Source organism: Rhodobacter flavimaris, assembly GCF_021378075.1.
Lineage (GTDB): Bacteria > Pseudomonadota > Alphaproteobacteria > Rhodobacterales > Rhodobacteraceae > Rhodobacter > Rhodobacter flavimaris.
Map to the genome: position 1 here is coordinate 1 of NZ_JAJUOS010000006.1, position 55,278 is coordinate 55,278.

A 55,278-nucleotide genomic window follows, 5' to 3' on the forward strand; every position below is an offset into this window, starting at 1 on the left:
TCGAGTTGATCACCAGGTCCGAGTTCAGATGCCCCGGCAGCGGCAGCTGCACGAGGATACCATGCACCGCCGGGCTCTTGTTCAGCCGGTCGATCAGCGCCAGCAGCTCTTCTTCCGAGGTCTCGGCCGGCAGCTTGTGCTCGAAGCTGTTCATGCCGACCTCGACGGTCTGCTTGCCCTTGTTGCGCACATAGACCTCGGAGGCCGGGTCTTCACCTACCAGCACCACCGCCAGACCCGGCGTGATCCCATGCACTTCCTTCAGCCGCGCAACCTGCTCGGCAACCTGCGCGCGCACACCCGCCGCAAAGGCCTTCCCGTCGATGATCATGGCGGTCATTGCCCGTCCCCTTTTCCCAGAACCTGTTCTTCCTGCGCGATGAAGTGCTCAATCATGTCGCGCCAGAGCCGTTCCGCCAGCCCGTCGTCGACACCAGCCTCGGCAGCGCGCGCCCGCACCTTGGCCACAACGTCCTCGACCCGCTCCGGGATTCGCGCAGGCAGACCCACCACCTGCTTGATCTCGGCCGCGCGGGCCACAAGCCGTGTGCGATGGGCCAGCAACGCGATCAGTTGCCGGTCCAGCGCGTCGATCTCGACGCGCAGTTCTTCCATCGTGCTGAGTGTTGCGGGCTCTTTCATGGGTGCCTCCGCTTGGGTCTCTTGCTCCCTAGCGCAGCACGCCGCCCGCCTCAACCCCGTGCCTCAGAAGAGGCCTTCGATCTCACCTTCCGCATTCAGCCGGATGTTCTCTGCCGCCGGATGGCGCGGCAGGCCCGGCATGGTCATGATCTCGCCGCAGATCACCACCACAAAGCCCGCGCCTGCCGACAGGCGCACCTCGCGGATGGGCAGCGTATGCCCCGAGGGAGCGCCACGCAGAGCCGGGTCCGAGCTGAACGAATATTGCGTCTTGGCCATGCAGATCGGCAGGTTCCCGTGCCCCGCCGCCTCCCATTGGCGCAGCTGATCGCGCACGGCCTTGTCGGCGATCACATCGCCCGCGTGGTAGATGCGACGCGCGATCGTGTCGATCTTGTCCCACAGGCTCATATCATCGGGGTAAAGCGGTGCGAAGGCGCTGCCACCCTCGGCCATCTGCACGACCTTACGCGCCAGATCCTCGGCGCCGGCGCCGCCCTCGGCCCAGTGGCGACACTCGATCGCCTCGCAGCCCTGCCCCGCGACATAGGCGCGCACGGCCTCGACCTCGGCGGCGGTATCCGTCGCGAAATGGTTGATCGCGACGACGACCGGCACGCCGAAGCCCTTGGTATTGGCGATATGGCGGCCGAGGTTGGCACAGCCTTTCGTCACGGCCGCGACGTTCTCCGGGCCAAGGTTGTCCTTGGTCACGCCGCCATTCATCTTCAGCGCGCGGATCGTGGCGACGATGACAGCCGCTGCGGGTTTCAGCCCGGCCTTGCGGCACTTGATGTCAAAGAACTTCTCGGCCCCCAAGTCGGCGCCAAAGCCCGCCTCGGTCACCACGTAATCGGCCAGCCGCAGCGCCGTCGTCGTCGCCATGACCGAGTTACAGCCATGCGCGATATTGGCGAACGGACCGCCATGTACGAAGGCGGGTGTGTGTTCGAGCGTCTGCACAAGGTTGGGCTGCATCGCCTCCTTGAGCAGCACCACCATCGCCCCATCCGCACCAATATCGCGGCAAGTGATCGGGCTGCGGTCGCGGCGATAGGCCACGACCATGCGGCCAAGTCGCTCTTGCAGGTCTTCGAGATCGCGCGAGAGGCACAGGCAGGCCATGACCTCGGAGGCCACGGTGATGTCAAAGCCCGTCTGGCGCAGGAAGCCGTTCGAGACGCCGCCAAGCCCCACGACGACATCGCGCAGCGCACGGTCGTTCATGTCCATGACGCGCTTCCAAGTGACGCGGCGCTCGTCGATCTCGAGGCCGTTACCCCAGTAAATATGGTTGTCGATCATCGCCGCCAGCAGGTTATGCGCGGCGGTGATCGCGTGGAAATCGCCCGTGAAATGGAGGTTCATATCCTCCATCGGCACGATCTGCGCATAGCCGCCACCCGCAGCCCCGCCTTTCATGCCGAAGTTCGGGCCAAGCGAGGCCTCGCGAATGCAGATCGCTGCGCGCTGGCCGATCCGCGAAAGCGCATCGCCCAGGCCGACGGTCGTCGTGGTCTTGCCCTCACCCGCAGGCGTCGGGTTGATCGCGGTCACAAGGATCAGCTTGCCCATCGGGCGATCAGAGAGGCCTGCGATGAATGCCTCGTCCACCTTGGCCTTGTCGCGGCCATAGGGGATCAGCGCCTCGGCTGGGATCCCCAGCTTCGCACCGATCTCGGGGATCGGGCGTTTCTGCGCGGCGCGCGCAATCTCGATATCGCTCAGCATGGCTCCTCCTCTTCCCGCGTCAGCTTAACTGCGGAAAAATTTGGCAAAAGCCCAGAATCGACATTCCTTCGGTCGGAATGGACGCGGTCGAATGTTTCGGCCTTGATCAGAGATTGTGCTCTTCCGACCAGCGCCTTTGCGCGGGCACGAAAAGGCGCAGCGTATCGCCCAGAGCCAGAACGCCCGGGCGCTCGACCCAGGCCACGATGCCGCGCCGCCCGCTGGCCGCGGGCTTGTAGCGCGCGCCCTTGCCGGGGTGGTGGTGCTCTAGCACCTTGCCGGGAAGCACGCAGGCAAGGTTTTCCATGTCTACGACCAACGTCGCCCCATCCGGCCCTTGCAGGCGCGACGAGGGCGGCAGATGCGTCAGGTCAGGCAGCCCGCGCAACACGATAGACGCACCCACCCATTCGGGCGCGAGGCGCGGGATATGCAGCGCAAATGCCGTCTCGGCCAGTTCCTCATCCGACAGGATGGTCAGCTGGCGGGTATTCGCGATCTCGGTGCCCTTGGGGTGCAGGTCCAGCACGCGCGAGCAGCTTGGCCGCGTCAGGCCCGAATGCGTCTCTCCCTCGGCGCCGTCGAAGCCCAGAACCAGTCTCTCAACCGGCTTCGAGGCCAGCCCGTGACCGGGCTCAACCTGACCAAGAAAGACAATCTCACCGCTGAAATGGGTCGGGCGTAGCGCGGGCATCAGGAGGTTCTCAACGTCAGGAAGACCCGCCGGAACGGGAACAGGACCGAGCCGTCGGGCTCGGCGGGATAGGCCGCTTCCAGCGCGGCCTCGTAGCGCAGGGTGAAGGCCGCCAGTTCGGCCTCGGACAGCTTCTCGAGATAGGGGCGCATCGCGGTCGCCTCGGTGAAGCGGCGCACCGGGTGGGCATCGGGCTGCGGATCAAGGCGATGGATATAATCCGTCTGCCAGACATCGACCGCGCCCAGAGGCGCCAGCAGCCGCGCGTAATGCGCAGGCTCTGCCACGGGGGCGGTCCAGCCGGTAAAGTCGAAGCGGTCGGGGAACATCTCCTGCGCGAACTCCCGCAGGAAGCGATGCGAGGGCGCCCCGTATTGCCGCGGCATCTGCACCGCCAGAACCCCGCCCGGCGCGAGGAATCCGGCCAGGCGCGGGAACAGCGTGTCATGATCGGGCAGCCAGTGCAGAAGCGCGTTCGAAAAGATCAGCGCGGCGGGCTTCTTGGGTGCCCATTGCGCGACATCGGCCAAGTCGCAACGCTTGTAGGCGCCCGTCGCCGCAGCCTCGGACAGCATCGCGGGCGAGCTGTCCACGCCGACGATCTTGCGATCTGCAAAACGCGCCGCCAGCGCGGGGCCAACCGCACCCGCACCGCAACCAAGGTCGATCACCTTGCCCTTGGGCAGATCGCCCACATGCGCCAGCAGATCAAGCGCGGGGCGCAACCGCAGCCCGCGATAGCGCGCGTAGAACTCGGGGTTCCAGTCCCCACCCGTCCGGCCTGCGGTTGCCTTGGCCATTACTGCCCCCAGAAACGTAAGCGCCGGGGCCGCGCCTTGCGCCCCCGGCCTGTGCCGCCCTCAGACCGAGGGCTCAGGCGCCGTATCACCGCCCTTGGCGGGCTTGGTCTTGGGAACGGCCGTCACCGAAGGCAGGCTGCCCGTCGGCGTGTCGTCGTTGTCGTCGCCGTGGATCGCGTCGCCCGCCATGACCTTCTTGATCTCGTCGCCGGTCAGGGTCTCGTATTCCAGCAGGCCTTGGGCCAGACGCTCCCACTCGTCGATGTTTTCTTCAAGGATGCGGCGCGCCTCCTGGTAGCCCTCTTCGATCAGGCCGCGCACTTCGTCCTCGATCAACTCCTTGGTCTTGGTCGAGACCGAGAAGCCACCGGTGTTACCCGAATAGCCCTCATGCGCCTCGGAGTAGTCGATATTGCCGACCTTGTCGGACATGCCCCACCGCATCACCATGGCGCGGGCAATGGCCGAGGCCTGCATGATATCGCCCGCCGGACCGTTGGACACGTGATCCTCGCCCCATTTCAGGATCTCGGCCGCCTTGCCCGCCATGGTCATGGCGATCTTCTGCTTGGCCTCGTCCTTGTGGTAGTTGAGCTTGTCCATCTCGGGCAGCGAGACGACCATGCCAAGTGCCTGACCGCGCGGGATGATGGTGGCCTTGTAGACCGGATCGCACTTCGGCAGCTTCATGCCGACCACGGCGTGACCGGCCTCGTGATAGGCGGTCATTTCCTTCTGCTCGGGCGTCAGCACCATCGAGCGCCGCTCGACCCCCAGCATCACCTTGTCCTTGGCGTTCTCGAAATCTTCCATCGTCACGAAGCGGCGACCCACGCGGGCGGCCATCAGCGCAGCCTCGTTCACGAGGTTCGCAAGATCGGCACCCGAGAAGCCCGGCGTGCCGCGCGCGATCACGCGCAGATCGACGTCCGGCCCGGTCGGCACCTTGCGGGCGTGAACCGAGAGGATCTTTTCGCGGCCCTTGATGTCGGGGTTCGGCACGTGGATTTGACGGTCGAAACGGCCCGGACGCAGCAGCGCGGGGTCAAGCACATCGCGGCGGTTGGTGGCCGCAACGATGATGATGCCCTCGTTGGCCTCGAAACCGTCCATCTCGACCAGAAGCTGGTTCAGCGTCTGCTCGCGCTCGTCATTGCCGCCGCCGATGCCAACACCACGGGCGCGGCCCACGGCGTCGATCTCGTCGATGAAGACGATACAAGGCGCGTTTTTCTTGGCCTGCTCGAACATGTCGCGCACGCGGCTAGCACCGACACCTACGAACATCTCGACGAAATCAGACCCCGAGATGGTGAAGAAAGGCACACCAGCCTCGCCCGCGATGGCGCGTGCAAGCAGCGTCTTACCCGTGCCGGGCGGGCCAACCAGCAGCGCGCCTTTCGGGATCTTGCCACCAAGGCGGCTGAATTTCTGCGGATTGCGCAGGAACTCGACGATTTCCTCAAGCTCTTCCTTAGCCTCGTCGATGCCCGCCACGTCGTCAAAGGTCACGCGGCCCTGCTTTTCGGTCAGCAGTTTCGCCTTGGACTTGCCAAAGCCCATCGCGCCGCCCTTGCCGCCGCCCTGCATGCGGTTCATGAAGAACACCCACACGCCGATCAGCACGATGAAGGGCAGCCACACGCCCAGAAGCGACATGAAGCCAGACTGCTCTTGCTTGATGACGCGCACCTGGATGCCCTTGTCGATCAGGCGCTCGGCGATCTCGTCCGAGAAGGGCTTGACGGTGGTATAGGCCGAGCCATCGCCGATCTGGTAGCGCACGTCCTCGCCGTCGATCTGAACGCTCTTCACATCGCCCTTATCGACTTGCGCAATGAAGTCGGAATAGGCGACCTGCTTCGAGTTCATCGTGCTCTGGCCATCGCCAAACAGGTTGAACAGTGCCAGGATCAGCAGGAACAGCACTGCCCAGAAGGCGAGATTGCGCGCGTTGCCCAAGGGGGGACCTCCAAAGTTATTCAGGCCGCGGGCAAGCCCGTAGCCGTTGCGATGAAAATAGGGATTACGCGGGCAGGTTCAACGCCTGAATAGCGAAGAGTGAAAAGAGCCGCAGACAATCCGCGCTTTCCAGCCACTCTCAAGCCCAGCAACGGGCGCCGAAACCAGCGTATCGCCCTGCCAGACAGCGGGCGAGGCCAGCAACGAGGCGCGCGGCAGCCCGCTTTCGCGCCAGTTCGGGCAGAGTTGCAGCCCCTGCGCACCAAGGGCGGCAATTTCCTGCCCCTCGACAGCCGGTCCTTCCAGCTGCCAGCGGTCCCAAGACTTACCCACAGACACGCGCAGCCCGGCCACGGCCCGCGCCTCGCGCGCGATGCGGATTTCGGTATCGCTGACCCGGATGCGGCAACCGTGCAGGGTGCGGTCAGGGCGCGCGCGCCAGCCTAGCAGGAAATCCGCGACCTTCCGGGCGCGTGGCGCGTAATCCGCGCCCGCAACCCACCGCAGCGCCGCCACGATCAGGCGCCGCTGCACCTCGTGCGGGGCGCGCTGGAAAGGCTCCGCCTCGATCAGCAGATCGCCACTGACCTCGGCCACATGGTCATTCGCGAAGTCATGCACCGCAAGAACCAGGGCACTTTCGGCCACTGCGAGGTGGCTAACGACATGGCTCAATTTCTCGGAGGTGATTCCCAGAGGGCGCAGCGCACGTAGCGCCTTGCGCGCCTTCACCCTGTCGAAACGATCGTTCTCGTTGCTCGGGTCCTCGATCCAGCCGATCCCCTGGCGCGACAGATAGCCCCGCAGCTCATCCCGACCGACCATCAGGAACGGGCGCAGCCAAAGGACGCCCTCGGCCTCAAACCGCGCGCGCATCCCCGAGAGCCCCTCCAACCCCGCCTCGCGTGCAAGCCGCATCAGGAAGGTTTCGGCCTGATCGTCGCGCGTGTGACCAAGCGCCACCTGCGCGATGCCGCGCGCTTGCGCCCATGCGCCAATCAACTCAAGCCGGGCGCGCCTTGCCTGATCCATCAGGTTTCCGCGGTCTTCCGGCCCTTGCCAGTGCAGGATCGTATGGGGGATGCCCCTCTCCGCACAGAGCTGCGCAACAAAGCGGGCCTCATCCGCCGCCTCGGGGCGCAATCCGTGATCGACGGTGACCGCTTCGACCGGATGCGCGTCCGCGAGCAGCATCAGCGTCGCCATCGAATCCGAACCGCCCGAGACCGCGACCCCGATCCTTTCGGAAGAAAAACGCGGATGCGGCGTGATCGCCGCATCCGCCCATTGGTAAAGCCAAGCATCTTCGGGCGTCATCTTCCCTGCCTCAACATCCGCGAGACGTTGGGATGCGCGCTCCTCAAACTCGCTCACTGACACCCGAAACCGGTCATCGCCGAGACCGCCTGCGCCGCAGCAGGGCTACCGGGGAAGCGGATCGGCACCTCGGCCAGCGTGGCGCAGGCCTCGACGTTCTGGCCCAACTCGCCAAGCGAGACACCCAGACCCAGCAGGTTGTCGCCCGCACGGGGCCCGTTCGGCGCCGCCGAGAAGCCGTCAAGCCAAGCGCGCGCCGCCCCCGCCGTATCGCCCGCCTGTTTCAGCGCATCGCCGCGCAGATACATGGCGTCGGCGGTCAGCGGCCCACCCGGGTAGGATTCGGCAAAGGTCGCGAAGAGGTCAGCGGCGCCGCGAAAGTCACCCTGACCGAGCACCCCCTTGGCCCGGTCGAAATCCGCCTGTTCGTTCATCGCCAGCGAAGCACCCGCAGGCGCCGGAGTGCCCGAGGGCGCCGGTGCGGTCACCGGGTTGGCCGTAGCCCCCGCCCCGCCAAGCGGCTGCGTCTGGCCAAGCGCCGAGATATCGCAACCCGCCTCCAGTTCGCACAGCCGGAATTCCAGATCGCCGACGCGGTTCGTACCGTCGGTAACAACCCGGTTGATGCGGTTCTCCAGCTCTTCCGTGCGCGAGGTCAGCTGCGAGAGCTGCGCCTCCATCGCGTTCATGCGTTCCAGCGCGCTGGCGCCGCCCGCCTGCTGGATCCCCTGCGCGCCACCCGACACAAGCTGCGCGCGCAGCCCCTGCAGATCGCCCGACAGCTGCGCCAGTTGGGCGCGGATATCGGCCAGGGTTTGCGCATCCTGCGCATGGGCGGGCGCCATCAGCGCCAGCGCCATAGCGCCTGCCATCAGCACCCGCCGCATCTATCAGCTCCCCGCGCCGAGCGAGATCACGGTGACCGCGCGACGGTTCTGAGCGTAGCAATCCTCGGTCGAGCAGACGGCCAGCGGACGCTCCTTGCCGTAGGAGACGGTGCGCAGGCGGTTGCCGGCAACGCCTTGCGAAATCAGGAACTCCTGCACTGCGCTGGCGCGACGCGCACCCAGTGCGAGGTTGTATTCGCGGGTGCCCTGCTCGTCGGCGTGGCCTTCGATGATCGCGGCATATTGCGGGTGGTTCACCAGCCACTGTGCCTGACCGGACAGGATGGTGCGAGCCTCGGGGTTGATCGTCGACTGATCGACCTGGAATAGAATCTTGTCGCCGATCGCCTGGTTGAAATAGGCGGGCGAGTTCGGATCGTTGATCGACCCCTGCGAGATGCCGTTGTCGCCGTACATGCCGCCCGGATCGACGACGCCGTTGCCCGCGCCGTATTTGTCGGGGTTATTACAGGCCGCGAGGCCCAGAACTGCCAGAAGAAGCACTGCCTTGGGTGCGAAAGTCATATGTTACCGCCTTTGGTTTGCCCGTTTCGGGCGATGTTATCAGGTTCGTTGAGCCTTGTGAATCAGGGCAGAAGGGGCGACCAGGCCGGGTCCGATGCTGCGCCGACGCCGTCGACCTTCTTGAGGTTCCGCCCCGAGATATCCACCGAGAAAAGCTGCGCGCCACCCGCGGCGCCGGGGCTTTCGCGGGTGAACATGATCACGCGGCCATTGGGCGACCAGGTCGGGCCCTCGTCGAGGAACGAGGCCGTGAGCAGTCGCTCTTCCGAGCCGTCGGTGCGCATCACGCCGATGTGGAAGCGGCCCGCGTGCTGCTTGGTAAACGCGATCAGATCGCCGCGCGGGCTCCAGACCGGGGTGCCATAGCGCCCCTCGCCGAACGAGATCCGCGTGGGCTCACCGCCGCCTGCCGACATGATGTAAAGCTGCTGCGTGCCCGAACGGTCACTCTCAAACACGATGCGCGAACCATCGGGGCTATAGGAGGGCGCGGTCTCGATCGCGGGGCTATTGGTCAGTCGCGAGGGCGATCCGCCGCTGACGCCCATGGTCCACAGGTCGGTATTACCGCCCTGCTCCATCGAATAGACGATCGAACCGCCATCGGGCGAGAAACGCGGCGCGAAGGTCATCGTGCCGGGGATCTCGGGCAGCAGCGTGGCCGCGACGTTGCGGGTGTCGAGCATCTTGATGCGCGGGAAGCCGGTCTCGAAAGTGGTATACAGCACGCGTCCGCCATCGGGCGAGAAGCGCGGCGCGAGCACGATGGTGCTCGAATCCGTCAGGTATTGGATATTCGCGCCATCGTAATCGGCCACGGCCAGCCGCTTTTGGCGCGCATCCTTGGGGCCGGTTTCCGAAACGAACACGACGCGGCTATCGAAATAGCCGCTCTCGCCGGTCACGCGGCTGTAGATCACGTCGGCGACCTTATGCGCCAGGCGCCGCCAGCTGGCGGGCGAGGCCGCCAGTTGCTGGCCATCGCCCAGTTGCTGGCCGGAATAGATATCGAACAGGCGGAACTTGACCACGACCTTGCCGCCCTGCATCGACACGCCGCCGACGATCAGCGCCTGCGCGTTGATCGCCTGCCAGTCGGGGTAGCTCACCGGCATGTCGAAGGCACCGAAACGCTGGATATGCGCGCTCTCGGGGATTTCGCGGAACAGACCCGTGCCGCTCAGGTCGGCGGCGATCACGCGCGTGATGTCATTGGCCATCTGGCCCGCGTCGCCGGTCTCGGCGACGAAGGTCGGCAGCGCATAGGGCAGCGGCTCGATCACGCCATCGGTGATCTCGATCCGCAGCGGCCCCTGCTGGGCCTGCGCCATCGCGGGGCCGATCATCAGCGCGGCCAGCGCCGCAAGTGCAATCCGCATCATACTCGCCATTCCTCGTTCGGGCCTTGGCCCCTTGTAACCTGTTTCTGCATCGCGGCGCATCACATCCGCCTGAGCGGCCGCGAAAATCTGCCCAAAAGACGCTGTGATCATTTCATCCTCATCTTCTCGGGGTTGAAGACGATTTCGATCTCGCGCCAGTGATCGTATTTCTCCGCAGGCAGCGGGAACCCGTCCGAGCCGCAGCGCACGATGGCGCGCCGTCCGGCCTCGTAGGCCTGCCGCGCGGCTGCGTCCGAGCCGCCCTCGTAGCCCACCATCTCGATCGAGCCGATATCCGGCTTGCCGTCGGGATTCATCGCGACGCGCAGGGTGACGGTGGTGCGCAGCGCCTCGCTGCTCAGCGCGCCGACGTTCCAGCAGGCCTTCACATCGACGATCAGCGCCTCTTTCTCGCCTGCGGTGACCGGCGGGCCAGAGGCCGCGCGGCCAGTGCCACCCGTGCCCTGGGCCTCCTCGGCCATGGCTTCGGCCAGCGCGTCATTGACCGCATCGGTCGCGGGCTTCGCCTCGGCTGGTTTGGTGGCAGCCGCGGGCTTGGCCGCAGCGGTTTCCGTCGGCGCAGGCGCCGGTTTCGCGGGTTTCGTGCGCGGGCGCGCCGAGCTTGCGGGCGCCGAGGTCTTGGCCACTTCCTCGGTCTCGGTCGCCTCGGTCACGATCTCGGTCGTGGCCTCGGGGGGCGCGGCCTCTTCTTTCGGTTCCTCGATGACCTGCTCGGGCTCGGCCGATTCCTCCGGCCGCGTCTCGGGTTCGGCCAGTTCCGACACCTTGGCATCGGGCGCAGGCGCCTCGGCGGGCTTGGGCGCGACGCGCGGCGCGGGCTTGGGCACCGGGCGCGCCGAGAAATCGGGCGTCGTCGTGTCCTGCGGCACCTCGACGGGCGGCATCATGCTCGGCGGCACCTCGGTAACCTCGGCGGGCTCCACCGGCTCCAGGTCCGACATATCGGGCTGCGGCTCGGGCTCGGCCACGGGCTCGGGCATGGGCTGGGGCTGGGGTTCAGGCACGGGCGCCTCTTCGGGGGCGGGCTGCTCGACCGGCTGCGGCTGCGGCTGCGCGGGCATCTCGGCCACCGGCGTCTCCGACGCCTTCGGCGCGGCCGCGACCATGGCAGAGAACTCGGCCTCGGAAATCACCGAGACCTCCTGCATCACGATCGGCTCCGAGGGTTTGGGCTTGAACCACGAACCGCCCAAAAGCACCCAGGCGATGACTCCGAGGTGGAGCACCGCCGAAACGCCCGTGCCGATCTTGTCTGCCCTATCCATGCGCATCCGCGCTACCCCGGCCTCAGTTTCCGGCCTGCTCCCCGGTCAGTCCCGGGCCGCCCGTATCCGTCACGAGCACGATATTGTTGAAACCGCCCGCATTGAGCGCCCCCATGACCTGCACCACGCGGGAATATTCGATGCCCCCGTCGGCGCGCAGGAAGACCTTGTCGCTGTCCCGCTCCTGCGCGACAGCGCGCAGTCGGTCCACCAGCTCGGCCTCGGGCACGGGCGAGTTCATCATCGACACCGTGCCGTCGAGTTGCAGCGAAATGGTCAGCGGCTCTTCCTGCTCGGTCGGCACCGCCTTGGCAGCGGTCTTGGGCAGCTCAAGCGGCACACCCACCGTCATCATCGGCGCGGCGACCATGAAGATGATCAAGAGAACCAGCATCACGTCCACCATCGGCGTGACGTTGATCTCGCTCATCGCGGCGTGTTTCGATTGGTTGCCGCGGCGCTTGCGCCCGCCACCGCCACGTTTCATGACCCCCGCGCCCATGGCTCAGGCGTCCAACTGGCGCGACAGGATGGTAGCGAATTCGTCTGCGAAGGCCCCGTAGCCAGAGGCGATCTTGTCGGCGTCCGACGACAGCTTGTTGTAGAAGATCACCGCCGGGATAGCGGCCAGAAGGCCAAGCGCGGTGGCGACCAGCGCCTCCGATATCCCCGGCGCCACGACCGCAAGCGAGGTGTTCTGCGAGATCGCGATTTCCTCGAAGGCCACCTTGATGCCCCAGACCGTGCCGAAGAGACCCACGAAAGGCGCGGTCGAGCCCACGGTCGCGAGGAACGGCAGGCCCGCGTTCAGCGCCTCGGTCTCCTTGGCGATCGCGACATCCATCGAACGGTCGATGCGCGCCTGCGCGCCCGCGATCAACTCACCATCCTGACGGTGGCTGCGGCGCCACTCCAGCATACCGGCGGCGAAGATGCGCTGGCTCGGACCATCCGGCGCCGGTCCGATCTGGTCGAAAAGCTCGTCAAGCGGCTCGCCCGACCAGAAGGCACGATCGAACGCATCCGCTTCCTGCCGCGAGGCACGGTAGGTGATGAACTTGCGAATGATGATCGACCAGGACCAGAAACTGGCGACCGTCAGCATCATCATCACCAGCTTCACGGTCAGCGATGCACGGGCGAAAAGCGCCAGCAGGGAAAAATCCATCTGCTGCGCCATATTGAGGGCTTCGGTTTCCATCTGTCACTGCTCGCCGGTTGTGGCCACGTTTTGCGGCTCTGTTAGCAGCGATTCTAACCGAGGTTCAGGGGGGGCGCCATAACAAGCGCGTTATTTCTCTGTAGCAATTGGCAGATCAGTGCACCGCAGGGGCAAACTTTCGCCGGATATCGGGCGGCAAACGCTGTGGCGCGCCAGTTTCACCCAGACAGACGATGGTCACCGTAGCGGTGAACAGCTTCTCCTCGCCGCGCCAGACGGCCTGCTCAACCACGATCCGCGCCCCGGTTTCCGCGACCAGATCGGTTGTCACAACAAGCTCATCATCGAATTTCGCGGGGCGCAGGTAATCGGCCTCAACCCGGCGCACGGCGAACACGATCCCATGCTCGCGCTTCAGTGCAACCTGATCGACGCCAAGCGCACGCACCCACTCGGTCCGCCCGCGCTCGATAAAGCGCAGGTAGTTGGCGTAATAGACGATCCCGGCAAGGTCGGTGTCCTCGTAATAGACCCGCAGGGGGAACTCGAAGCTCATGCGCCGCCCTCCGCCGCACCCACCCGCGCGGCCAGCCGCAGCGCGTGGCTTGCGTCTTGCGCAACGGCAGGCATCACGGAATCGTAGGCGGCGCGGATCACCGCAGCGATATCAGGTCGCAGCACCGTCACCCCCCGCGCCACGGCCAGAGGCGAGCGCTCGGCAAAGGCCTGATCAGACCAGAGCAGAACCATCTGCACCGCTTGGCTCAGCGCAATCGTCTCGGCCGGAACCTCGTCAAGCGCCGCGTCCATCCGTACGAAGCTGAAACAGGCCCGGATCGCACCGTCGGGATCAAAACGAAACACGCGATACTGGTTCGCCCCCTGATCGTCCAGCCGCGCCACCAGGTCCTGCAACCCGTCGATCATGTGATCGAGATTGGGCACCTCGAGCAATTCCTGCCAATCGCGGAAGAAGAACACCATCAGGTTGGCGCCAAGTTCGGGATCGGTCTCGGCCATCTTGTGCCCAGCCAGCACCACCACCGCCTCGACCGCGCCCTTTACCGTCGCCAAGGTCGCGGCATCGACCCCGAACACGACCGGCACGATTGGCCGCCCCCAACGCGCAAACAGATACTCGCCTGTCGAACGGGTAAAAAGTGCCGCGACTTCATCGGCGCCAAGCATGGAAGGCTGGTCGGTCATCTTCTCCCCCAGAGTAATGTTGCCCCACCCTATGCCATCGCCGCGCCGGGGTGAAGGGCCGGGACAAGGGGCCAGCCCCCCTCGCCCGTTCCCGGCTCACCCCCGGGATATTTGTGCAAAGCCAAAAGGGCCTCCGTTTCTTCTTGGTCCAAATACCTCGCGGGTGAGCGGCCCCGGCCGCGAGGGGGCAGCGCCCCCTTTCCCCGCTTGCCGCGCGTGCGAGGCAAGCCTATAAGGCCGCCATGACCCGGCTCTTGCACATCCATCGAATTACCGGCCCGGCGCTCTGACGCGTCAGGGTGGCCGGGAGATGTGAGCAAAGCCCAGGGGCGCGGGCCGCGCGCCCAATCCTTAAGCCAGGGACTACCGATCTATGTGCGCCGATACGCCCGAGAATACCGTCGATTACCGCGACACCGTCTTTCTGCCCGAAACCGATTTCCCGATGCGCGCGGGCCTGCCGCAGCGCGAACCCGAATGGCTGGAGCGTTGGGCCCGGATCGGCATCTACGACACGCTGCGCGCCAAGGCAGGCGATCGCCCGCCCTTCGTGCTGCATGACGGCCCGCCCTATGCCAACGGCCATCTGCATATCGGCCACGCGCTGAACAAGATCCTCAAGGATTTCATCGTCCGCTCGCAGCAGATGATGGGCAAGGACTCGCGCTATGTTCCGGGCTGGGACTGCCACGGCCTGCCGATCGAATGGAAGATCGAGGAGCAGTATCGCGCCAAGGGTCTCGACAAGGACGCCGTCGATGTCGTCGATTTCCGCCAGGAGTGCCGCAAGTTCGCCGAGGGCTGGATCGACATCCAGCGCGACGAATTCAAGCGCCTCGGCATCACCGGCAAGTGGGACAAGCCCTATCTGACGATGGATTACCACGCCGAGGCCGTGATCGCGGATGAGTTCATGAAACTCCTCATGAACGGCGCGCTCTATCAGGGCTCGAAACCCGTCATGTGGTCGCCGGTCGAAAAGACCGCGCTGGCCGAGGCCGAGGTCGAGTATCACGACCACACCAGCCACACGATCTGGGTGCGGTTCAAGCTGCAAAATGGAGCGGCGTTCGTCGGCAAGTCCCTAGGGCAGGTCACGCTCCAAGCAATCGACCTCACCGATGCATCCATCGTGATCTGGACCACCACCCCCTGGACCATCCCGCAAAACCGCGCGGTAGCCTACGGCCCTAGCATCGCCTACGGCCTTTACGAGGTCACCGGCCGCCCCGAGCAATCGACCGCCGTCATCGGCGAATACCTCGTGCTGGCCGATGCGCTGGCCGAGCAGGTCATGGCTGCGGCCAAGCTCGACGGCTCGATGTATCGCCGCATCCGCGACGTGAACGTGAGCGAGTTCGAGGGCGTCATCCTTCAGCACCCCTATCACGGGGCCGAGGGCGGCAATGGCGAGTGGGATTACGATGTCCCAATGCTGCCGGGCGATCACGTGACCGACGATGCGGGCACGGGTTTCGTGCATACCGCACCCTCGCATGGTGACGACGACTATCAGCTTGGCCTCAAGTTCGGCCTGCCGATGACCTATAACGTCGAACCCGATGGCTCTTACCGCAAGGATCTGCCGATCTTCGCCGGTCAGGCCATCGTGCTGCCCGACGGCAAGGAAGGCCCGGCGAACGTCTCAAACATCAAGCAGCTGGCCTATGCCCGCGCGCTTCTGGCCAAGGGCAAGCTCAAGCATTCCTACCCGCATTCGTGGCGCTCGAAGGCGCCGCTGATCTATCGCAACACGCCGCAATGGTTCGCCGCCATCGACTACAAGCTCGACGACGGCATGGGCGAATATGGCGACACGATCCGCACCCGCGCGCTGACCTCGATCGACCAACTGGTGAAATGGACCCCGCCGACGGGCCGCAACCGCCTTTACTCGATGATCGAGGCGCGGCCCGACTGGGTTCTGTCGCGCCAGCGCGCCTGGGGCGTGCCACTGACCTGCTTTACCAAGAAGGGCGCGCGCCCGACCGACCCGGACTTCCTGCTGCGCAACGACGACGTCAATGCGCGCATCAAGGCCGCCTTCGAGGCCGAGGGCGCGGATGTCTGGTACAAGCCCGGCTTCAAGGAGCAGGTGCTGGGCAATGTCGTGAATGCCGAAGAGTATGAGCAGGTCTTCGACGTGCTCGACGTGTGGTTCGACAGCGGCTCGACCCATGCCTTCGTGCTGCGCGACCGCGAGGACGGCACCGCGGACGGCATCGCCGACCTCTACCTTGAGGGCACCGACCAGCACCGCGGCTGGTTCCATTCCTCCATGCTGCAAGCCTGCGCCACCAAGGGCCGCGCGCCCTATCGCGGCGTGCTGACCCACGGCTTCACGCTGGACGAGAAGGGCATGAAGATGTCCAAATCGCTCGGCAATACCGTGGCGCCCGCCGATGTCATCAAGGAATACGGCGCCGACATCCTGCGCCTCTGGGTCGCGCAATCCGACTACACGGTCGATCTGCGCATCGGCAAAGAGATCCTCAAGGGCGTGGCCGACAGCTACCGTCGCCTGCGCAACACGCTGCGCTTCATGCTGGGCAACCTTGACGGCTTCACCGAGGCCGAGCGTCTGCCGGTTGAGGAAATGCCCGAGCTGGAACGCTGGGTGCTGCACCGCCTGGCCGAGCTCGATCACACCGTGCGCAAGGGTTATGACGCCTATGACTTCTCGGGCGTGTTCCAGGCGTTGTTCAACTTCTGCACGGTAGACCTTTCGGCGCTCTACTTCGACATCCGCAAGGATGCGCTTTATTGCGACCCGCATTGGGCGACCCGCCGCCGCGCGGCGCGCACGGTGCTGGACCTGTTGTTCCATCGCCTGACCCGCTGGCTTGCGCCCATGCTGCCCTTCACCATGGAGGATGTGTGGCTTTCGCGCTTCCCGGGCGAGGACAGCTCGATCCACCTCGAGGATTTCGCAGTCACCCCGGCCGACTGGCGCGACGAACCGCTGGCCGCGAAATGGGAGGGCATCCGCCGCGCCCGCCGGGCGGTGACCGCCGCGCTCGAGGTTCAGCGCACCGCAAAGGTCATCGGCGCCTCGCTTGAGGCAGCCCCCGTTGTCCATGTCGAGGATGCTGCCCTGGCCGCCGCGCTAAAATCGGTGAACTTCGCCGATCTGTGCATCACCTCGGGGCTTGAGATCACCACCGATCCCGCCCCGAACGAGGCCTTCCGCCTGCCCGAGGTTCCGGGCTTCGCGGTCGTCTTCGAGCAGGCCGAGGGCGAGAAGTGCCAGCGTTGCTGGAAGATCCTGCCTGACGTGGGCAGCCACAGCCACGCGCATACCTGCAAGCGCTGCGACGAGGCGCTTGGCTGAACGCCGTAACACCCGAAACGAAAGGGCGCCTTCGGGCGCCCTTTCCCATTGTGGCCCGCACAATTCGCCGCTTGCCGTGCGGATGCCCCGCAGATAGCCATGTGACAGTTTCATGACAGCCGCACGGTCCCCCCGCGATGAGCCTGCCTATCCTCTTCGCGGTGCTCGCCGCAGCCTTCCTCCATGCGCTCTGGAATGCGCTGATCCGCCTAGGCGGCTCGAAGATCCATGCGATGGTGCTGCTGTCGCTGGCCGAAGTCGTCGTGGGCGTCATCGTTGTCATCATGCGCCCCCTGCCCATCCCGGCCGCATGGCCCTGGATCATCGGCGCGGGCTTCGTGCATTTCGCCTACAAGTTCTTCCTCGCCCATGCCTATGAGCAGGGCGACCTGAGCCGTGTCTATCCGATCGCGCGGGGAACGGCGCCGATGCTGGTTGCCATCGTTTCGGCGGCCGTCGCGCTCGACCATATCGAGGCCACAGGCTACGCGGGCATCGCCATTCTGGGGGCGGGTATCCTGCTGATGGCGCGCGGCGTCTTTACTGATGGCGAGAGCCGGCGCCTTCTGCCCTTCGCGCTCGGCTCGGCCTGCGCAACGGCGACCTATACGCTGGTCGATGGTATGGGCGCGCGGGTCGCGGGCGATGCGGTGGGCTATACCGGCTGGCTGATGATCGGCGGCGGGCTGGGGTTTGCCGCACTCATGCTCTCGCGCCGGGGCTTGCGCGATTTGAACGTGCCCGCGCGGGACTGGATGCGGGCGGGCCTGGGGGCGGTTGCCTCTTACGGCGCCTACGCGATTTCGATCTGGGCGATGACGGTGGCGCCCATCGCGCTCGTGGCGGTGCTGCGCGAGACCTCGATCCTGTTTGCCATGCTCATGGGGTGGCTGATCTTCGGCGAGAAGATGAATGCCAAGAAGGGCATGGCGGCGGGCCTGATCGTCGCCGGAGTGATGCTTACCCGGCTTTGACCGGGCGTGCAGGGATGATCTGCTGAGCGATGCCGACCACGAGCAGGTAAACCGAGGTCGCGACTAGCCCCCAATGCGCCCAGCTTTGCGGATGGAAATCGACCCAAGCAGCCCAACCCGCAAAGATCGTCCAGGCTAGCGCCATCGGCAGCGAGAGGGCGCGCCAACGCTCGGTCCGGGTCGGATGGATGAACTTCAGCGGGAAGAACATCGCCACTGCCAGCGCCAGAACCACGCCGAGCGTGATCCAGTAACCGGGCTTGAGCGCGAAGAGCACCAGCACCACCATATTCCAGCAGGAGGGGAAGCCGGAGAAGGAATTATCCTTCGTCTTCATACGCGTATCGGCGAAGTAGATGACGCTTGTATAGGTGATGGCGATGATCGCAAGCCACCCCGTCCAACCCGGCAGCAGGCCTGATTTAAAGAGCGCATAGGCCGGGATAAAGACATAGGTGAGGTAGTCGACAATCAGGTCCATCAGCACGCCGTCATAGATCGGCCAGTTGCGCTTGACGTCGTAGCGGCGCGCCAGCGGCCCATCGATCCCGTCCACGAACAGCGCCACGACGAGCCACAGGAACATCAGGCTCCACTTCTCCTCGACCGCGGCCAGCATGGCCAGCATCGACAGAACCGCGCCAGTGGCGGTCAGAAGGTGCACTGAAAGGGCTTTGACGCGAATATCCATGTGCCTCTCTAGCCAGAAAGCGCCACCGACCTCAACCGCAGATCACGCGCGCGGATGCGCTGCGCGGTAAACCTCCATGATCCGCGTGGCATCGACGGCGGTATAGATCTGGGTGGTCGAGAGGCTTGCATGGCCCAGAAGTTCCTGAATCGCGCGCAGATCCCCCCCGGCCGAGAGCAGATGCGTCGCGAAGGAATGGCGCAGCGCATGCGGCGTGGCGGTCGCGGGCAGCCCCAGCGACATGCGCGCACGCTCCATCGCGCGGGCGATCAGGCGGCGGCTGAGCGGCCCGCCGCGTGCGCCGCGAAACAGTGCCTCGCCCGGCGTGGGCGGATAGGGGCAACTGGCGACATAGGCCGCGACCGCCGCCCGCGCGGCGGGAAGCACGGGCACCAGACGCTCCTTGTCGCCCTTGCCACGAATACGCAGAACCTCGGGCAGAGGATGGGCCTCGCCGGTCAGGCCAAGCGCCTCGGACACCCGCAGCCCGCAGCCGTAAAGCAGCGTGACCACGGCGGCGTCGCGCGCGGCGATCCAGGGCTCGCTTGCCTGCAAATCGACCTGCTCGATCACCGCCCGCGCGGCCTCTTCGGTCAGGGGGCGGGGGAGCTTGCGGGTGTATTTCGGCGCTCGCGCGGCCAGCACATGGGTCGGGTCGAAGCCCTCGCGCTCGGCCAGCCAGCGCATGAAGCTTTTGACCGAGGAAAGCGCGCGCGCCAGCGACCGCGCCGAGAGGCCCCGGCCCCGCTCATGCGCCATCCAGGCGCGCATGTCGGGTTGGGTGATCGCTGCCAGCCGCGCCAGCCCATGGCTTTCGCCGTGATGTTCGTGCAAGAAGCTCAGAAACCCCGCGACATCGCTGCGATAGGCGCTCAGTGTATTGGCTGAGGCGCCGTCGAGCGCGCGCAGATAATCAAGCCACGCCAGCAGCGCATCGCCCGCCGCCGGAGAAAAGCCGATACCCATCAGGCCAGCCAGCGGCGCATTGCCCGCTCGAACGCGCCTGCGAAAAAGCCCAGAAGGTCGGTCCCCTGCGAAGGTTTGAACTGCTGCGGATCCTGCGCGCCCATGACCAAAAGCCCCGGCAGCCGCCCCGGCCCGAAGTCGAGCCGCATTAGCGCCTCCGAACGGATCCACTCGGCGGCCTCTCCATAGACCGTCGCGGCCTCGGGCAGGGTCTGGCGCAGCACCACAGGGCGCAACTGCCCGCCGCGCCCGGCCGTCATGTAGGCGTCGATGAAACCCGGCTCGGCCACACGCAATACCTCGCCAAGGCTGCGCAGAACGGGGTCGTGCTGGGTCTGCATCGTCTCCAGCACTAGCCGGATAGAATCGAGCCGCAAGATCTCGGCCACATCGCTGTGCAGTACGTTCAGGAAGGCTTCGAAATCGGTCGGATCGAGCAGTTTCAGCACCGCGCGGTGGATCTGCGTGGTCCCCGCAAGGTTCTCATACGCCGCCGCGATGACCGAGCGGTGGGTGTCTTCAAGCCGATCGAGCCGCTCTTCGAGGCGCTGCATCGCGATACCGCGCAGGTCCACGATATTGGCGCCCATCGCCCGCTCGTTCGCGGCGATCAGGGCGCGCATCAGATCCCGGTCCTCAAGGATGACCTCGGGATCCGAGATGATCTTTTCGCGCAATGCATCGGCCAGTGCCGGGTCGCTCATGCCTGCCCCTTTGTTTTCCAAGGTTCTCGTTTTTTGCCACCTTACACGAGCGGAGCGGAAAATCAGGTGGAAAATGCCCCCGGAAACGAAAACGGCCCGCTGGTGTGGCGGGCCGTCCTGTCTGGATCAGACGATTTTCTGACCGGTCTTGGCCCAGTCCTTTAGGAACTGGTCAAGACCCTTGTCCGTCAACACATGGTTAGCCATGGCCTTGATAACCGCGGGCGGCGCGGTGATCACGTCGGCACCGATCTTGGCGCAATCCGAGATATGGTTGACCGAACGGATTGAGGCCGCGAGGATCTCTGTCTTGAAGTCGTAGTTGTCGTAGATCGTGCGGATGTCCTCGATCAGTTCCAGCCCGTCGAGGTTGATATCGTCCAGACGCCCGATGAAGGGCGAGATGAAGGTCGCGCCCGCCTTGGCGGCCAGGATCGCCTGCGCCGCCGAGAAGCACAGCGTGACGTTGACCATATGGCCTTCGGATGCGAAAGCCTTGCAGGCGGTCAGACCATCCCAGGTCAGCGGAACCTTGATCGCGATATTGGAGGCGATCTTGGCCAGTTTCAGACCTTCGACGATCATGTCCTTGGCTTCGGTCGCCACGACCTCGGCCGAAACCGGCCCCGAGACCATGTCGCAGATCTCCTTGGTCACCTCGAGGATGTCGCGGCCCGACTTCAGGATCAGCGACGGGTTGGTGGTCACGCCATCCACCATGCCAAGGTCATTGAGTTCCTTGATGGCGGCGACATCGGCAGTATCGACGAAGAATTTCATTATGGCCTCCAGAGCAGCATTTGCGCGCCTGATAGCGCAAACCCGCGCCCTTGCCCAGAGCGGAATCGGCAACGGACAAACGGCGCAAGGGGGGCGCTGCCCCCCTGAGGCCTCGCGGCCTCTCCCCCCGGGATATTTCGACCACATTGAAGAGGGGGCGGCGGCGCATACACTTCAATGTGGTGAAAATATCCCCGCCGGAGGCAAGAAAATTGAAGGCGTGACACATGCCGGATGAATGCTGGTTCGCCGAAGGGGCGCGGGTCTCTGTGCTGACCGCCGAGCCGATCGGGCGGCCGCTCGATTACCTCGCACCCGAGGGAGGATGTTTCCTTGGCGCCTTTGTCGAGGTTCCGCTGGGGCCGCGACGGGTCGTTGGTGTCGTTTGGGGGGCGGGTGACGGGCGCTTCGACGCGGCCAAGCTGCGGCCCGTTGCGCGGGTTCTTGATGTGCCCCCGATGCGCGATGAGTTGCGGAGCTTTCTGCTGCGGATGGGGGAATACACCATGACCTCGCGCCCGGCGATGCTGCGGCTGGCGACCCGCACTACGGGGCTGTTCGATCCGCCCGGATCGCGCCGCATCTACCGGATTGGCTCGGGCGCACCGGAGCGCGAGACGGAGGCCCGTGCCAAGGTGCTCAAGGTCTTGCACGATCACGGTGGTGCCGGGTTCTACCTGAGCGAGCTTGCGCAGTTGGCCGGCGTCACGCCGCAGGTGGTAAAGGGCCTCGCCAAAAGCGGCGCCGTCGAAGAGGCCGAGCAACCCCGCGACCTGCCCTTCCCCCGTCTTGACGCAGATTTGCCCGGCAAGACTCTGTCCGAGGATCAGGGCCGTGCCGCTGCCCAACTCTGCGCCGGTACAGGCGCTTTCGGCGTCACGCTTCTCAAGGGGGTTACAGGGTCGGGCAAGACCGAGGTGTATCTTGAAGCCGTCGCGGAATGCTTGCGACGGGGGCGGCAGGCCCTGGTTCTGCTTCCCGAAATTGCGCTCAGTGCCGAATTCCTCGCCCGCGTCGAGGCGCGCTTTGGCGCGCGGCCGGGCGAGTGGCACTCGGGCGTGACGCAGGCCGAGCGGCGGCGGCTCTGGCGTATGGCGGCGCAGGGCGATGTGCAGCTGGTCGTCGGCGCGCGGTCGGCGCTGTTCCTGCCGTTTCGCAACCTCGGGCTGATCGTTGTCGATGAAGAGCACGACACCTCTTACAAGCAAGAAGAGGGCGTTCTTTACAATGCGCGCGACATGGCGGTGCTGCGTGCCTCGTTTTGCGATGCGCAGGTGGTGCTGGCCTCGGCCACGCCCTCGCTTGAAAGCTGGGCCAATGCCGCGGCGGGCAAATATGCCCGGATTGATCTGCACGCGCGCTTCGGGGCTTCGGAGCTGCCGCAGATGCATGCCATCGACATGCGCGAAGAACGCATCGAGTCGGTTCACTGGATCTCGCCCACACTGGTGGGGGCAGTGCTTGACCGGATCTCGCGCGGGGAGCAGGCGATGCTGTTCCTCAACCGGCGCGGCTATGCGCCGGTCACGATCTGCCGCGCCTGCGGCCATCAGATCGGCTGCGATCATTGCGATGCGCGCATGGTCGAGCACCGCTTCCTGAACCGCCTCGTGTGCCACCAATGCGGCGAGAGCAAGCCGATCCCCGCCGGCTGTCCCTCTTGCGGGGTCGAGGGCAAGCTGGCCCCCATCGGGCCGGGCGTCGAGCGGCTGGCCGAGGAAGTGGCCGAGCGTTTCCCCAACGCCCGCGTCGCAGTTCTGTCCTCGGACCTGTTCGGCACCGCAAGGGCGCTGAAGGAAACCATCGCCGAGATCGCCGAGGGCGGTGCCGATATCATTATCGGCACGCAGATCGTGGCCAAGGGGCACAACTTCCCCAAGCTCACACTGGTAGGCGTGATCGACGCGGACCTTGGCCTGCAAGGTTCGGACCTGCGCGCGGCCGAGCGCACGTTCCAATTGATGCGGCAGGTGGCCGGGCGCGCGGGCCGCGCCGAACGGCCGGGCGTGGCGCTGTTGCAAAGCTACCAGCCCGAACATCCGGTCATCCGCGCGATCCTGTCGGGCGACGAGGAGGCCTTCTGGAAAGCCGAAGCCGCCGAGCGGCGGGCACAGAATGTTCCGCCTTACGGGCGCATGGCGGGGATCATCCTGTCTGGGCCAGAGCTACAGCCGCTCTTCGAGATCGGCAACGAATTGGCGCGGCGCACCGAGCCCTTGCGCCGGATCGGGGCGCAGCTGTTCGGCCCGGCCCCGGCGCCCATTGCGCGGGTGCGGGGTCGCCACAGGGTGCGGATGCTGGTCAAGGCCGACAAGGGCGCGCCGCTTCAGGCCGCGCTGCGGGCGTGGGTGCGCCAGGTCAAGGTGCCGAACGCCGTGCGCCTTGCCATCGACATTGACCCGCAGAGCTTCCTCTAGGCGGTCTGCGCCGCCGGTGCGCGCTGATCGAGCAGGAAATCGGTCACGATGGCCCCGATCCACATACAGAACAGCGCCAGCCACGCGGTGCCCGCAAAGACCGACCCGCCCGTGACGCCATTACCGATGGCGCAGCCACCCGCCAGCATCGCGCCGAACCCCATCAGAACCGCACCGATCATCGAGCGGCGCATCACCGGGACGCTGTCAAACGCCTGCCAGCTGAACTCGCGCGCCAGGACCGAGCTGATCAGCGCGCCAAGCACAACACCCGGCACAAGACCCACGTCGAACTCGAACACGGCGTTGCGGTCGAGGAAGAACATCAGCGTATTGGCCGAGGGCCCCGAGAACGTGGCCGAGGTTACCGGCACCGGCTCGAACGCAACCTGCGCAAGTTGCCAGGTGAGTACCCAGCCGATGGCGACGGCAAAACCCACGCCCGAGGCGAAGATCAGGATCTTGGCGCCGATGCCGTTGCGCATCGACAGGTATAGCGCCAGCACCGCAACAGCGAGACCGAAGGCAAATCCGCTCCAATCCGGTACGCCGAGCAGATCGAGGACCGAGACATTCTCGGCCCCGGTAATCCACAGCCCCGCCAGCTTGTCGCGGAACGGCGCCAGGATGCCCTTGAGGCTCATCTGCGCAACGACGGCGAAAATCAGCCCCGACACGACCGAGCGTAGGTTACCCGTCGAGGCCAGCACCAGAAGCCGCCCCGAACAGCCGCGCGCCATCACCATGCCCGCGCCGAACATCAGCCCGCCGATGATCGCGCCCGACCAGCTGCCCGGCACCGACATGACGCGCGTGTCCGCCGCGCGGAACAGCCCCAGCATCTGCGCACCCTGCACCCAGACAACTGCGGTCGAGAAGGTCAGCAGCCAGACCGACACCTTCGGCCCCAGCTTGCCGCGGGCGAACTCGACCGTGGCGGCGCGCAGGCAGAAGTTTGACCGCTGAGCGGCGACGCCAAAGACGATCCCGGTGATCAGCCCGAACAGCGCCGCCGTGGGCGCCTCGCCAATCCGCTCGATGAGTGCAACGATATCCATGGGCTCCTCCCTCCCAGCAATCCGGCCATGCCATCATCGCGCGGATGATGCCTTGATCTGAATCAGGCTGCTCTGGACATGAGCGCGACCGCGCCTATCTTCGGCACAAAGGAGATCGCGATGAAACTCAGCCGCCTGCCCTCCCCGCAAGAGGCCCTCCAGGGCCGTGGCACCCCGATGCCCCTGACCGAGCCGCATTTCCTGTGGCAGCGCGACCTGCGCGCGCCCGTCCCCGCAGGCATGGCCGAAGCGATGTTCGGCATGGGCTGCTTCTGGGGCGTCGAGCGCAAGTTCTGGCAGCTGAAGGGCGTTTGGCTGACGATGGTGGGCTATGCCGGGGGGATCACTCCGAACCCGACCTATCAAGAGGTCTGCACTGGCATGACCGGTCATAACGAGGTTGTCCGCGTCATCTTCGACCCCGCCGTGATCAGCTATGACGAGCTGCTGCGCACCTTCTGGGAAAACCACGACCCGACGCAGGGGATGCGGCAGGGCAATGACCGCGGAACGCAGTATCGCTCGGGCATCTACACCTACACCGCCGTACAGGCGGCGGCAGCCGAGACCGCGCGCGCGGCCTATGCGCAGCGGCTGTCCTCGGCCGGCTATGGCGCCATTACGACCGAGATCCTGCCCGCCCCCACCCTCTACTACGCCGAGGATTACCATCAGCAGTATCTGGCGAAGAACCCGCAGGGCTATTGCGGGATCGGCGGCACCGGGGTTGCGTGCCCCATCGGCCTGTCGGCCTGAGCCGCCGCGCTTGACCCGCGCGGCCGTCTGCGCCAAAGCGGGGCAAGCAGATCAGGAGCCGTCATGACCACCTTCACCGCCTTCACCACCCTCGCCGACCGCGACAGCGCCGAGGCCCTGGCCGAACTGGTCGAAGAGCTGGACCCCGCGCCCTATGGCGTTGGCGTGTTCGAGATCGAGGATGGATCGGACCGTTGGGAAGTCGGCGCCTATTTTCTTGAGCGCCCCGACGATGTCGCGCTGGCGTTGCTGGCGGTGTCGCACGCGGCGGCACCCTTCGCGATCTCGGAACTGCCCGACATCGACTGGGTCGCCCATGTCCGCCGCGAGCTCGCTCCCGTCGTCGCCGGGCGCTTCTTCGTCTATGGCAGCCATGATGCCGACAAGGTGCCCGAGGGCTCGATCCCGCTCTTGATCGAGGCAGCGATGGCCTTTGGCACCGGCCACCACGGCACCACGCTTGGCTGCCTCAGCGCGCTCGACCGGCTGGAGCGTGACGGGCTGCGCGCGCGCAACGTGGCCGATATCGGCTGCGGCACCGCCGTGCTGGCGATGGCGGCCGCGAAGCTCTGGCCCGAAACGGTGCTTGCCTCGGATATCGACCCGGTCGCGGTCGAGACCGCCGCCGCGAATGTCGAGGCCAACGGATTGTCCGGCCAGGTCGTCTGCCTCGAGGCTGCAGGCTTCGAACATCCGCGCCTGAAGGAATATGCGCCCTATGACCTTATTTTTGCCAATATTCTGAAGGCACCTCTGATCGCACTGGCACCGGATATGGGCAGATATTGCGCCGAATCGGGCCACGTCATCCTCTCGGGCATCCTGCACGAGCAGGCCGACGACGTGATCGCCGCTTACGTGGTGCAAGGTTTTACCCTCGCATCCCGCAACGAACACGGCGACTGGACCACACTGGTCATGCAGCGGAAACAGTAACCGCCAAGTTTTTATCGAAAAACAAGCGGAACCGGCGCATACTTGTATGCACTGGTTCCGTGGCTCCGCTGTACCTCAGGGTGGCGAAGATGGCTGATAGCAAGATACAGAATTTTCAAAGCCGGCTGGCCCGTATCGACCAGATACATTCGGCCGGCGGTGCGTTCGAGGCCGATGGTTCCTTGGGCCGCACCTATTTTGATACCCACCGCAAGAAGGCGCGCCGCGCCATTCCGTGGCGGGGCTTTTCGCTGCTGTTTCTGGCCGCGCTCCTGATCAAGGGGTCGCTGCTGGCATCACTGGGCGAGGAGGTTTACGGCGAACGGGTCACATCCCTGACAGCCGGCAATCAGTTTGAGAAGATCGGTGCCTGGGTCCTGAAGGTAGAGCCGGCGACACGGCTCGTCGCGGATGTGTTGCGTCCTCTGATACGCTGATCCGCTCCGCGACAAAGCAAAGGGCCGCGCAGTCCAAGCTGCGCGGCCCTACTCGTTTTGATCCATGTTCAGCCGGCCACGCGGTCGATGTCGAAGCGGGTCAGGCCGATGTCGGCAAGCTCACGGTCGGTCAGGCGCGACAGGGCGTTGCGGGTAACGCGGGCGTCGTTCCAAGCCAGAACCGAGTTGATCATCTTCGAGACGAGACCAGCATGGGTATTGCGGGCCGAGAGGAGGGTGGTGTCAGCGGCGGACATTTTCGTTTCCTGTTCATAAACTGCGTAATCTTCGGGCATTGCCCTTCTGACGGCGCAGATAGTTGGGGCAATTCGCAAACACAACTCACGCCAAAGCAGTCCCGCCATGCGAAAATCGCATGGCAAAAGCGCCCGCTTTGGCGCCTCGTCAAATTGACCGAAAATCGGTCATTTCGATGCGTCGCCACCCCCGTTTTCGCGCATTTCGCCGCAGCGCAGCAAAATCTGCGCATTTTGCCCTCCCGGCGCTTCCGGCTTTGCGATGTTCACTTTTCGTGCTAACCGTTGAAAAAAGACAACACGAGCAGGGCAGGAACGGATGCGCGTAATCGGAATCGACCCGGGGCTACGCAACCTCGGCTGGGGCGTGATCGAGATGGCGGGCTCGCGACTCAGCCATATCGCCAACGGAATCATCCATTCGGCGGGCGAGGAACTAGCGCTCCGGCTGGTTACCCTGCACGCCGAACTGACCGAGGTGATCGCGCGCTACACCCCCGATGCCGCGGCGGTCGAGCAGACCTTCGTCAACAAGGACGCAGTCGCGACGCTCAAACTGGGTCAGGCGCGGGGTATCGCCCTGCTCGTTCCGGCGCAGGCCGGGCTGGCTGTCGGCGAATACGCCCCGAACGCGGTGAAAAAGGCGGTCGTGGGCGTGGGCCATGCCGACAAGGCGCAGGTCCAGCACATGGTCCGCCACCAGCTTCCCGGCGTTCAGTTCCAGGGGGCAGACGCCGCCGACGCGCTTGCCATCGCGATCTGCCATGCCCATCACCTGCAGTCGTCCCAACGCGCCAATGCCGCCATGCTGGGCCGCGACGCCCTTGCGATCAGCGCAGGCCAGGCCCGCATCCGGAGGGCGCGCCCATGATCGGCCGCATCGCAGGAACGATCCTCCATCGCGCGATGGATCATGTGCTGATCGACGTGCGCGGCGTGGGCTATATCGTTCATGTCTCCTCTCGCACCGCCTCCACCCTGCCCCCGGTGGGCGAGGCATGTGCGCTCTACACCGATCTGCTCGTGCGCGAGGATCTGCTGCAACTCTTCGGCTTCCCCACCCTGATCGAGAAGGAATGGCATCGCCTCCTGACCTCGGTACAGGGGATCGGCGCCAAAGCCTCGCTCGCCATTCTCGGCACCCTCGGCGCCGAGGGCGTTGGTCGCGCCATCGCGCTTGGCGACTGGGGCGCGATTAAGGCCGCCCCCGGCGTCGGCCCAAAGCTCGCGCAGCGCGTCGTGATGGAGCTTAAAGAAAAGGCCCCCACCGTCATGGCGATGGGCGGCACGCTCACCGTCGATGCCGCCCCTTCGGGCGAGGTTATCGAAGCCGCTCCAAAACCGCGCACACGCCCGGCCCCCTCCGCCGCTCCCAAGGCCAACTTCACCGCCGAGGCGCTCAGCGCGCTGACCAACCTCGGCTACAACCCCTCCGAAGCGGCCAGCGCCGTGGCCGAGGCCAGCGACCACCCGGACGCGACCGACACCGCGAAACTGATCCGCACCGCCCTTCGCCTGCTTGCCCCCAAGGACTAGCCCATTCTTCTTGGCCCAAATACCTCGGGGGTGCAGGGGGCAGCGCCCCCGCTTGCCCCCGCCGTCCGAAAGCGCATAACTGAACCATGACCGAACCCGACCCGACCCTCCGCCCAGAGCGCCTCCCCGATGACGCCGACCGCGCCCTGCGCCCACAGGCGCTTGAGGAATTCGTGGGCCAGGCCGAGGCACGGGCCAACCTGCGCGTCTTCATCGAAAGCGCACGGATGCGCGGTCAGGCGATGGATCACACGCTGTTCCACGGCCCGCCGGGCCTGGGCAAGACCACGCTCGCACAGATCATGGCGCGCGAGTTGGGCGTGAACTTCAAGATGACCTCGGGGCCGGTGCTAGCGAAAGCAGGCGATCTCGCCGCGATCCTGACCAACCTCGAATCCCGCGACGTCCTCTTTATCGACGAAATCCACCGGCTCAACCCGGCGGTCGAAGAGGTGCTCTACCCCGCGATGGAGGATTTCGAACTTGACCTCGTGATCGGTGAAGGCCCCGCCGCGCGCACCGTCCGGATCGAGCTGCAACCCTTCACCCTTGTCGGCGCCACCACGCGCCTTGGGCTACTGACCACCCCCTTGCGCGACCGCTTCGGCATCCCGACCCGGCTCCAGTTCTACACCGAGGACGAGCTTGACCAGATTGTCACCCGCGGCGCGCGCCTGCTTGGTATCCCGTCCGACCCCGAAGGGACGCGCGAAATCGCCCGACGCGCCCGTGGCACGCCGCGCATCGCAGGCCGCCTTTTGCGCCGCGTTGTCGATTTCGCACTGGTCGAGGGCGATGGCCGCCTGACGCAAAAGATCGCGGATCGCGCGTTGACCCGGCTCGGCGTCGATCACCTCGGCCTCGACGGCGCCGACCGGCGCTACATGATGCTGATGGCCGAGCATTACGGCGGCGGTCCGGTGGGGGTCGAAACCCTTTCGGCCGCGCTCTCGGAAAGCCGCGATGCGATCGAAGAGGTGATCGAGCCTTACCTGCTCCAGCAGGGCCTGATCCAGCGCACCCCGCGCGGCCGGATGCTGGGACAGCGCGCCTGGCACCACCTTGGCCTTGCCGCGCCGGTCCTACCCGGAGCCCCTCAGGGCAACCTTTTCGACGGCTGAGACAATACGCCGCTTGCCCGCGCCCGCGCGCGCCCGTATCCCGCTTGCATGAGTGGATTGCCGCCCCGTTTCGAGATCACCGAAGCCGAAATCGACCTTGTCGTCGCCCGGTTCTATGCCCGCGTGAGGGTGCATCCGGTGCTTGCTCCGATCTTCGCGGCCCATATCGAGGACTGGCCCGCGCATGAGGCCAAGATCGCGCGCTTCTGGAAAGGCGCGATCCTCTTCCAGCCGGGCTATGAAGGCTCGCCCATGATGGCGCATCGCCGCGCGCAGAATGTCGAGGCCGCGCATTTCCCGCAATGGCTCGCCACCTTCGACGCGGTTCTGAAAGAGACGCTCGCGCCACAGGCCGCCACAGGCTGGTCGGCGCTGGCCCATCGCATCGGTCGGGGTCTGCGCATGGGCGTCGAGGATATCGGCCGCCCCGCCGGGATCGTCCCGACCCTGCGCTAAGTCACTCGACCTCGGCCGCCTTCCCTTTCCCGAACAGCCCGGTCAGCGCACGCCCCGTCAGGTTCGTGACGCGCGGCTTTTGCAGCACCCGGAATGGCATCGGGCGGCACACCTCGATCGCCGCCACGCCGACGCGCGCGGTCAGCGCGCCGTTCACCACCCCCTCGCCAAAGCGGCGCGAGAGTTTCGAGAAAAGATGCCCACCGGTGACCGTCTCGATCAGGTCATCGCCAGCAGCGACCGCGCCGGTAGCAACCAGATGCGTCATCACGGTCCGCGCCAGCCGCAGACTGCCAAGGCTGCCGGCGCGTCCGCCATAAATCTCGGCGATACGGCGGATCATTCGCAAGTTGGCGCCAAGCGCCGTGAACACATCGGCCAGCGCCAGCGGCACCAGTGCCGTCACAGTGGCCACGGTGCGCGCTGCGGCCTCGATCTCAAGGCGCGCAGCGGCGTCGAGGGGCGCCATCAGCTCGGTCTCGGCCAGCACCAGCAAAGTGTCGGTGTCGATCTGCTCGGTCGCGCGCTCGGCCAGGTTGGCGCGCGGCCAGTCCATCTCGGGGCGGGCGGCGTAAAGCGCGCTCAGATGCACGACAACCTTGCGCGCGCGGCCCAGATCGTCGGACTGCGCGGCCTCCTGCACCTCGCGGTGAACGCGGTCGAGCCGCTTCAGACGCGCGAAGGCCGACAATTCGCGCATCGCCACCAGCAGCGCGGCAAGGATGAAAGCAGCAAAGAGCACGCTGGCCACCCAACCCAGGATCGGATTGGCGGCGAACATCCCCTCGACAAAGCGCCAGGCCGCGACCGAGGCAAGGAAGGCAACCAAGGCACCCGCCGCACGCCAGAAAAACCGCCCGAGACGCGAGGGCGGGCGCGCCGCCAGACGCGCGGCGATCTGCATCGCGCGGCCTTGCAGCGGCGCCTCGCCCGGCCGTGGCAAGTCGCTGACCGGGGGCGCCTCGGCCGGCGAAGGTGCAGGCGTGTCGATCTCGATCATCACCGGTTTTTGGGTCATAGCTTGTCCCCGATCAGGAATTCGGCGGCCCGGTCGAGCCGGATATGCGGCGGCCCCTCGCCCAGGCGTAGGCTGACCGCCGCCGGGGCGAAGGCCATGATCGAATAATCCGCCCCCAGCCAATGCCGCGCCCCGTCGCGCGCCGGGGCCAAAAGCTGCGCGGGATCCACCGGCAACTCGCCCGGATAAAGCGCGACCGAGCGTCCATCCGCCAGACGCCCGCGCACGGCGGGCAATTCGACCCCGTCATGCGCGATCGATTCCTCAGTCGTCGTGCGCAGGGCTGCAATCGAAAGAGCCTGCGTCTTTGCCCCCGCGAAATCGGCGCGATCCTTGGCCTCTCGCAAGAGCGCGCCGGTAATCGCCGTCAGCCGGGCGTGCTGGCTGTGGTGCAAATGGTCGGCCTTGGTGGCGGCGAACAGAATGCGCTCCACCCGGCGCCCTCCCAGTAGCGATGCAAGGAACCCCGCCGTCCCCGGCCGGAAGGCTTGCAGGATCGAGGCCATCGACTGGCGCAGATCCTCGAGCGCGGCAGGACCCGCGTGGATCGCGCCGAGCACATCCACCAGCACCACCTGTCGGTCGATCCGCGCGAAATGATCGCGAAAGAACGGTTTGACCACCTGCGATTTATAGGCGGCATATCGGCGCGCCATCTCATACCCCAGAGAGCCGCGCGGATACTCGCCCGGCGGGATCGGCGCGAAGGTCAGAACGGGCGAGCCCGCCATCTCGCCCGGCAGCAGGAAGCGCCCCGGCGAGCAATCGGAAAACCCGGCCTCGCGCGCGGCATGAAGATGGGCTGTGAAAGCCTCGGCCAGCGCCTTGGCAGCGGGTTCGTCAAAGCGCGCCGAGAGATCGGCAGCTTCAAGAGCCGCCCGAAACGCCTCTGCGCCGGGCCGTGCGCCGATGCGCGCCAGAACGCCCTCGGACCACTGGGCATAGCTTTTCTCCATCAGCCCGAGGTCCAGCAGCCATTCGCCGGGGTAATCGACGATATCGAGATGCACCGTGCGCAGCCCGCGCAACCCGCCTAGCAGGCCCGTCGGCGCGACACGAAAGCTCAGCCGCAATTCCGAGACCGCGCGTGTGCCCTCGGGCCAGTGCGGCGCGGGGCCGGTCAGCGCGCCGAGGTAGCGCTCATAATCGAAGCGGGGAACGGTGTCGTCGGGCTGCGGCTGTAGGAACGCCGCCCGGATATTCGACGCGCCCACCAGCGCAGGCATCCGCCCCCGGTCCAGCAGGTTCGCGACCAGCGAGGTGATGAAGACTGTCTTGCCCGCGCGCGACAGCCCCGTAACCCCGAGACGGATCACCGGCTCGAACAGCCCCTCGGAGACCGAGGCCCCGAGCCCCTCGATGCGGCGCCCTAGTCCGTCGGCGATATCGGAAATGCGCAATGCAATGCCCTTGTGTTGCCTCCCCCTCAAGATAGGCGGGCCGCGGCGATTTTGTTAGAGGGGAGGACCGCCCGAGGGGGATTGTCAGCCCCGAGCGCGCGGGCTAAGCCCAAGCCATGCCCAGATACGCGTTCAAGATCGAGTATGACGGAGGCCCGTTCGCCGGCTGGCAACGGCAGGCAGACCAGCCCTCGGTGCAGGGCGCGGTCGAGGCGGCGCTTGCACGCCTTGAACCCGGCGCGCACACGATCGCGGCGGCAGGGCGCACCGATGCGGGGGTACACGCGACCGCCCAGGTGGCCACAGTGGATCTGGCGAAAGACTGGGATCCCTTTCGCCTGTCCGAGGCGCTGAACTTTCACCTGAAACCCGCGCCGGTCTCGATCCTGGCCTGCGCGCGGGTGGAGGATGACTTTCACGCCCGCTTCTCGGCCATCGAGCGGCGCTACTTGTTCCGACTGATGCAGCGCCGCGCACCGGCAACGCATGATCGCGGGCTGGTCTGGCAGGTGCTCAATCCTCTTGATTTGCAGGCGATGCGCGACGGCGCCGCGCATCTGGTGGGCCACCATGATTTCACCACCTTCCGCAGCTCGATCTGCCAGGCGGCAAGCCCGATCAAGACGCTCGATGAGATCCGGATCGAGGAAATCGATATCCCGCATGGGCGCGAATATCGCTTCCACCTGCGCGCCCGCAGCTTCCTGCATAATCAGGTGCGCTCGATCGTCGGCACGTTAGAACGCGTAGGCGCCGGGGCCTGGGCACCCGGGCAGGTCCGCGAGGCGCTTGAGGCACGGGACCGCGCCGCCTGCGGCCCGGTCTGCCCGCCGCAAGGCCTTTACCTGTGCGGGGTCGGCTACCCGAGCGATCCGTTCGAGTCCTCTCACTCGCCCGGATAGCAGGGATGGACAAGCCGGAGAGCGGTAGCATCATTCTGATGCCCTTGCGGCGCGTAATCCCGAACCGTGCGGCGAACGACGTCGATTGCTGCTGTATCCGCTCCACATTCTACCGCGTTGCGCAGATCGCGCAGCGCGGCGGCCATCTCAAGCTCGGACAGGTGATCCTCGTGCACGCGGATGATCTTGGGATGGGCGGTCAACTGCGCGCCGGTTCGGACCATCAGCTCTTCGTGCAGCTTCTCCCCCGGGCGCAGCCCGATAACACGGATCTCGATATCGCCATCGGGATGCGCCGCGTCGCGCACCGAGTAGCCCGCGCCCCGGATCATCTGGCGCGCCAGTTCGCCGATACGCACCGGCGCCCCCATATCCAGAACGAACAGCTCGCCGCCCTCGGCCAGCGCACCGGCGGTCAGCACAAGCCGCGCGGCCTCGGGGATGGTCATGAAATAGCGCGTCGCGCGTTCATCTGTCAGGGTCACCGGCCCGCCGCGCGCGATCTGCCCTTGAAACAGCGGGACGACCGAACCTGACGAGCCCAGCACATTGCCAAACCGCACTATCGAGAACAGGGTTGCACCCTCACGCGCGGCAAGATCCTGCACGGCCAGTTCCGCGAACCGCTTCGAGGCGCCCATCAGGCTGCCGGGACGAACCGCCTTGTCGGAGGACACAAGTACGAAACGCGCCACACCCGCAGCGCGCGCTGCGCGCGCGACCACAGCCGTCCCAAGCGCGTTATTCGCCAGCCCCACTCGCGCGTTTTCCTCGACGATCGGCACATGTTTGTAAGCCGCGGCATGCAGCACGACCTCGACCCCATGCCGACTGAGAATGCTTGCCATATGCGGTGCGTCCATCACCGATCCGAGCACCGAGACCAGCTCAACGCCAAAGGTTTCGGCAAGTGGACGCAGATCTGTCGTAATCCGATACAGCGCAGCCTCGGACAGATCGAGCAGCACAAGCTTCGCGGGGCCACATTGGACAATCTGGCGGCAGAGTTCGGAACCGATGGTGCCGCCAGCCCCCGTGATCAGCACCGAGCGCGCCCGATAAGCATCGCCCCCCAGCGGCAGGCTGCCATCCATAGCAGGCCGCCCCAGCAGGGTGTCTGGCGCCAAGGGCTGATCGGAGCGGTCAATCGCCGCTTCGGGAAATGTCGACAAATAATCGACCTCGACACCAAGCTCCGCGAGCCTGCGCAGAAGCCCCCCACGCCCTGGCTCTGACAGCGCGGGCATGGCGAGGATCACGCGCTCGATCCGGCGTGCCGCAATCAACCGATCCAGCCGGGTCGGCGCGCAAACCTGTATGCCGTTCAGGGTGGCGCCGTGCAGCTCGGGGTTGTCGTCAAGGAACGCGACAACCGAAATATCGCGGCGCGCGCGCAGTTCGGTGGCCAACAGGCGCCCTGCCCGGCCCGCACCGTAGATCGCGACACGCGTCGGACGCTGCCTGCGACCGGATATCAACCGGGCCATCCAAGGCAGAAATGACCTGCTCAGCCCCGCCTCATCCTGCGGTCGTAGCGCTGATCCCCGAAGAATTTTCATGGACATTCCTTCCCGCCATTCGCCCCGGAATCACGCGCCCAGGCCTCGTGATGCTTGCGGCGCAGGGTAAAGTTCCGATTAACTGCTAACGGATCACGCGCAGCGCGGTTTGCCCGATCAACGTCAGGTCGAACCAGACCGAGGCATGGCGCTGATAGAAGAGATCGAGCCGCGCCTTGGCCGGGATACAGCGGCGGCAGTAGATACGGTCGGCCTCTTCGGGGGTGGCACAATGGCCAAGCAGCCGCTCCTCGCGCTGGTGATAGCGCAGCGAGGCAAGCCCGGTTACCCCCGGCCGCGTCCGCAACACGCGGGCGTAAACCTGTGGATACCGCTCGACATATTCGCGCAGCGGCGGGCGCGGTCCGACAAAGCTCAGATCGCCGCGCAGGATGTTCCAGATCTGAGGAAGCTCGTCAAGCCGAGTGCGGCGCAGAAAGCGCCCGGTGCGCGTCACGCGCGCGGCCTTGTGCCCGCCCGAGATGCCGCCATCGCCCTCAACCACCTGCATGGTGCGGAACTTCCAGAGCGTGAACCCCTCGCCCGGGGCTTTCATGCGCTCTGACCGGTGGAGGATCGGCCTGCCCTCAACCAAGGCGACCAGCGCGCAAACGACCACCATGGCAACGGCCAGCAACGGCAGAAGCAGAAGGGCAAAGCCCAGGTCAAAGAGGCGTTTTTCAAGGGTCATGGCAGTTCCCCATCCCGGTGTGAAGTTACATCCGCCATTGAGACACCCATTCGTTGAGAAACCCTTGCCCGCGTCCGGCGTTTTGACACCGATACAATTGGCGTTCTGGACCTTGCCGCGCACCGGTGCTTAGATCGCCGCGCGACAAGGAGGCCCAAATGTCTTTCGGCAAGAACATCCGCACCTATTTCGAAGGCCAATGGCACGAAGGCGACGTGCCCGTAATGCGCGCGGCCGATCACGGCATCTGGCAGGGTAGTTCGGTCTTCGATGGCGCGCGGCTGTTCGACGGCCTCGTCCCCGACCTCGAGGCCCATTGCGCGCGCGTCAATCGCTCGGCCGAGGCGCTGATGATCACGCCGACCGTCGAGATCGCCGACATGGTCGAGATCGCCCGCGAGGGCCTGCGCAAATACAGCAAGGATGCCGCCGTCTATATCCGCCCGATGTACTGGGCGATTCATGGTTCCGATCTGGGCGTGGCCCCGGCGCAGGGCGTGACGGGCTTCGCGCTTTGCCTCGAAGAAGTACCGATGCCCGCGCCCGACGCGACCACGACACTGACCACCACGCAATTCCGCCGCCCCGTGCTGGCCGACAACGTCTGCAACGCCAAGGCGGGCTGCCTGTATCCCAACAACGCGCGAATGCTGGTCGAAGCCAAGCACAAGGGCTTTGGCAACGCGCTGGTGCAGGACGCCATGGGTAACGTGGCCGAAACCGCCACCGCGAACGTCTGGATGGTGAAGGATGGCGAGTTCTTCACCCCCATCGCCAACGGCACCTTCCTCGCCGGCCTCACCCGCAAGCGCCACATGGAGAACCTGCGCGCCGCGGGCTATGTAGTGCATGAAACGGTGCTGACGCTCGACGATTTCCGCAAGGCCGATGAGGTCTTCCTGTCGGGCAACTTCGCCAAGGTCACCCCAGCCGTCGCCTTCGATGACGTGCGCTATGACCATGGCCCGCTGACCCGCAAGGTGCGCGAGATCTATATGGACTGGGCGGCCTCCTGCCCGCTCTGATCGGCACAGTTGCCAAAGCCCCCGGCGCGGGCGATGATCTGCCCAGCCAAGAGGAGATGACATGCGCAAGTTTCTGGTGGTGCTCGACGATACGCGCGAATGCCTCAACGCGATGCGCTATGCCGCGATGCGGGCCGCGCATACCGGCGGCGGGGTGATCATCCTTTCGGTGATCCCGCCCGAGGAATACCAGCACTGGATCGGCGTCGCCGAGATCATGCGCGAAGAGGCCCGCGAGCGTATCGAGGCGCATTTCGAGGTCTTCGCGAAATGGATGCGCGACAAGCAGGGCGTGAACCCTGAACTCGTGATCCGCGAGGGCGAACCGGCCATCGAGATCCTCGACGTGATCCGGCAAGACCCCGAGATCGGCGTGCTTGTGCTGGGTGCGGGCACCGACAAGTCCGGCCCCGGCCCGTTGGTGACGCAACTCAGCCGCAGTTCGGGCTCGCTGCCCTGTCCGCTGACGGTTGTGCCGGGCGATATGTCGAAAGAACGGCTCGAAGAGATTACCTGAGCCCCTGCGACAGCCTGAAAACTTGACCTCTTCGCTCGGAATGCGCATATCACTGCCAAGCCCAAAGGAGGCGCAGATGTTCATTCAGACCGAAACCACCCCGAACCCCGCCACGCTGAAGTTCCTGCCCGGCCAGACCGTGCTTGAGGCTGGCACCGCCGATTTCCCCACGGCCGAAGCTGCCACCAAGTCGCCGCTGGCGCGCCGGATCTTCGCGGTGCCGGGTGTGACCGGTGTGTTCTTCGGCTCGGATTTCGTCACGGTGACCAAGGACGGCGCGACCGAATGGGATCACGCCAAGCCTGCGATCCTCGGCGCGATCATGGAGCATTTCCAGTCCGGCGCCCCGGTGATGGAGGGCGAAGGCCCCGCCGCCGGTGGTCATGCCGATCATGACGAAGGCCCCGATGCCGCCATCGTCATGCAGATCAAGGAGCTGCTCGACACCCGCGTACGCCCGGCCGTGGCGCAGGACGGCGGAGATATCACCTTCCACGGGTTCGAGCGCGGCGTGGTCTATCTGCACATGCAGGGCGCCTGCGCGGGCTGCCCCTCCTCGACGCTCACACTGAAGATGGGCATCGAGAACCTGCTGCGCCACTACATCCCTGAGGTGACCGAGGTGCGTCCCGTTGCCGGCTGACGCGCTTGTCCTTGGCTTCGACACATCGGCCGCGCATTGCGCGGCCGCTTTGTTGCGCGGCGAACGCTGCATCGCGCAGCGCAGCGAAGAGATGGGCCGCGGCCAGGCCGAACGGCTGATGCCCCTGATCGAAGAGCTTCTGGCCGAGGCGGGCGTAAGCTGGCGCGATCTGGACGCGATTGGCGTGGGCATCGGCCCAGGCAATTTCACCGGTGTGCGCATCTCGGTGGCCGCCGCGCGCGGGCTTGCGTTGTCGCTTGGCATTCCGGCCCATGGTGTGTCGCGCTTCGACAGCGAGGTTCTGGGCACCGATGACCCGGTGATGGTCGCCCTCGATGCCCGTCAGGGCAAGATCTACCTGCAAAGCTTCCTTAACGGCGTGGCAACATCCGCCCCGGCGCTTGAGCCGCTTGACGGACTTGCCGCCCCCGCCACGCCGGTGATCGGAGATGCCGCCGCGTCCATGGCCGAGGCGACCGGAGCGACCGCCCTGCGTGCCGCGCGCTATCCCATTGCCGAGGCCATCGCCCGTATCGCCGCCAAGCGGCTGGCCAGCGGCGCCCCGGCGCCCCGCCCCGCGCCGCTCTACATGCGCGCGGCCGATGCGGCCCCGCCCTCGGACCCACCGCCGGTGATCCTCGACTGATGACGCCCGCCGAGCTCGCCAGCCTGCACGCCCGTTGCTTCACCACCCCGCGCCCCTGGGGTGAGGCGGAATTCGCCGAGCTGCTCTCTTCGCGCTTCAGCTTCCTGCTGACCGAACCCGAGGGCTTCCTGCTGGGTCGCGTGATCGCGGGCGAGGCCGAGCTTCTGACCCTTGCCGTCGCCCCCGAGGCGCGGCGCCTCGGCACCGGTCGCAAGCTGGTCGCGCGTTTCGCCGAGGCCGCCACGCAACGCGCCGCCGACACCGCCTCTCTCGAGGTCTCGGCCGAGAATACTGCCGCGCGGGCGCTTTATGCGCAGGCGGGCTGGACAGAATCGGGCCGCCGCAAGGGCTACTATCGCACCCCCGAGGGGTGTCATATCGACGCGGTGATCATGACTCGGGCGCTCGATACGCCCGGCGTTTGACCAAACGCTCAAAACTCTCCCAAGTCTTGCGGCGGCGGGCGAAAATCTCGCTTGACCGGCTCGGAAAGCTGAGCCCTAATTCGGGTGGTCTGCGGGCTTTGTGCCCGCCAACAGCGTTCCGCAAAGGAATGCGCAACCTCGACCGGGAGTGACCCATGACCCTTATGAACAAGTTTCTTGGCGCGGCTGCGGCTCTGGCGCTGTGCTCCGGTGCGGCTCTGGCCGATCCGGCGCTGATCTACGATCTGGGCGGCAAATTCGACAAATCCTTCAACGAGGCGGCCTATGGCGGTGCCAAGAAATGGGCCGACGAAACCGGCGGCTCGTACAAGGAACTCGAGATGCAGTCCGAGGCTCAGCGCGAGCAGGCTCTGCGCCGTCTGGCCGAGTCGGGCGCAAACCCGATCGTCATGACCGGCTTTGCCTTCGGCGACGTGCTGAACACCGTGGCGCCGGACTACCCCGACACAAAATTCGCCATCATCGACATGGTCGTCGATCAACCCAACGTGCGCTCGGTCGTTTTCACCGAAGAGCAGGGTTCCTACCTCGTCGGCATGATGGCGGCGCAGGCCTCGAAGACCGGCACCGTGGGCTTCATCGGCGGCATGGATATCCCGCTGATCCGCAAATTCGCCTGCGGCTATGTGCAGGGCGTGAAGGCCGTGAACCCCGATGCGAAGGTTATCCAGAACATGGTCGGCACTACGCCCACAGCTTGGAGCGACACGGTGAAGGGGTCCGAACTTGCAAAAGCACAAATCTCGCAAGGTGCTGACGTAATTTATCACGCTGCCGGGGGCTCGGGCATCGGCGTCCTGCAGACCGCCGCAGACGAAGGTATCCTCGGCATTGGCGTGGACAGCAACCAGAACCACCTGCATCCAGGCAAGGTGCTGACCTCGATGCTCAAGCGCGTCGACAACGCCGTCTATGACGCCTTCAAGGCGGGCGAGGCAATCGAGACCGGCATACATGTGATGGATCTCAAGGCCGATGGCGTGGGCTATGCGCTGGACGACAACAACGCAGCACTTGTCTCGGATGAGATGAAGGCCTCCGTGGACGCTGCCGCCGAGAAGATCAAGTCGGGCGAGATCTCCGTTCACGACTACATGTCGGACAACACCTGCCCGGTGGAATAATGAACCCGGCACAAGATACGGGGCGGCAGGAGACTGCCGCCCCAGCCATCGAGTTGCGCGGGATCTCGAAAGCTTTCGGCCCCGTGCAGGCGAACAAGGACATCTCGATCCGGGTCATGCCCGGCACGATCCACGGCATCATCGGCGAGAACGGCGCGGGCAAGTCCACGCTGATGTCGATCCTTTACGGCTTCTACAAGGCCGACGCGGGCGAGATCATCATTCATGGCCGCCCCACCCAGATCCCCGACAGCCAGGCCGCGATCCGCGCCGGCATCGGTATGGTCTTCCAGCATTTCAAGCTGGTGCAGAATTTCACGGTGCTTGAGAACATCATCCTGGGCGTCGAGGAGGGCGCGCTGCTGCGCCCCTCGCTGTCCAAGGCGCGCGACAGCCTCAAGCACCTGGCCGAGGAATATGAGCTTGACGTCGATCCCGATGCGCGGATCGAAGAGCTTTCAGTCGGCCACCAGCAGCGTGTCGAGATCCTCAAGGCGCTGTATCGTCAGGCCGACATCCTGATCCTGGATGAGCCGACCGGGGTACTGACCCCCGCCGAGGCCGATCACCTCTTTCGCATCCTCGACAATCTGCGCGCGCAGGGCAAGACGATCATACTGATCACCCACAAGCTGCGCGAGATCATGGAGATTACCGACACTGTCAGCGTGATGCGCAGAGGCGAGATGACCGCGACGGTCAAAACCGCCGAAACCAGCCCCGAGCAACTGGCCGAGTTGATGGTGGGCCGCAAGGTTCTGCTGCATGTCCCCAAGGGCCCTGCCAACCCCGGCGCGACAGTGCTTGAGATCGAAAACCTCCGCGTAGTCGATCAGGACAAGGTCGAACGGATTAAGGGAATCGGTCTGACGATCCGTGCGGGCGAGATTCTGGGCATCGCGGGCGTCTCCGGAAATGGCCAGTCCGAGCTGTTGCAGGTTCTTGGCGGCTATTGCCGCGCCACCGGAAGCGTAAAGATCAACGGACAGGAAATCGACCTGACCGGCAAACACTCCGACGGCCAGTCGCGCCGCGCGCGCGGCATCGCGCATGTGCCCGAAGATCGACACCACCACGGCCTCGTGCTGGATTTCGCAGCCTGGGAGAACATGATCTTCGGCTATCACAACGCGCCGGAATACCAGAAGAACGCGCTGGTCATGGATAACGCAGGCATCGTGGAAAAGACGGAAGGCGCGATGGAGCGTTTCGACGTTCGCCCGCCGATCCCGGGCCTTCCCGCGAAAAGCTTCTCGGGAGGGAACCAGCAAAAGATCGTTCTCGCGCGCGAGATCGAGCGCAACCCCGACCTGCTTCTAGTCGGCCAGCCCACCCGCGGCGTGGACATCGGCGCGATCGAGTTCATCCACAAGCGCATCGTCGAGCTACGCGACGCAGGTAAGGCGGTGCTTCTGGTCTCGGTCGAGCTTGACGAGATCCTGTCGCTCTCGGACCGCATCGCGGTGATGTTCGACGGCCGCATCATGGGCGAGCGCCTGCCCGCCGAAACGAATGAGCGCGAGTTGGGCCTGATGATGGCCGGCGTGACCGGCTCGGGGGAGGCCGCCTGATGGATAAACTTCCGCGTTGGGCCGATGTGGTTCTGGTGCCGCTGATTTCGCTCTTGATGGCGGCTGCGATTTCGGCGCTGGTCATTCTGGCGATCGGTGGCGATCCGGTCGAGGCCGTGAAGGTCATGGTCACGGGCGCGCTCGGGTCAGCCTATGGCTGGGGCTACACGCTTTACTATGCGACCTCGTTCATCTTCACCGGGCTTGCGGTGTCGGTCGCCTATCACGCCGGGCAGTTCAATATCGGCGGCGAGGGGCAGGCGCAGATCGGCGGGCTTGGCGTGGCGCTGGTGTGCCTCGCGCTGCCCTGGCCGCACTGGACCATCGCGCTGCCCGCCGCGATGATCGGCGCGGGCCTGTTCGGTGCCGCATGGGCCGCCATTCCGGCCTATCTTGCCGCCAAGCGCGGCAGCCACATCGTCATCACGACGATCATGTTCAACTATATCGCCTCGGCGCTGATCGTCTATCTGCTGGTCGAGGTGCTGCGCCCCGCAGGCCAGATGGACCCGGCCACCGCGCGCTTCCCGGCTGGCGCCAAGCTGCCGACCTTTGGCGAGATCCCGGGCCTGAGCCTCTTCTTCTCGAAAAACGTGCCCGCCAACGTGACCTTCTTTGTGGCGCTGGCGGCCTGTTGGGGTGTCTGGCTGCTTCTGTGGCGCACGCGCCTTGGCTACCAGATCCGCGCCTATGGCAAGTCCGAGCCCGCCGCGCTTTACGCGGGCATCTCGCCCACGCGGATGATCATGGTCTCGATGCTGATCTCGGGCGGGCTTGCGGGCATGATGGCGATCAACAACGTCATGGGTGAGGCCGAGCGCCTGCTGCAAAACTCGGCCGAGGGCGCGGGTTTCATCGGCATCGCAGTCGCGCTGATGGGGCGCAACCACCCTATCGGGGTTTTCCTCGCGGCGCTTCTGTTCGGCTTCCTCTACCAGGGCGGCGCCGAGATGGGCCTCTGGACGACGATCCCGATTGAGCTGCGACTGCTGCTGCAAGGCCTTGTGATCCTGTTCACCGGCGCGCTCGACAACATGGTGCGGATGATGCTGGGCATCTTCTTCCGCGCCAAGGCGAAGGGGGCCGCGTGATGGATTACGCAACGCTTCTCCAGGTTCTCGACTCGACCCTGCGTCTGGCGACGCCGCTGCTGCTGGCCTGCTTGGCGGGGCTGTTCTCGGAACGCGCGGGGATTTTTGACATCGGCCTTGAAGGCAAGATGCTGATCGCTGGCATGGCCTCAGGCGCGGCCGCCGCGCTGAGCGGGTCGGTCTGGATCGGCCTCATGGCGGGGATCGGCGCCTCGATGATGCTGGCGGCGATCCATGGCGTGGCCTCGATCACCTTCCGCGGCAACCAGTTGATTTCCGGGGTGGCGCTGAACTTCGTGGCCTCGGGCGCGACGGTGCTGATCGCGCAGTCGCTGTTCAGTCAGGGCGGGCGCACACCGCCGCTGTCGGGCGCCGCGCGCTTCAACCCGATCGAGCTGCCCTTCACCGAGGCGATCAAATCCGTGCCCTTCATCGGGCCGTTCTATGCCGATGTGCTCTCGGGCCATTCGGCGCTGGTCTATGCGGCGCTGCTGGCGGTGCCGGTGACCTGGTGGGTGCTTTACCGCACGCGCTTTGGCCTCCGTCTGCGCGCCGTGGGCGAAAACCCGGAATCCGTCGATACCGCGGGCGTTTCGGTCATCCGTCTGCGCTATACGGCCGTTGCCATCACCGGGCTGCTCTGCGGCCTTGCGGGCGCCTATATGGCGACCGGCCTGCAAGCTGGCTTCGGGCGCGAGATGACCGCGGGCCGGGGCTATATCGCGCTTGCCGCGCTGATCTTTGCCAAGTGGCGGCCGTGGTATGCGCTTTGGGCGACGCTGCTCTTTGGCTTCCTGCAGGCGCTTGCCCTGCGCCCCGACGTGATCGAGCGCAGCTTCGGCGTTGCCATCCCGGTCCCGGCGCTGGACGCATTGCCCTATATTCTGACCGTCATCGTTCTGGCTGGCTTCGTCGGCCGTGCCATCCCGCCACGAGCCGGAGGACAGCCATATGTCAAAGAGCGCTGAGCTTGCAGCCCTTGTGCAGGCCCGCGCGGGCACAGAGGCACCGCGCCTTGGGCTGATCCTGGGGTCGGGCCTTGGCCATCTGGCCGACGAGATCGATGGCGTCGCTATCCCCTATGCCGATCTGCCGGGCTTTCCCCATGCCGGTGTGTCGGGGCACAACCCCAAGCTGGTGATCGGCACGCTGGAAGGCGTGCGCGTCGCCGTTTTCGGCGGGCGCGTGCATTACTACGAACACGGCAACCCCGCCGAGATGCGCTTGCCGCTGGAGCTTTTGAAAGCGCTTGGCTGCGAGAGCCTCCTGCTGACCAATGCCGCGGGCAGCCTGCGGGCAGATATCCCGCCGGGCGATCTGATGCTACTAAACGATCATATCGCCTTCGCGGGCGCCAACCCCCTGATCGGCGAGCCGACCGACGCGCGCTTCGTTCCGATGACCGACGCGCATGATGCGCAAATGCGCGCGGCCCTGCGCGCGGCGGCCGAGGCCGAGGGCGTGGCCCTGCCCGAAGGGGTCTATTGCTGGTTCTCCGGCCCCTCGTTCGAGACCCCGGCCGAGATCCGCGCCGCGCGGATATTGGGTGCCGATGCGGTCGGCATGTCCACCGTCCCCGAGATCATCCTGGCGCGCTTCCTGGGGCTGCGCGCGGCGGCGGTCTCGGTGATTACTAACATGGGCGCGGGCATGTCGAGCGAGAACATCAGCCACGAGCACACCAAGGCCATGGCCCCCCTGGGTGCGGCGAAACTGGAGCGGGTCTTGCGACGATATCTGCGCAGCCTCTAGCGGATGTCGCAGGGGCAAGTTGTTTGACACTGCCCACACTGCGGGGCAAGACTGAAACCCCAATCCTGTCGGACTGCCCATGCAGATTTACCTCCCCATCGCCGAGGTTTCGGTCAATGCCTTTCTCCTTCTGGGACTGGGCGGATTGGTCGGACTTCTGTCGGGGTTGTTCGGCGTCGGCGGCGGGTTTCTGATCACGCCGCTTCTGTTTTTCATCGGCATTCCGCCCACCGTCGCAGTCGCCACCGGCGCCAACCAGGTGGTGGCCTCTTCGGTCTCGGGCGTGCTGGCGCAGTTCAAGCGCAAGGCGGTCGATGTGCCCATGGGCCTTGTGCTTCTGGTGGGCGGCCTGATCGGTTCGGGCCTTGGCATTTACGTCTTCAACCTGCTCTCGCGGCTTGGCCAGATCGACCTCGTGGTGCAGCTGTCCTATGTGGTGTTCCTCGGCTCGATCGGGCTTCTCATGTTTCAGGAGTCGCTGCGCGCCATGCGTCGCGCGAAAAGCGGTGCGAAACGCGGCAAGCGCCATCAGCACACCTGGGTCCATAATCTACCGCTGAAGTTCAAGTTCCGCGCCTCGGGGCTCTATATCTCGGTCATCCCGCCAATGCTGGTGGGGGTTGTGGTCGGCATTCTGGCGGCGATCATGGGCGTGGGCGGTGGCTTCATCATGGTTCCGGCGATGATCTACCTTCTGGGGATGCCCACGAAAGTCGTGATCGGCACGTCGCTCTTTCAGATCCTGTTCGTCTCGGCGTTCACCACGCTGATGCATGCCATGACGAACCAATCGGTCGATGTGATGCTGGCGCTCTTGCTGATCCTTGGCGGGGTTGTCGGCGCGCAGTTCGGCTCGCGCCTCGGCGGGCGCCTGAAGGCCGAGCAGCTGCGCATCCTGCTGGCGCTGCTGGTCATCGCCGTGGCGGTCAAACTGGGGCTCGACCTGCTGATCCGCCCCGCCGATCTGTTCACCCTCTCGATGGGGGGCAAGGCATGATACGCTGGCTGCTTCTCTTCCTTGCCATTTGCGCCCTTCCCGCCCGCGCCGAAGAGGTCGTGGCCGGCCTCAGCCAGGACAGCATCAGCATCACGACCTCATTCGACGGCTCCGAGATCCTGATCTATGGCGCCGTGAAACGCGCCGAGCCGGAGCCCGAGGGCGCACAGCTTGGCGTCATCGTAACGCTCGAAGGCCCGGTCGGCCCGGTCACGGTGCGCCGCAAATCACGCGAGATGGGCATCTGGGTGAACACCGAATCTGTCGGGATCGGCGCGGCGCCCAGTTATTACGCCATCGCCACCTCGGATCGGCTGGTCTGGATTCTCGACCCGATCGCCGACGTGACCCACCGCATCACCATCCCGCTTGCGGTGCGCGCCTTCTCGGGGCCGATCGAGGTTTCGGACGCCCGCCCCTTTACCGAGGCGCTGCTGCGCATCCGTGAGCGCGAAGGCCTTTACCGGCTGGATGAAGGCGCCGTGAAAGTCGTCGAGAACACCCTTTTCCGCGCCGATTTCAAGCTGCCCGCGAACCTGATCGAGGGCGACTACAAGACCCGCATCTTCCTGACGCGCGGCGGGCAGATCGTCGACAGTCACCGCGCGGCAATCTACGTGCGCCGGGTCGGGCTGGAGCGTTGGCTCTACGTCCTCTCGCAGGAACACGCGGCGCTTTACGGGTTACTGTCACTCTCGCTTGCCGTTCTGGCAGGTTGGGCGGCCTCCGAGATCTTCCGGATGATCCGCAACTAGCCCCGCCCGACGAAGGGCATCTCGGTCGCCATCACAGTCATGTTCAGCACATTGGCGCCCGGCGGCAGGCTGGCCATATGCAGCACGGCCTTGGCCACATCGCGCGCCTCCATCATCGGCTCGCTGCGCACCGAACCGTCGGCCTGAAGCACCCCGGCCTCCATGCGTGCGGCAAGCTCGGTGCGCGCATTGCCCACGTCGATCTGCCCCGCCGCGATATCAAAGCCGCGCCCGTCCAGCGCAAGCTGCTTGGTCAGCCCGTTGATCGCATGTTTCGTCACCGTATAGGCCAGCGAGCGCGGGCGCGGCACCTGCCCCGCGATCGAGCCATTGTTGATGATCCGCCCGCCCTGCGGGGACTGGGCGCGCATCTGCGCAAAGGCCGCCCGCGCGCAATACACCATCCCGTTGAGATTGACCGAGACCGCCCTGTCCCAGTCGGCCAGATCCATCTCGTCAATCAATGCGCCCTTGGGGAAGACGCCCGCATTGTTGAAAAGCACATCCACCCGCCCGAAACGCGCCACCACCGCAGCGAAGGCCGCATCGACGGCCACCGGGTCGGCCACATCGCAGACCAGCGGCAAGCCATCTCCCTGCGCTGCTACCTCTTCCAGCGGCTCGGTCCGCCGAGCGAGGCAGGCGACCTGCCAGCCGTCTTTCAGTGCCGCCTCGGCAACCGCGCGGCCGATCCCGGCACTTGCCCCTGTCACGATCATCACCGGCATGGTCACTCCTCCTCGCGCTCCAGCCGCAAGGGTGCAGGCCCCGACGGCAGATCGTCAATCGACAGCGGCCCCGAAGGCCGCGCCAGCCGTGCCCGCGTCACCCAGAGCAGCCGATGCTCAGCCCGGGTGATGGCGACATAGGCCAAACGCTTCCAAAGCGGGATGCCCGCCTCGGTCCGGCCCGCGCGATAGGCCGCATAGATATCTGGCGCAAAGACCTGCACATCTGGCCACTGGCTGCCCTGCGCCTTGTGGATCGTCACCGCCGCGCCGTGCAGGAACGCCGCGCCCATGCGGGCGGCATAGGGGATGAAGGGCTCCTCCTCATCCGGCATCTCGATCTTGATGATCGAGGCGGCCGACAGGCGCGGGTCTTCGGCACCCAGCACATGCAGACGCGAAAACCCAGTCTTCTTCCCCGGGCCAAGATAGACCACCTGCGCCCCCTTGATCAGGCCGCGCGCCTCAAGATCGATCCGCTTCTTACGATGTTTGAGCGGCAGTTCGATCCCATCGCAGATCAGCGGCTCGCCGGGCAAAAGCGCATCAGCTGGGGCATTATGCGCGGCGCGGAAAGCGTGGATCAAGCGAATGCGGGTGGCATTACGCCATACGAGAACCGGGCTGCGCGCCATTAGATCGCTCTCGACCCGCTCGGCCCAAACGACACGCGGGTCGCGGGCCGCGGTCTGCGAGATCATCCGCTCGAAGGCCTCGAAGGTCAGGTTTTCGTCGGCCAGCACATGGGCGAGATCGAGGATCGGGTTGTCCTCGGTCTGGCGGTGGATGCGGTGCAGGACATGCTTGCTGGGTTCGGGCAACCGCTCGAAACACATATGGCCGGACTGGTTCACGGGGGCCAACTGCGCCGGGTCGCCAAACAGAACGAGTGTTGGGAAGATTTCGCGCAGGTCGTCGAACTGGCGTTCGTCCAGCATTGAGGCCTCATCGACGAAGCCGATATCGAGCCCCTCCTCGCGCCGCTTCCAGCCCTGGATAAAGTCAGACCCGCGCAATCCCGCCGCCGCCAGCGCCCCCGGCACAGACTTGTGCAAGTCGAAAAAGGCCTTGGCGCGATCGAGCGCCTCATCCGTCAATCCGTCGATCCGCAACAGATCGAGGTTCGGCCGCTCGCCCTGCCCCGCCAGCCATTCCGCGATGCGCTCATATTCTGGATCGTAAACGGGGGTGTAGAGAATGCGGTGAATCGTCGTCGCAGGAACACCGCGCGTTCGCAAAACCGAAGCCGCCTTGTTCGTCGGCGCAAGAATTGCCAGCGTCCGCCGCTCCTTGCGCCGCTTGCCCTCGAAATCGCCCGAGACGATCTCGACCCCCGTTTCTTCCAATGCCTTGTAAAGTGCGGCAAGTAACATCGTCTTGCCTGAGCCCGCCTTGCCGATCACCGACAAGACCCGGTTGCCACCTCCGTCCGGCGTCAGATTCCCCTCGACGATATCGACCCCGGCTGCCTCAAGCGCCTCGGCCACGGCATCCCAGGCTTCAGCCTGATCGTCGGAAAAAGTGATTGCTGGGGTCGTCATGCGGGCGACCTTACAGGGCAGGCGCGCCCTCCGAAAGGCTCGAAATCGGTGGGTGAGGATGCCTTCGGCGAAGGTATTTGGACCAAGAAGAAATGCTGTGGTTCTTCTTGGTCCAAATACCTCGCGGGGGTCCGGGGGCGCGAAGCCCCCGGCCTTGGATCAGGCCGCGACCGAGGCCGGGGTGGCCAGCGCGACGATATCCATCATGATGCGGTTCAACTCGAAGTCCTTGGGCGTATAGACACGCGCGACGCCATAGGATTTCAGCTTGAGCGCATCCTCATCCGGGATGATCCCGCCGACCACAACCGGCACATGGTTCAGGCCTGCCGCGCGCATCCGCTCCATCAACTCCTCGATCAGCGGCAGGTGCGAACCCGACAAGATCGACAGGCCGACGACATGCGCGTCATCCTCAACCGCGCGTGCGACGATCTGCTCGGGTGTCATGCGGATGCCTTCGTAGGTGATGTCCATGCCACAGTCGCGGGCGCGGAAGGCGATCTGTTCTGCGCCGTTCGAGTGCCCATCGAGGCCCGGCTTACCCACCAGGAACTTCAGGCGGCGGCCAAGCTGCGTCGAGACGGCATCCACCGCATCACGGATATCATCCAGCCCCTCGGTCTTGTTCGAGGGCGAGCGCGACACGCCGGTCGGACCACGATATTCACCATGAACCGCGCGCATCACACCGGCCCATTCGCCCGTGGTCACTCCGGCCTTCGCGGCGGCAATCGAGGCGGGCATAATGTTCTTGCCGGCTTTCGCATCGGCCGAGATCTGCGCGATGGCCTTGGCGACAGCCTCGGCGTCGCGGCCATTGCGCCATTGCTGGAGGCGGGCAACCTGGTCGGCCTCGACGGCCGGATCGACGACCATGATGCCACCGTCGCCCGCGGTCAGCGGTGAAGGCTCGGCTTCGGTCCAGCGGTTCACGCCGACGACGATCGTCTCGTTCGCCTCGATGCGGTTGATCCGCTCGGCGTTCGATTCCACCAGACGGCCCTTCATGTAGTCGATGGCCGCAATCGCGCCGCCCATGGAATCGAGCGTCTCCAGCTCGGCGCGGGCGCCGGCCTTGAGATCCTCGACCTTGGCGGTCACGGCGGGGTTGCCATCGAACAGATCGCCATATTCCAGCAGGTCGGTCTCATAGGCCATGATCTGCTGCATCCGCAGCGACCACTGCTGATCCCAGGGGCGCGGCAGGCCAAGGGCCTCGTTCCAGGCGGGCAGCTGCACGGCGCGGGCGCGGGCGTTTTTCGACAGCGTCACAGCCAGCATCTCGATCAGGATGCGATACACGTTGTTTTCGGGCTGCTGCTCGGTCAGGCCAAGCGAGTTCACCTGCACGCCATAACGGAAGCGGCGGTATTTCTCTTCCTCGATGCCGTAACGCTCAAGGCAGATCTCGTCCCACAGCTCGGTGAAGGCGCGCATCTTGCACAGCTCGGTCACGAAGCGGATGCCCGCGTTCACAAAGAAGCTGATGCGACCGACCATCGCGGGGAAGCCCTCGGCAGGGACTTTCTTCTTGAGGTCGTCGAGCACCGCGATGCCGGTGGCCAGCGCGAAGGCCAGTTCCTGCTCGGGCGTCGCACCGGCCTCTTGCAGGTGGTAGGAACACACGTTCATCGGGTTCCATTTCGGCAAGTGCTCGGCGGTATAAGCGGCCACATCGGTGATCATCGCCAGCGAGGGCTTGGGCGGGCAGATGTAGGTCCCGCGGCTCAGGTATTCCTTGACCAGATCGTTCTGGACGGTGCCCTGCAGCTTCGAGACGTCGGCCCCCTGCTCTTCGGCCACGGCGATATAAAGCGACAGCAGCCAGGGCGCGGTCGCGTTGATCGTCATCGAGGTGTTCATCTGCTCAAGCGGGATCTGGTCGAACAGCGCGCGCATATCGCCCAGATGGCAAACCGGAACGCCCACCTTGCCGACCTCGCCGCGCGAAAGCACGTGATCCGAATCGTAGCCTGTCTGCGTAGGCAGATCGAAGGCGACCGAGAGGCCGGTCTGCCCCTTCGAGAGGTTCATGCGATAGAGCGCGTTCGACTTTTCCGCCGTCGAATGGCCCGCATAGGTGCGGAACAGCCAGGGCTTGTCCTTGGCGGGTTTGGTCATCTCGGTCATGGCGGCCTCCGGATCCACGGTCGATTCTGGTCTTCGCAACAAAATTGCGGACAGCAACCTGATATGCGAAAGAATATGTCCCTGTCAATTCGCCGCGGCGCGGCGCAAGCTGCGCCGCATGAGCAAATAGCATATGCGCTTTATAATGAAGCAGGAATCCTTCAACCCCCGCCAATTGGTGAGACACAAAATTACAAAATCGTAACGTCAGGCATTGCATTGTTGCGCGCTCAAGATTATTCCGGTCAGCAATCCCCGCCCGATTCTGCGGCGCGGCGACCGAAACAGGAGATGCTCATGGCCCTCGACGTGAACACCGGTATCGCACCCTACGACGCGCCGGAAAAAGACCTTTACGAAATCGGCGAAATGCCGCCCCTCGGCTATGTGCCGAAGAACATGTACGCTTGGGCGATCCGCCGCGAGCGTCACGGCGAGCCGGAGCAGTCGTTCCAGGTCGAGGTTGTGCCCACCTGGGAAATCGACAGCCACGAAGTGCTCGTGCTCGTGATGGCCGCAGGCGTGAACTACAACGGCGTTTGGGCCGGTCTCGGCGTGCCGATCTCGCCCTTCGATGGTCACAAGCAGCCCTACCACATCGCGGGTTCGGACGCGGCCGGCATCGTCTGGAAGGTGGGCGACAAGGTGAAGCGCTGGAAAGTGGGCGACGAGGTCGTGATCCACTGCAACCAGGACGACGGCGACGACGAGGAATGTAACGGCGGCGACCCGATGTTCTCGCCCAGTCAGCGGATCTGGGGTTATGAGACGCCGGATGGCAGCTTCTCGCAGTTCACCCGTGTGCAGGCCCAGCAGCTGATGCCGCGCCCCAAGCACCTGACCTGGGAAGAAGCGGCCTGCTACACGCTGACGCTGGCCACCGCCTACCGGATGCTGTTCGGCCACGCGCCGCATGACCTGCAGCCGGGCCAGAACGTTCTGGTCTGGGGCGCCTCGGGCGGTCTGGGTTCGTTCGCGATCCAGCTGATCAACGCGGCCGGCGCCAACGCCATCGGCGTGATCTCGGAAGAGGACAAGCGCGAGTTCGTCATGGGGCTGGGCGCCAAAGGCGTGATCAACCGCAAGGATTTTAAATGCTGGGGTCAGCTGCCCAAGGTCAACACACCTGAGTATAACGACTGGCTGAAAGAAGCGCGCAAGTTCGGCAAGGCGATCTGGGACATCACCGGCAAGGGCGTGAACGTGGACATGGTCTTCGAACACCCCGGCGAGGCGACCTTCCCGGTTTCGTCGCTGGTCTGCAAGAAGGGCGGCATGGTCGTGATCTGCGCCGGCACCTCGGGCTTCAACTGCACCTTCGACGTGCGCTACATGTGGATGCACCAGAAGCGTCTGCAAGGTTCGCACTTCGCACACCTCAAGCAGGCTTCGGCCGCGAACAAGATGATGATCGAGCGCCGCATCGACCCCTGCATGTCCGAGGTCTTCCCCTGGGCCGAGATCCCGAAAGCGCATACCAAGATGCTGCGCAACGAGCACAAGCCCGGCAACATGGCCGTGCTGGTGCAGGCGCCGCGCACCGGTCTTCGGACCTTCGAAGATGCGCTGGAGGCTGGCCCCAAGGCGTGATTTTACGCCTGGTCTTCAGTGAGCACCCGCGCCCCTCATGGGCGCGGGTTTTTCATTTTCACAGACCTTGCAGAGCCATCCCGGCACGCCCCTGTAGCATCGAATCCAACGCCACTTCGTGAGCGGCCAAAAACTGCGGCAAAACGGTACGCCAAAACCGCGCTGAAAAGCGCGGCGAAAACTTCCAACGATGTCAAGAAGTTAAATGGCGGACCCGGAGCGATTCGAACGCCCGACCCCCAGATTCGTAGTCTGGTGCTCTATCCAGCTGAGCTACGGGTCCGCTGTGGAGGTGGGATTTAGCCCCCGACTCGGGGCTTTGCAAGGGCTAAATCGACGTTTTCCGAAACTAATTTTCAGGCACTCATCACTGGGTCGCGACGGCCCCTTGCTGCGTTGAGAAAATCGCACTCAGGATCGCGCCCTGCTTGCCCCGGTCGCCTTCGGCCAGGGCGCCCACGGTCTCATCGGGACCGGTCACGGCATAGCCACCGGCCTGCAAACGGGCCGCCAGCGCGCCCGGCTCCTCGCCCGTCAGTGCGGCCAGTTGCTCAAGCCGGGCATTGCCCATGGCGCCCATCACGGCCACCACCGGGTTGCCACCCGCACCCTCGACCGAGATTGCTGCGGAAAGGCCCAGAACGACCGCACCGGCGGCCATGATCGCGTTTGCGATAGGGCGCTTGAAATACAGCGTGAAGGCGCGCCAGTTCAGGACCACATGGGCCACACCTGCCGCTGCCATGACCAGCCCCGCCCATTCATGGACGCCCTTCATCGCGCCGATCTCGACGTGGAAGAACATCGCGACACCGGACACCGCCATGATCAGGAACGAACCGATGATCAGCGGTGTCGCCCAAGCTCTCAGAGACATTTTAAACTCCTGCTCTCGTAATCAGCCAAGTGCAGGTTGAACGGCGCGGCGCGCGGCTTCCGTCGCCTCAGGAGGTGCGTTCGGGCAAATCGAACTCACGCGGCAGGTGCAGCTTGAACTCGGTCCCGTCGGCATCGGTGCGCACCAGTTCCAGCCGACCGCCATGGCCGCGCACCAGCTCGGCCGAGATCGCAAGGCCAAGGCCCGTGCCACCCTTGCGCGTGCCGCCCGAGAAGGGCTGGAACAGGTGTTCGCGCGCGCGCTCGGGCAGGCCGGGGCCGGTGTCCTGCACGCGGATCCACCAGCCCTCGGGTTCCTCACCCGCGCCGATCTCGATGGTGCCGGGCTTGCCGGTGGCCTCGATCGCCTGACGAGCATTGCGCACAAGGTTCGAGATCACGCGGTAAAGCTGCTCGCGGTCGGCGCGGATCACGAGGTTCGGCGCAATATCGGTGACGAAGTCGATCTGCGCGGCATCCGCCGGGGGCTGTTCACCCTCGACCACCTCGCCCACCAGCCCCGAGAGCATGAAGCGCGACAGCGTTGGCGGCGGCTCTTCGGCGCGGCCAAAGGCCAGCGTTGTCTCGCACAGGTTCACCGCGCGACCGATCGAGTTCATCAGCTTGGGCGCGGCGCGTTGCACCCCCGGGTCGTCCGAATCCTCCATCCGGTCGGCGAAGAGCTGCGCGGTGGTCAGGATGTTGCGCAAATCGTGGCTGATCTTGGCCACTGCCTGTCCCAGCTGCGCCAGGCGTTCCTTTTGCTTGAGCGCCGAGGTCAACTGCCGCTGCATCGAGGCCAGCGCATCCTCGGCCACGCGCAGCTCGACGATCCGCGCCTCGGGGGCGATGATGCGGCGCGCGTCCTCCGGCGCCTCGGCATAGGCCGCCATATGCGCCACGACGCGCTTGATCGGCTCGACCATCAACTGGCGCACCAGCGCGAACAGCAGGAAGGCCGTCACGACCGAGAGCGCCGCCGAGAGCGTCAGCAACCGCAGCCCGTATTCGAACATCGCGATTCGCATCGGGCCGGTCTCCATGGTCACTTCGATGACCAGACCGCCCTTTTGCACCGGATCGCCGATCACCCGGATCACGTGGTTCGACGGATCCACCATGACCGCCAGCGCATCGCGCATCAGTTGCCAGTAGGGCGTCTCGCGCAGGTCATAAGTCGCCGCCACCTGCTGCGGGATCGGCGAGGACAGCACGAGCTGGCGGATCGCATTGCGCCGCAGCACGACGTTGAACACGCCCGCATTGGCCAGCAATTCCTCCTCGAGGTCGGGTTCGATCATCTGGTCGGTCGTCAGCAGCGCCAGTGAGGCGATCTGCGCGCGCTCAAGCCGGGTCTGAAGATAGTCCTCGCGAAAATTCGCAATGCCCGGCAAAAGGATCAGCACCTCGGCCAGCACGACGAACATCGTCGTCAGAATCAGAAAGCGCCCCGAAAGGGTATTGATCGCCATGTCCCGTCACATCGCGGGGGAATTCCCGCCAGTTCGCCGCAGCAGCGGCATTTCCACGTAATACCAAACGCTTCGCGCAATAAATAGTGAGCCTGCCACTTGCGCGGAAGCCCGCCAACCGATCTTATATTCGTATAGGGCCGCAAACTCCGTCGCGGGGACGAAAAATACGCCTCAGATCCGTTGACTTGCTGTCGAACCCCCACTATAGCCCGGGCTTCGAATATGAGCGGCTGCCGAATCCAGTGTTCGCGTAGCCCTACCGTAGACAGAACCCGGAGTAACCGCGATGAAACGCACTTATCAGCCGTCGAAGCTCGTCCGCGCCCGCCGCCACGGCTTCCGCGCCCGCATGGCGACCAAAGGGGGCCGCAAGGTTCTCAACGCGCGCCGCGCCAAGGGCCGTCACGTTCTGTCGGCGTAAGCCCGGGAACGGCACGTAAGCCATGACGCCGCCGGAGGCTCCCGTAACTGGCCCCAAGGGCCGGTGTGCGGGAAGCGCGCCGGCGGTTTCCGTTTGTCTGCCTGCCAGCACGACACGGATCGAGATTCTGCGCCAGCGCGCGGATTTTCTGCGCGCGGCCTCGGCCCTGCGTCAGGGCACGCCGGGTTTTTTGCTTCAGGCGCGCCAGCGCCGCGAGGACGAAGGCCCCGCCGACCTAATCCGCGTGGGCTTCACCTGCTCCAAGAAACTCGGCAATGCCGTTGCCCGCAACCGTGCCAAGCGCCGCCTGCGCGAGGTCGCGCGGCTTGTGCTGCCCGAGGGCGGTCAAGCCGGTTGGGACTA

56 protein-coding genes and 1 tRNA gene (1 of these 57 only partly in view) are annotated in these 55,278 nt (G+C 65.4%); 26 read left to right on the forward strand and 31 right to left on the reverse strand.

Translation table 11 applies throughout. The features are described 5' to 3' along the window. The 15 genes from LZA78_RS08925 to LZA78_RS08995 all read right to left on the reverse strand — a co-directional run. A partial coding sequence (locus LZA78_RS08925) for a tetrahydrofolate dehydrogenase/cyclohydrolase catalytic domain-containing protein (protein WP_306798969.1) occupies positions 1-340 on the reverse strand: 340 nt, incomplete at its 3' end. Then, positions 337-642: a chorismate mutase gene (locus tag LZA78_RS08930; RefSeq protein WP_233676592.1), complete on the reverse strand. Its 306-nt coding sequence runs from the start codon at positions 640-642 to the stop codon at positions 337-339. The genes LZA78_RS08930 and LZA78_RS08925, both read right to left, overlap by 4 nt. Positions 643-705: 63 nt before the next feature. After that, complete coding sequence (locus LZA78_RS08935; protein WP_233676593.1) at positions 706-2,373, reverse strand: formate--tetrahydrofolate ligase; 1,668 nt, start codon at positions 2,371-2,373, stop codon at positions 706-708. A 106-nt stretch (positions 2,374-2,479) separates the two neighbouring features. Next, entirely contained in the window at positions 2,480-3,067 is a 588-nt protein-coding gene (locus LZA78_RS08940) for an MOSC domain-containing protein (RefSeq protein WP_233676594.1), read from the reverse strand. Then, positions 3,067-3,867, reverse strand: a complete 801-nt coding sequence (locus LZA78_RS08945) for a methyltransferase domain-containing protein (protein WP_233676595.1) — start codon at positions 3,865-3,867, stop codon at positions 3,067-3,069. Before LZA78_RS08945 ends, LZA78_RS08940 begins: the two co-directional genes overlap by 1 nt. Positions 3,868-3,927: 60 nt before the next feature. After that, positions 3,928-5,829 (reverse strand): ATP-dependent zinc metalloprotease FtsH, encoded by a 1,902-nt coding sequence (ftsH, locus tag LZA78_RS08950; RefSeq protein ID WP_233676596.1) that lies wholly within the window; start codon positions 5,827-5,829, stop codon positions 3,928-3,930. A gap of 78 nt (positions 5,830-5,907) precedes the next feature. Then, complete coding sequence (gene tilS / locus LZA78_RS08955) at positions 5,908-7,146, reverse strand: tRNA lysidine(34) synthetase TilS (RefSeq protein WP_233676597.1); 1,239 nt, start codon at positions 7,144-7,146, stop codon at positions 5,908-5,910. Between the two features lie 53 nt (positions 7,147-7,199). Beyond that, positions 7,200-8,033 carry a tol-pal system protein YbgF gene (gene ybgF, locus LZA78_RS08960; RefSeq protein WP_233676598.1) on the reverse strand — a complete coding sequence of 278 codons (834 nt, stop codon included), beginning with the start codon at positions 8,031-8,033 and terminating at the stop codon, positions 7,200-7,202. Positions 8,034-8,036: 3 nt separating this feature from the next. Then, entirely contained in the window at positions 8,037-8,558 is a 522-nt protein-coding gene (gene pal, locus LZA78_RS08965; protein WP_233676599.1) for a peptidoglycan-associated lipoprotein Pal, read from the reverse strand. 62 nt (positions 8,559-8,620) lie between these two features. Beyond that, positions 8,621-9,949, reverse strand: a complete 1,329-nt coding sequence (gene tolB / locus LZA78_RS08970) for a Tol-Pal system beta propeller repeat protein TolB (protein WP_233676600.1) — start codon at positions 9,947-9,949, stop codon at positions 8,621-8,623. Positions 9,950-10,047: 98 nt separating this feature from the next. Next, complete coding sequence (gene tolA, locus LZA78_RS08975) at positions 10,048-11,226, reverse strand: cell envelope integrity protein TolA (RefSeq protein WP_233676601.1); 1,179 nt, start codon at positions 11,224-11,226, stop codon at positions 10,048-10,050. Between the two features lie 22 nt (positions 11,227-11,248). Next, complete coding sequence (locus tag LZA78_RS08980; protein ID WP_233676602.1) at positions 11,249-11,728, reverse strand: ExbD/TolR family protein; 480 nt, start codon at positions 11,726-11,728, stop codon at positions 11,249-11,251. A 3-nt stretch (positions 11,729-11,731) separates the two neighbouring features. Then, entirely contained in the window at positions 11,732-12,427 is a 696-nt protein-coding gene (gene tolQ / locus LZA78_RS08985) for a protein TolQ (RefSeq protein ID WP_233676603.1), read from the reverse strand. A 115-nt stretch (positions 12,428-12,542) separates the two neighbouring features. Next, positions 12,543-12,944, reverse strand: a complete 402-nt coding sequence (ybgC, locus tag LZA78_RS08990; RefSeq protein WP_233676604.1) for a tol-pal system-associated acyl-CoA thioesterase — start codon at positions 12,942-12,944, stop codon at positions 12,543-12,545. Next, entirely contained in the window at positions 12,941-13,594 is a 654-nt protein-coding gene (locus LZA78_RS08995) for a hypothetical protein (protein ID WP_233676605.1), read from the reverse strand. The genes ybgC and LZA78_RS08995 overlap by 4 nt, the downstream gene beginning before the upstream one ends. A gap of 373 nt (positions 13,595-13,967) precedes the next feature. Here LZA78_RS08995 and ileS point away from each other — a divergent pair, with 373 nt between their 5' ends. Next, positions 13,968-16,925, forward strand: coding sequence for an isoleucine--tRNA ligase (gene ileS / locus LZA78_RS09000; RefSeq protein WP_233676606.1), 2,958 nt, complete (start codon positions 13,968-13,970; stop codon positions 16,923-16,925). Between the two features lie 137 nt (positions 16,926-17,062). After that, the gene (locus tag LZA78_RS09005) at positions 17,063-17,899 is read left to right on the forward strand and encodes an EamA family transporter (RefSeq protein ID WP_233676607.1); all 837 of its coding nucleotides are present in this window, start codon (positions 17,063-17,065) and stop codon (positions 17,897-17,899) included. Here the strand turns inward: LZA78_RS09005 and LZA78_RS09010 are convergent. From LZA78_RS09010 to fsa, 4 genes are all read right to left on the reverse strand, one after another. Beyond that, positions 17,886-18,590 carry a CDP-alcohol phosphatidyltransferase family protein gene (locus LZA78_RS09010; protein WP_233676608.1) on the reverse strand — a complete coding sequence of 235 codons (705 nt, stop codon included), beginning with the start codon at positions 18,588-18,590 and terminating at the stop codon, positions 17,886-17,888. The genes LZA78_RS09005 and LZA78_RS09010 overlap by 14 nt on opposite strands. A gap of 42 nt (positions 18,591-18,632) precedes the next feature. Continuing rightward, entirely contained in the window at positions 18,633-19,556 is a 924-nt protein-coding gene (locus LZA78_RS09015) for a tyrosine recombinase XerC (RefSeq protein WP_233676609.1), read from the reverse strand. Beyond that, positions 19,556-20,260, reverse strand: coding sequence for a DUF484 family protein (locus LZA78_RS09020; RefSeq protein WP_233676610.1), 705 nt, complete (start codon positions 20,258-20,260; stop codon positions 19,556-19,558). The genes LZA78_RS09015 and LZA78_RS09020 overlap by 1 nt, the downstream gene beginning before the upstream one ends. Positions 20,261-20,386: 126 nt before the next feature. Beyond that, positions 20,387-21,040: a fructose-6-phosphate aldolase gene (fsa, locus tag LZA78_RS09025; RefSeq protein ID WP_218628801.1), complete on the reverse strand. Its 654-nt coding sequence runs from the start codon at positions 21,038-21,040 to the stop codon at positions 20,387-20,389. A gap of 227 nt (positions 21,041-21,267) precedes the next feature. Here fsa and LZA78_RS09030 point away from each other — a divergent pair, with 227 nt between their 5' ends. After that, entirely contained in the window at positions 21,268-23,457 is a 2,190-nt protein-coding gene (locus LZA78_RS09030; RefSeq protein ID WP_233676611.1) for a primosomal protein N', read from the forward strand. Here the strand turns inward: LZA78_RS09030 and LZA78_RS09035 are convergent. After that, on the reverse strand, positions 23,454-24,515 hold the full coding sequence (locus LZA78_RS09035) for a YeeE/YedE family protein (protein WP_233676612.1): 1,062 nt from the start codon (positions 24,513-24,515) through the stop codon (positions 23,454-23,456). The two genes, LZA78_RS09030 and LZA78_RS09035, sit on opposite strands and share 4 nt — an antisense overlap. A 120-nt stretch (positions 24,516-24,635) precedes the next feature. Here LZA78_RS09035 and msrA point away from each other — a divergent pair, with 120 nt between their 5' ends. The 3 genes from msrA (at position 24,636) to LZA78_RS09050 (ending at position 26,644) form a co-directional block, all read left to right on the forward strand. Beyond that, positions 24,636-25,271, forward strand: coding sequence for a peptide-methionine (S)-S-oxide reductase MsrA (gene msrA / locus LZA78_RS09040; protein ID WP_233676613.1), 636 nt, complete (start codon positions 24,636-24,638; stop codon positions 25,269-25,271). 63 nt (positions 25,272-25,334) lie between these two features. Next, entirely contained in the window at positions 25,335-26,207 is an 873-nt protein-coding gene (locus LZA78_RS09045; RefSeq protein WP_233676614.1) for a 50S ribosomal protein L11 methyltransferase, read from the forward strand. Positions 26,208-26,296: 89 nt separating this feature from the next. Next, on the forward strand, positions 26,297-26,644 hold the full coding sequence (locus tag LZA78_RS09050) for a hypothetical protein (RefSeq protein WP_233676615.1): 348 nt from the start codon (positions 26,297-26,299) through the stop codon (positions 26,642-26,644). 68 nt (positions 26,645-26,712) lie between these two features. Here LZA78_RS09050 and LZA78_RS09055 read toward each other — a convergent pair whose 3' ends face one another. Further along, positions 26,713-26,901, reverse strand: a complete 189-nt coding sequence (locus LZA78_RS09055) for a DUF1127 domain-containing protein (RefSeq protein WP_233676616.1) — start codon at positions 26,899-26,901, stop codon at positions 26,713-26,715. Positions 26,902-27,220: 319 nt separating this feature from the next. On the opposite strand from LZA78_RS09055, the gene ruvC reads away from it, so the two are divergent. The 4 genes from ruvC (at position 27,221) to LZA78_RS09075 (ending at position 30,014) form a co-directional block, all read left to right on the forward strand. Next, positions 27,221-27,772 (forward strand): crossover junction endodeoxyribonuclease RuvC, encoded by a 552-nt coding sequence (gene ruvC, locus LZA78_RS09060; RefSeq protein ID WP_233676617.1) that lies wholly within the window; start codon positions 27,221-27,223, stop codon positions 27,770-27,772. Continuing rightward, complete coding sequence (gene ruvA / locus LZA78_RS09065) at positions 27,769-28,437, forward strand: Holliday junction branch migration protein RuvA (protein ID WP_233676618.1); 669 nt, start codon at positions 27,769-27,771, stop codon at positions 28,435-28,437. The genes ruvC and ruvA overlap by 4 nt, the downstream gene beginning before the upstream one ends. Before the next feature lie 86 nt (positions 28,438-28,523). Continuing rightward, positions 28,524-29,558 carry a Holliday junction branch migration DNA helicase RuvB gene (ruvB, locus tag LZA78_RS09070; protein WP_233676619.1) on the forward strand — a complete coding sequence of 345 codons (1,035 nt, stop codon included), beginning with the start codon at positions 28,524-28,526 and terminating at the stop codon, positions 29,556-29,558. 48 nt (positions 29,559-29,606) lie between these two features. After that, the gene (locus LZA78_RS09075) at positions 29,607-30,014 is read left to right on the forward strand and encodes a group III truncated hemoglobin (RefSeq protein WP_233676620.1); all 408 of its coding nucleotides are present in this window, start codon (positions 29,607-29,609) and stop codon (positions 30,012-30,014) included. 1 nt (position 30,015) lies between these two features. On the opposite strand, the gene LZA78_RS09080 is transcribed toward LZA78_RS09075, so the two are convergent. Both LZA78_RS09080 and LZA78_RS09085 read right to left on the reverse strand, forming a co-directional pair. Continuing rightward, positions 30,016-31,032, reverse strand: coding sequence for a YcjF family protein (locus LZA78_RS09080; protein ID WP_233676621.1), 1,017 nt, complete (start codon positions 31,030-31,032; stop codon positions 30,016-30,018). After that, on the reverse strand, positions 31,029-32,432 hold the full coding sequence (locus LZA78_RS09085; RefSeq protein ID WP_233676622.1) for a YcjX family GTP-binding protein: 1,404 nt from the start codon (positions 32,430-32,432) through the stop codon (positions 31,029-31,031). Before LZA78_RS09085 ends, LZA78_RS09080 begins: the two co-directional genes overlap by 4 nt. 116 nt (positions 32,433-32,548) lie before the next feature. On the opposite strand from LZA78_RS09085, the gene truA reads away from it, so the two are divergent. Beyond that, positions 32,549-33,334, forward strand: a complete 786-nt coding sequence (gene truA, locus LZA78_RS09090) for a tRNA pseudouridine(38-40) synthase TruA (RefSeq protein ID WP_233676623.1) — start codon at positions 32,549-32,551, stop codon at positions 33,332-33,334. On the opposite strand, the gene LZA78_RS09095 is transcribed toward truA, so the two are convergent. Continuing rightward, entirely contained in the window at positions 33,319-34,743 is a 1,425-nt protein-coding gene (locus LZA78_RS09095) for a polysaccharide biosynthesis protein (protein ID WP_233676624.1), read from the reverse strand. The genes truA and LZA78_RS09095 overlap by 16 nt on opposite strands. A gap of 235 nt (positions 34,744-34,978) precedes the next feature. After that, the gene (locus tag LZA78_RS09100; protein WP_233676625.1) at positions 34,979-35,584 is read right to left on the reverse strand and encodes a sugar transferase; all 606 of its coding nucleotides are present in this window, start codon (positions 35,582-35,584) and stop codon (positions 34,979-34,981) included. Positions 35,585-35,742: 158 nt separating this feature from the next. Here LZA78_RS09100 and LZA78_RS09105 point away from each other — a divergent pair, with 158 nt between their 5' ends. The 12 genes from LZA78_RS09105 (at position 35,743) to LZA78_RS09160 (ending at position 46,151) form a co-directional block, all read left to right on the forward strand. Further along, positions 35,743-36,609, forward strand: coding sequence for a branched-chain amino acid aminotransferase (locus LZA78_RS09105; RefSeq protein ID WP_233676626.1), 867 nt, complete (start codon positions 35,743-35,745; stop codon positions 36,607-36,609). Between the two features lie 61 nt (positions 36,610-36,670). Further along, positions 36,671-37,126: a universal stress protein gene (locus LZA78_RS09110; RefSeq protein ID WP_233676627.1), complete on the forward strand. Its 456-nt coding sequence runs from the start codon at positions 36,671-36,673 to the stop codon at positions 37,124-37,126. 76 nt (positions 37,127-37,202) lie between these two features. After that, a complete protein-coding gene (locus LZA78_RS09115; RefSeq protein ID WP_233676628.1) occupies positions 37,203-37,769 on the forward strand; it encodes a NifU family protein in 567 nt (188 codons plus the stop codon). Then, positions 37,759-38,415: a tRNA (adenosine(37)-N6)-threonylcarbamoyltransferase complex dimerization subunit type 1 TsaB gene (gene tsaB / locus LZA78_RS09120; protein ID WP_233676629.1), complete on the forward strand. Its 657-nt coding sequence runs from the start codon at positions 37,759-37,761 to the stop codon at positions 38,413-38,415. Before LZA78_RS09115 ends, tsaB begins: the two co-directional genes overlap by 11 nt. Continuing rightward, positions 38,415-38,840, forward strand: coding sequence for a GNAT family N-acetyltransferase (locus LZA78_RS09125; protein WP_233676630.1), 426 nt, complete (start codon positions 38,415-38,417; stop codon positions 38,838-38,840). The genes tsaB and LZA78_RS09125 overlap by 1 nt, the downstream gene beginning before the upstream one ends. 155 nt (positions 38,841-38,995) lie before the next feature. After that, entirely contained in the window at positions 38,996-39,985 is a 990-nt protein-coding gene (locus LZA78_RS09130; RefSeq protein WP_233676631.1) for a BMP family lipoprotein, read from the forward strand. Next, positions 39,985-41,556 carry an ABC transporter ATP-binding protein gene (locus tag LZA78_RS09135; protein ID WP_233676632.1) on the forward strand — a complete coding sequence of 524 codons (1,572 nt, stop codon included), beginning with the start codon at positions 39,985-39,987 and terminating at the stop codon, positions 41,554-41,556. The genes LZA78_RS09130 and LZA78_RS09135 overlap by 1 nt, the downstream gene beginning before the upstream one ends. After that, positions 41,556-42,647 (forward strand): ABC transporter permease, encoded by a 1,092-nt coding sequence (locus LZA78_RS09140; RefSeq protein WP_233676633.1) that lies wholly within the window; start codon positions 41,556-41,558, stop codon positions 42,645-42,647. The genes LZA78_RS09135 and LZA78_RS09140 overlap by 1 nt, the downstream gene beginning before the upstream one ends. Then, positions 42,647-43,615 (forward strand): ABC transporter permease, encoded by a 969-nt coding sequence (locus tag LZA78_RS09145; protein WP_233676634.1) that lies wholly within the window; start codon positions 42,647-42,649, stop codon positions 43,613-43,615. Before LZA78_RS09140 ends, LZA78_RS09145 begins: the two co-directional genes overlap by 1 nt. After that, positions 43,599-44,399 (forward strand): purine-nucleoside phosphorylase, encoded by an 801-nt coding sequence (locus LZA78_RS09150; protein ID WP_233676635.1) that lies wholly within the window; start codon positions 43,599-43,601, stop codon positions 44,397-44,399. Before LZA78_RS09145 ends, LZA78_RS09150 begins: the two co-directional genes overlap by 17 nt. 79 nt (positions 44,400-44,478) lie before the next feature. Further along, positions 44,479-45,396 carry a sulfite exporter TauE/SafE family protein gene (locus tag LZA78_RS09155; RefSeq protein WP_233676636.1) on the forward strand — a complete coding sequence of 306 codons (918 nt, stop codon included), beginning with the start codon at positions 44,479-44,481 and terminating at the stop codon, positions 45,394-45,396. Then, on the forward strand, positions 45,393-46,151 hold the full coding sequence (locus tag LZA78_RS09160) for a TIGR02186 family protein (protein ID WP_233676637.1): 759 nt from the start codon (positions 45,393-45,395) through the stop codon (positions 46,149-46,151). Before LZA78_RS09155 ends, LZA78_RS09160 begins: the two co-directional genes overlap by 4 nt. Here the strand turns inward: LZA78_RS09160 and LZA78_RS09165 are convergent. The 3 genes from LZA78_RS09165 to LZA78_RS09175 all read right to left on the reverse strand — a co-directional run bounded on the left by LZA78_RS09165 (position 46,148) and on the right by LZA78_RS09175 (position 50,544). Next, a complete protein-coding gene (locus LZA78_RS09165) occupies positions 46,148-46,879 on the reverse strand; it encodes an SDR family oxidoreductase (protein WP_233676638.1) in 732 nt (243 codons plus the stop codon). The two genes, LZA78_RS09160 and LZA78_RS09165, sit on opposite strands and share 4 nt — an antisense overlap. A 2-nt stretch (positions 46,880-46,881) precedes the next feature. Further along, on the reverse strand, positions 46,882-48,420 hold the full coding sequence (locus LZA78_RS09170; protein ID WP_233676639.1) for an ATP-dependent DNA helicase: 1,539 nt from the start codon (positions 48,418-48,420) through the stop codon (positions 46,882-46,884). A gap of 159 nt (positions 48,421-48,579) precedes the next feature. Then, positions 48,580-50,544, reverse strand: a complete 1,965-nt coding sequence (locus LZA78_RS09175) for a protein meaA (RefSeq protein WP_233676796.1) — start codon at positions 50,542-50,544, stop codon at positions 48,580-48,582. 306 nt (positions 50,545-50,850) lie between these two features. On the opposite strand from LZA78_RS09175, the gene ccrA reads away from it, so the two are divergent. Then, the gene (gene ccrA / locus LZA78_RS09180; protein ID WP_233676640.1) at positions 50,851-52,143 is read left to right on the forward strand and encodes a crotonyl-CoA carboxylase/reductase; all 1,293 of its coding nucleotides are present in this window, start codon (positions 50,851-50,853) and stop codon (positions 52,141-52,143) included. Between the two features lie 206 nt (positions 52,144-52,349). Here ccrA and LZA78_RS09185 read toward each other — a convergent pair. The 3 genes from LZA78_RS09185 to LZA78_RS09195 form a co-directional block, all read right to left on the reverse strand. Then, positions 52,350-52,426: transfer RNA gene (locus LZA78_RS09185), tRNA-Arg, on the reverse strand. An 84-nt stretch (positions 52,427-52,510) separates the two neighbouring features. Then, positions 52,511-53,020 (reverse strand): DUF4405 domain-containing protein, encoded by a 510-nt coding sequence (locus LZA78_RS09190; RefSeq protein WP_233676641.1) that lies wholly within the window; start codon positions 53,018-53,020, stop codon positions 52,511-52,513. Between the two features lie 67 nt (positions 53,021-53,087). Then, on the reverse strand, positions 53,088-54,491 hold the full coding sequence (locus tag LZA78_RS09195; RefSeq protein WP_233676642.1) for a sensor histidine kinase: 1,404 nt from the start codon (positions 54,489-54,491) through the stop codon (positions 53,088-53,090). Between the two features lie 289 nt (positions 54,492-54,780). On the opposite strand from LZA78_RS09195, the gene rpmH reads away from it, so the two are divergent. Both rpmH and rnpA read left to right on the forward strand, forming a co-directional pair. Next, the gene (rpmH, locus tag LZA78_RS09200) at positions 54,781-54,915 is read left to right on the forward strand and encodes a 50S ribosomal protein L34 (protein ID WP_218628833.1); all 135 of its coding nucleotides are present in this window, start codon (positions 54,781-54,783) and stop codon (positions 54,913-54,915) included. A gap of 22 nt (positions 54,916-54,937) precedes the next feature. Then, positions 54,938-55,278: the 5' portion of a ribonuclease P protein component gene (gene rnpA / locus LZA78_RS09205; RefSeq protein ID WP_233676643.1), read on the forward strand. The gene runs 157 nt beyond the window's last position; the window shows 341 of its 498 coding nt (coding positions 1-341); its start codon is at positions 54,938-54,940; its stop codon lies off the right edge, out of view.

Bases quoted from the DNA above. Each gene is read 5' to 3' on its own strand.
- LZA78_RS09030 (WP_233676611.1), top strand. From the start codon at position 21,268: ATGCCGGATGAATGCTGGTTCGCCGAAGGGGCGCGGGTCTCTGTGCTG.
- LZA78_RS09160 (WP_233676637.1), top strand. From the start codon at position 45,393: ATGATACGCTGGCTGCTTCTCTTCCTTGCCATTTGCGCCCTTCCCGCC.
- LZA78_RS09075 (WP_233676620.1), top strand. From the start codon at position 29,607: ATGAGTGGATTGCCGCCCCGTTTCGAGATCACCGAAGCCGAAATCGAC.
- LZA78_RS09105 (WP_233676626.1), top strand. From the start codon at position 35,743: ATGTCTTTCGGCAAGAACATCCGCACCTATTTCGAAGGCCAATGGCAC.
- msrA (WP_233676613.1), top strand. From the start codon at position 24,636: ATGAAACTCAGCCGCCTGCCCTCCCCGCAAGAGGCCCTCCAGGGCCGT.
- LZA78_RS09125 (WP_233676630.1), top strand. From the start codon at position 38,415: ATGACGCCCGCCGAGCTCGCCAGCCTGCACGCCCGTTGCTTCACCACC.
- LZA78_RS09155 (WP_233676636.1), top strand. From the start codon at position 44,479: ATGCAGATTTACCTCCCCATCGCCGAGGTTTCGGTCAATGCCTTTCTC.
- LZA78_RS09170 (WP_233676639.1), bottom strand. From the start codon at position 48,420: ATGACGACCCCAGCAATCACTTTTTCCGACGATCAGGCTGAAGCCTGG.
- LZA78_RS09140 (WP_233676633.1), top strand. From the start codon at position 41,556: ATGGATAAACTTCCGCGTTGGGCCGATGTGGTTCTGGTGCCGCTGATT.
- tilS (WP_233676597.1), bottom strand. From the start codon at position 7,146: ATGACGCCCGAAGATGCTTGGCTTTACCAATGGGCGGATGCGGCGATC.
- LZA78_RS09045 (WP_233676614.1), top strand. From the start codon at position 25,335: ATGACCACCTTCACCGCCTTCACCACCCTCGCCGACCGCGACAGCGCC.
- LZA78_RS09145 (WP_233676634.1), top strand. From the start codon at position 42,647: ATGGATTACGCAACGCTTCTCCAGGTTCTCGACTCGACCCTGCGTCTG.
- LZA78_RS09035 (WP_233676612.1), bottom strand. From the start codon at position 24,515: ATGGATATCGTTGCACTCATCGAGCGGATTGGCGAGGCGCCCACGGCG.
- ybgC (WP_233676604.1), bottom strand. From the start codon at position 12,944: ATGAGCTTCGAGTTCCCCCTGCGGGTCTATTACGAGGACACCGACCTT.
- tolB (WP_233676600.1), bottom strand. From the start codon at position 9,949: ATGGCGAGTATGATGCGGATTGCACTTGCGGCGCTGGCCGCGCTGATG.
- ileS (WP_233676606.1), top strand. From the start codon at position 13,968: ATGTGCGCCGATACGCCCGAGAATACCGTCGATTACCGCGACACCGTC.
- LZA78_RS09055 (WP_233676616.1), bottom strand. From the start codon at position 26,901: ATGTCCGCCGCTGACACCACCCTCCTCTCGGCCCGCAATACCCATGCT.
- LZA78_RS09110 (WP_233676627.1), top strand. From the start codon at position 36,671: ATGCGCAAGTTTCTGGTGGTGCTCGACGATACGCGCGAATGCCTCAAC.
- ccrA (WP_233676640.1), top strand. From the start codon at position 50,851: ATGGCCCTCGACGTGAACACCGGTATCGCACCCTACGACGCGCCGGAA.
- LZA78_RS08935 (WP_233676593.1), bottom strand. From the start codon at position 2,373: ATGCTGAGCGATATCGAGATTGCGCGCGCCGCGCAGAAACGCCCGATC.
- LZA78_RS09020 (WP_233676610.1), bottom strand. From the start codon at position 20,260: ATGAGCGACCCGGCACTGGCCGATGCATTGCGCGAAAAGATCATCTCG.
- LZA78_RS09015 (WP_233676609.1), bottom strand. From the start codon at position 19,556: ATGGGTATCGGCTTTTCTCCGGCGGCGGGCGATGCGCTGCTGGCGTGG.
- tolA (WP_233676601.1), bottom strand. From the start codon at position 11,226: ATGGATAGGGCAGACAAGATCGGCACGGGCGTTTCGGCGGTGCTCCAC.
- LZA78_RS08945 (WP_233676595.1), bottom strand. From the start codon at position 3,867: ATGGCCAAGGCAACCGCAGGCCGGACGGGTGGGGACTGGAACCCCGAG.
- LZA78_RS09080 (WP_233676621.1), bottom strand. From the start codon at position 31,032: ATGACCCAAAAACCGGTGATGATCGAGATCGACACGCCTGCACCTTCG.
- LZA78_RS09175 (WP_233676796.1), bottom strand. From the start codon at position 50,544: ATGACCAAACCCGCCAAGGACAAGCCCTGGCTGTTCCGCACCTATGCG.
- LZA78_RS09190 (WP_233676641.1), bottom strand. From the start codon at position 53,020: ATGTCTCTGAGAGCTTGGGCGACACCGCTGATCATCGGTTCGTTCCTG.
- LZA78_RS08940 (WP_233676594.1), bottom strand. From the start codon at position 3,067: ATGCCCGCGCTACGCCCGACCCATTTCAGCGGTGAGATTGTCTTTCTT.
- LZA78_RS09135 (WP_233676632.1), top strand. From the start codon at position 39,985: ATGAACCCGGCACAAGATACGGGGCGGCAGGAGACTGCCGCCCCAGCC.
- LZA78_RS08930 (WP_233676592.1), bottom strand. From the start codon at position 642: ATGAAAGAGCCCGCAACACTCAGCACGATGGAAGAACTGCGCGTCGAG.
- truA (WP_233676623.1), top strand. From the start codon at position 32,549: ATGCCCAGATACGCGTTCAAGATCGAGTATGACGGAGGCCCGTTCGCC.
- ybgF (WP_233676598.1), bottom strand. From the start codon at position 8,033: ATGCGGCGGGTGCTGATGGCAGGCGCTATGGCGCTGGCGCTGATGGCG.
- fsa (WP_218628801.1), bottom strand. From the start codon at position 21,040: ATGAAATTCTTCGTCGATACTGCCGATGTCGCCGCCATCAAGGAACTC.
- LZA78_RS09100 (WP_233676625.1), bottom strand. From the start codon at position 35,584: ATGACCCTTGAAAAACGCCTCTTTGACCTGGGCTTTGCCCTTCTGCTT.
- LZA78_RS09050 (WP_233676615.1), top strand. From the start codon at position 26,297: ATGGCTGATAGCAAGATACAGAATTTTCAAAGCCGGCTGGCCCGTATC.
- ruvC (WP_233676617.1), top strand. From the start codon at position 27,221: ATGCGCGTAATCGGAATCGACCCGGGGCTACGCAACCTCGGCTGGGGC.
- LZA78_RS09005 (WP_233676607.1), top strand. From the start codon at position 17,063: ATGAGCCTGCCTATCCTCTTCGCGGTGCTCGCCGCAGCCTTCCTCCAT.
- ruvB (WP_233676619.1), top strand. From the start codon at position 28,524: ATGACCGAACCCGACCCGACCCTCCGCCCAGAGCGCCTCCCCGATGAC.
- LZA78_RS08995 (WP_233676605.1), bottom strand. From the start codon at position 13,594: ATGACCGACCAGCCTTCCATGCTTGGCGCCGATGAAGTCGCGGCACTT.
- LZA78_RS08980 (WP_233676602.1), bottom strand. From the start codon at position 11,728: ATGGGCGCGGGGGTCATGAAACGTGGCGGTGGCGGGCGCAAGCGCCGC.
- tolQ (WP_233676603.1), bottom strand. From the start codon at position 12,427: ATGGAAACCGAAGCCCTCAATATGGCGCAGCAGATGGATTTTTCCCTG.
- rpmH (WP_218628833.1), top strand. From the start codon at position 54,781: ATGAAACGCACTTATCAGCCGTCGAAGCTCGTCCGCGCCCGCCGCCAC.
- LZA78_RS09115 (WP_233676628.1), top strand. From the start codon at position 37,203: ATGTTCATTCAGACCGAAACCACCCCGAACCCCGCCACGCTGAAGTTC.
- LZA78_RS09010 (WP_233676608.1), bottom strand. From the start codon at position 18,590: ATGGATATTCGCGTCAAAGCCCTTTCAGTGCACCTTCTGACCGCCACT.
- ruvA (WP_233676618.1), top strand. From the start codon at position 27,769: ATGATCGGCCGCATCGCAGGAACGATCCTCCATCGCGCGATGGATCAT.
- pal (WP_233676599.1), bottom strand. From the start codon at position 8,558: ATGACTTTCGCACCCAAGGCAGTGCTTCTTCTGGCAGTTCTGGGCCTC.
- LZA78_RS09165 (WP_233676638.1), bottom strand. From the start codon at position 46,879: ATGCCGGTGATGATCGTGACAGGGGCAAGTGCCGGGATCGGCCGCGCG.
- LZA78_RS09130 (WP_233676631.1), top strand. From the start codon at position 38,996: ATGACCCTTATGAACAAGTTTCTTGGCGCGGCTGCGGCTCTGGCGCTG.
- LZA78_RS09195 (WP_233676642.1), bottom strand. From the start codon at position 54,491: ATGGCGATCAATACCCTTTCGGGGCGCTTTCTGATTCTGACGACGATG.
- LZA78_RS09150 (WP_233676635.1), top strand. From the start codon at position 43,599: ATGTCAAAGAGCGCTGAGCTTGCAGCCCTTGTGCAGGCCCGCGCGGGC.